The following is a 57671-nucleotide window of genomic DNA, read 5'->3' on the forward strand; positions in this document are numbered from 1 at the left end:
GCATAAAGTCGGTAACGCAAAAGAACGAAGGAAAAGGGTGGACGAACTACTAGAGAGAGTCGGGCTCGATTCCTACCATGGCAGCCGTTATCCAATTGAATTCTCTGGGGGACAAAGACAAAGGATTGGCATTGCAAGAGCACTAGCTTTACAGCCTAAGCTCATTGTGTGTGATGAACCAGTCTCAGCCCTTGACGTATCCATTCAAGCCCAAATCTTAAATCTATTAAAAGAAATTCAAAAAGATATGGGCTTATCCTATCTCTTTATTGCACATGGCATTCAAGCCGTTAAACATATTAGCGACAAAATTGCGGTCATGTATCTTGGGAAAATTATAGAATTTGCGGATAAAGAGGAATTGTTTGCCAATCCGCGGCATCCATATACAAAAGCATTGTTGTCGGCCGTGCCTCTTCCAAATCCGAAAATGCGGGACCGCGAAAGAATTATTTTACAAGGTGACCTGCCAAGCCCTGCAAATCCTCCAGCAGGCTGCAGCTTCCATACACGCTGTCCAGTCGCGATGGAACAATGTAAGAGTATCGATCCGAATCTACTATCTACTTCTGAACAAAGCCTAACAGCGTGTTTATTATTCGAGGATAGAGTAGCAAATTAGAAAAGGTAGAAGAAAAGGGACTTATATAAGTTTATGAGTTGAATCTTGCATATTTTTGGTTTGACCCCCAAAAAGGCATACTTGTTGTGTGAAATTCGACAAAATTTTCAACCAGAAACCTTTAGGCATTCTAAAACCTTGGCAATCGGTTTGGCAGACACATTGGCATTGTCTGAATCTGCCGTTGCGATGCCCATTGTCATTACCTTTCCATTATTGGGGCAAATTAAAATTTACATTTTTACCACTTATTAATTGGTCCGATTAAAGATCAGGAAAAAGTTCTAAACAAACCTGAATTGGATTGTAAAACAAAAATCTATAAAATTATATATAGTTATTTCATGGAGTAAGGAAAGAAGGCAAAGCCCCCAGGTTTTCTTTATCATACCTACCTAATAAAGCTAGCAAAATTGCTGGCTTTTTGTAATGGAAAAGAAGATCATTTCATTTGTATTAAATTCAAAAATCCGGTGTTGTAGTAGAAACAGGTTCTGATGTCAGCAGTTTACAAGCTGTGATAGAGTTGTCATCAATCCTCTAATTACCGGCGGTAAACATAAAGAGCCGTTGGTAGATATGTATAAAGGTTTTGCTTTTGTAGGTTTAAATGCCTATAGCGGTTTCGCAGATTTTGTGGTCGTCGACGCAAAAAATGTTATTAAACTTCCAGAAGGATTGTTCATGCAAATCACTGCCGCAAATGCCCGTCCACGCTACTTTTACATTCACCTGATTACTAGATATTGGAACATGCAGCCCTAATTGAACCAACTGCTGTTGCTGTTCAGGGGATTAAAGAGTCCGGATAAAGCTGACTATGATGGATGGACCCGCCTCGTTTTAAAGGTGGGTTTTTTATTTTTAACGAAAGTGTATGGCCTTCTAGAGTTAAAATATATTTTTAAAAATTCAAAATATTATTTACAATTATTCGAAGAACATGATATATTTTGTATATGAAATATTATTTTTTACATATAAAAATTGCGTATGTTTTTAAATGAACGTGCTGGTGATCGCTCATCTAATTGCGTTGAAGAAAGTAATGTATAGAAATATTGTTGTTATTGTAAATAAAAACAACGGAGGTCGAACATGAAAGGGAAATTAAGTGGATCGAAAACGAAAAATATAAAAAATGAAAAGTATGTTGTACCAGCTATCGATAATGCAGTAAAAATACTTGAATACTTAATGAAAGAAAGTCCTAAAGGTAAATCTGTATCCGAAATTTCCAATGCTGTTGCCTTAAATCCGAGCACTAGTTTTCGAATTTTACATTCACTCCTAAAATTCAATATGGTTTCCTACTCAGAAAAAGATAAAGCATTTAAATTAGGTTTTTATCTAACGCTATTGGGTCAAAAGGCCTCAGATTTAATTGATTTACAAAAAGTGCAGGTATTTCTTGAAAAGGCATCTCTACTAACCAATCAAACCTGTATTTTTTCACAAAGATATGGCGATGATAAAGTGATTTATTTAGCAAAACAGGAAAGCACAAAAGACTTTCGAATTAATGTAAATTTAGGTCAAATTCGACCAATGACAACGACATCTACCGGAAAATGCTTTTTAGCCTTTTTAAATGAGGAGGAAGTAGATGCGATCATAGATTACACCGGAGGTCTTAAGAAAGTTACGGAATATACGGTTGATACAATTACAGAATTAAAGAATCAGTTACGTATTATTAGAAGTAACGGGTATGCTATAGCTTCTCAGGAGACTTTTTTAGGGGTATGTGGGGTTGCTGCCCCAGTATTTGATGGAAATAATGATATTCGCTACGTTTTATCAACACATTGTTTTTATTCTCAAGTATCCGATGAAGAACTTCATTCGTATGGAAGACTTTTAAAAGATATAGCTCACCAAATATCTACCACAATATTTTAAGTAAAGCATGTGCCAAAGAAAAAATGGCGGCGTATAAGCTCTGTTTGATAAATTTCGGAAAGTTAAACCTTAAGAAACTTAAGATTTTCTCAACGCGGATGTAACGCTGTCAAATTAGACTTCATAGATTAGTCATCGATTTCTTTACTGAATAATCCATAATCCTGTTGCAGCTGGACCCTATCAAATGGTGAAGCGTGTACTTAGTGGCGAACTCATTTTCGAAGCTTTTGAGGATTGTTGTCGAGAAGGGAAAAGTTGGTTTTTTGTAAAAAAATCTATTATTGGCGGTGGCTTTTTATGATGACAAGACATTATGAATTTTGGCCTAAACGTTTGGGAACATCGTTACCAGTTCCGAAATCAACGGTGCATCACAATTTAGAGGTAACCACTGCACGTTACCCTGATAAAACAGCGATTATTTATTACGGAACAGAAATTTCTTACAAACAGCTATCTAATGAAGTAAATCGGCTAGCAGGTTTTTTGCAAAAAAACCTAGGGGTTTCTAAAGGAGATCGTGTTGCTCTTTATATGCAAAATTCTCCGCAATATATTATTTCCTTTTACGCCATCTTGCGAGTTGATGCAGTAGTCGTACCGGTTAATCCAATGAATGTTAAAGATGAGGTTGCCTTCTATTTAACCGATTGTGGAGCGAAGATCGCTATTGCTGGGCAAGAATTAATCGAACATATCCAGCCAAGTCTTGGAAAAACGCCGTTAGAGCAAATCATCGTTGCTACGTATGCGGATTATGCTCAGCAAGGACTTGACTATTCGATTCCAGACGTTGTCGTCAAAAAAAGGGTTGTGTTTGATTCACCTCATATGATCGAGTGGGAAGAAGCATTGGCCCTTGGAAGTATACCGAATCCAAGTGAGGCGAAATCAGAAGATTTATGCTGCTTGCCGTATACATCGGGGACAACAGGAAAGCCAAAAGGGTGCATGCATACCCATAAGACAATGCAAAGCAACATTTTTGGTGCGAGTTTATGGTCGCAACATTCGCCAAGTGCGGTAAGCTTAGCGATTCTTCCATTTTTCCATGTAACCGGCTTGCAACACCTTATGAATACACCGATTTATACAGGTGGAACGATTATTGTTATGACTAGATGGGATCGGGACACGGCAGGGAAATTAATTGAGCGTTATAGTTGTACGCATTGGATATGTATCGCGACAATGTTGGTTGATTTCTTGGCAAATCCCAATTTATCAGGCTATAATCTGAAATCGTTGAAATCCATTAGTGGAGGTGGCGCAGCATTACCGAAGGCAGTTGGTGAAAAGCTTTATCAGTTAACTGGTATTGAATATGGGGAAGGGTATGGATTATCTGAAACGATTGCACAGACACACATGAATCCAAGAGATCGACCGAAAATGCAATGCATGGGTGTACCGCAATTTGATGTTGACGCTAGGATTATTGATCCAAACACCATGATAGAATTGGGGCCAAATGAAGAAGGAGAAGTAATTTTAAATGGACCCCAAGTTTTTAAAGGCTACTGGAATAGGTCTGAAGATACAGCTAACGCATTTATTCAGTTAGATGGGAAGACATTTTTTAGAACAGGAGACATTGCTTTTTATGACGAAGAAGGATATTTCTTTATGGTTGACCGTGTAAAACGGATGATTAATGCGTCTGGATTTAAAGTATGGCCTGCAGAGGTTGAATCACTTCTATATAAACACCCTGCTGTTAAACACGCTTGCGTAATTGGGGTTCCTGATCCAAGAAGAGGTGAGACGGTAAAGGCTTTCATTGTTTTAAATGAAAAATTGAAGGAGAATACAACAGAAGAAGAGATTATCACCTGGTCAAAAAAGCAAATGGCGGCTTACAAATATCCAAGAGTTGTCCAATTTTTAGATAAGCTTCCGACGTCAGGAAGTGGAAAGATTCTTTGGAGAAAGCTTCAAGAAGTACAAGAACAGAAACAAAGATAAAATTATATAAAAATTTTACAAAGGAGATGATGTCATGTATAAACTCCAGATTCTGTTTTTTGTTAGATTATTACTTTTATTAGCTTTCACGATGACCGTGGTGGGGTGTTCTTCTAAGTCAGGCTCGGAAAATAAACATGTTTCAAATGATAATGCAAAAGAAGAAAAACCGCAAAAGGGTGGAGAGGCTGTACTGGGATATAGCACGGATATTAGTAATTACGATCCGATTAAGTCAAGCTCAGGAGGAGATCAGTCATTACTTTGGCCAGTATATGACACGCTAGTCACCTTTAATCAAAAACTTGAACCACAACCTGGACTTGCGAAATCATGGGAATTTACCGATGAAAAAACGGTCGTTTTTCATTTACAAGAAAATGTTAAATTCCACGATGGAACGACGTTTGATGCAGAAGCGGTTAAATTTAATATCGAGCGAGTGAATTCTGATAATTCGAATGTTTCGGAGTTGAAAAATATAGAGAGTGTAGAAGTAGTCGATCCATTGACAGTGAAATTTCACTTAATGCAACCTGATACCTCTCTTATATTAGTATTATCAGATTATGCCGGAATGATGGTTTCCCCGACTGCCGTAAAGGAAAATGGAGATAATTATTCCCAGCATCCAGTAGGTGCAGGCCCCTATAAGTTTGTAAGCCGGGTTCCAAATGGAGAAATTGTTTTGGCGGCATTTGAGGATTATTGGCAGGAAGGAAAACCTTATCTGGATAAAATGACCATCAAAATTATAGCCGACGAAAATACAAGAATTAATGCTTTAAAATCAGGAGAAATAGATTTAGCCTTTAACATTAATGCAGCAAATCTATCAAATTTAGAAAACGATCCCAAAATAGTAGTTAAAAAAATATTAGGAATGAAACGTCCACAACTATATCTTAATAGAAACATAGAACCATTTAACAACAAATCATTTAGATTAGCAGTTCAACATGGCATTAACCGTGAAGCGCTAGTTAAATCCATTAACTTTGGTGACGGCGAGCCTGCATATGGTGATTTTCCAAGTGGACACTGGGCACATGATAATGAAGCTAAAATCGAATATAATCCAAAAAAAGCTAAGAAACTATTGCAGGAATCGGGCCTTAAAAATCCCTCATTTACTTTACTTCACTATTCTTCAGCTTATGAAAGTAGACTAGCGGAGGCAATTAAAGGTCAATTAAAAGAAATAGGTATTGAGGTAAATCTCCAATCAATGGAATTAACTGCAGCGGTTTCTACTTTTTTTGCTGAAAAGGGGACACCTGCATTTTTAGCATCTGCGACTGGAAAACCTGACCCACAAATGCTTACCAACTCTCAGTATTCTAAAAATAGTTATTACAATCTTGGAGGTGGTTCTCAAGAAATCGATTCACTTCTTTCGGAAGCTGTTTTAAACGATGATCTAAAGGAACGAGCTAAGGTATACCATGAGATTGGGAGACAAGCTCTTCTGGAAGAAGCGAGAGTCATTCCTCTTTTATTTCCTTCGGCGATAGATGCTACAAGCCCTAAACTAAAAGGCTATGAGCAAAATATGATGGCCAAAGGAGTTTTTTCGACAATTTGGTTAGAAAAGTAAAACTTTAACAAACCTTGATGGCTTGGGTAGATCTATTGTAAATATTTGTAATTTTCAAAATAAATATTAAGGTGGTTTTTTTAATGGGAAACGAACATTTATTAGTAAAAGTTGAAAATGGCATCATGAAGTTAACTTTAAATCGTCCCGATTCTTTGAATGCATTCAGTTATGAAATGAAGCAAGGCATAATAGATGCACTGAAAGAAGCAAGAAATAATGACGATGTCCGAGTTGTTACGATTCAAGGCGCTGGGCGTGCGTTCAGTGCAGGTGGGGATGTAAAAAGCTTTCATAAGCTTGGAGGAACGAGTGTTTACGATACTTTATATCATACGAACGAATTAGTTATGGCAATTCGTTCATTTGAGAAACCAGTTATTGCGCTTGTCCACGGCTACGCGGCTGGAGCTGCCTTTAACTACGCTCTCTCATGTGACATGATCATTGCCGCTGAAGGCAGTAAATTTATTATGAGCTTTACAAAAATTGGCCTTGTAACTGATGGAGGAGGATCATACTTTCTACCTCGTCTCGTTGGTGCACAGCGGGCAAAGGAACTGCTTTTCAGCGCAGAACCAATCGATGCGAAGCAAGCGTTCGAATGGGGCATTGTAAATCGAGTATTTCAAGCTGATGAATTTGAAGAAAAAGCGATGGAGTTTGTTAGTAAATATGCAAACGGTCCAAGCAAAGCCTACGAAATGACGAAGAAGCTAGTGAATCAGTCCTTCGTTTCCGACTTAGATGAGATGTTGGAATTGGAACGGTTAACCCAAGTGATTATGATGCAGACAGAGGATTATAAGGAAGGCATCGCGGCATTTAAAGAGAAACGTGAAGCGAAATATATAGGGAGGTAACAATACGCATTTATAAAGGAGTCTAATAATGAGTTCATTTAAAGAAGCTCCCATGCTTATTAGTCTATTTATAACTTTAAGGAGGATTATGGAATGAACAAAGTAACGCAAGTACCTTATCTCGCGATTGCTGTAAAAGATCTTGAAAAAGCATCACGTTTCTTCGGGGAAAAGTTTGGCGGTGTCATTTCAGAAATCGGTGGTGTGCCGTCCGAATCGTATCGGGACGTTGTGGTTCAAATAGGTGATTTTCATTTGTATCTTATGGAGCCCACATCTGAAGAAAGTGTGATTGCGAAATATATAGCGAAGCATGGAGAAGGCATTCACCATGTTTGTTTCTGTTATCCCAATTATAAAGAAGCTGTCGCAAAACTTAGGGAAGAGAATATAAACATACTCGACAGAACGCATTTTTCATTTATTCATCCAAAGGATGCATACGGTGTCCTCATTGAATTGGCACCCGAAAATAATGAGCCAAGAGCCCAAAAAAATTAAAATAACGAACGATAAGTAATAAGTTATCTATAAAGTAAAATAATCCCCATCTGATTAACAGGTGGGGATTATTTTACGCTTACAAGCATTTTATTCATACTTTATCACATTTCAGTGGGAATGAAGGCCATACTGAAAAAGAATGAAAACAGTAGAAGATTTAGAAAATTTTAAAAAATATATTGATAGTAACATTTCTATCTTGTATGATTGTATTACAAGTTTAATAAAGCGATTACAAAGGATGTGAAATATTTATAGTTTAGTTGGTTAAGAGAAGTTAGAGAATACAAAATTATTAAGATTTATTTGTTAGTAATATAAACAATTATTGACTAAATAGTAGATAGCTAAATAATAGTAGCAATCTTTGAAAGGGATGAATAGAATAGTGCCAAATTCAGTTGTGGAAGCTGCAAAAACCAAAAAAAGATACGGAATTGCTTTTTCTCTGTTTTTTTTGTATTTAGTTGCCTATGTCGACAGATCCAATATTACCATCCTTTTAGCGGATAAACCTTTTACCGATGCCTTGGGCATTACGGGTGATTTCGCCGCCCAAGGCTTGTTGATGACGTTTTTTCTACTTCCTTATGGTTTGGCTAACTTCATTACGGGAGCGATTTCAGATAAGCTAGGTGCCCGGGTTATCCTTATCTTTAGCTGTATTTCCTGGGCTGTCATTATGGTTCTTATGGGATTTACTTCTGTGTTTATCCTTATGCTTGTTTTTCGAGCCATATTAGGGTTTGCTGAATCCCCACTTACTCCGACGACAGACCGACTGATTATGCGCTGGTTTCCGTCTTCAGAAAGAAACTTCGCTAATGCAATCTGGCTGGTAGGGCTTACGTTAGCTCCTGTCATTACTCTTCCATTATTGGGACAAATGACAGCTTCTCTAGGCTGGCGGGCTAATTTCTTTGTCTTTGGGATTATCGGCTTGATTATTCCGATTGTCCTCATTTATCGCTATGTGTATGATAAGCCTTCTGACCATCCTTCCATAAGCAAATGGGAATTACAGCATATTGGTGAAGGATTAGAGGTAAAGAACGATGTCCAGGCTGAAAATAAACCTTCTGTTTGGAAGCGCCATGATTACTGGTTTTTAGTGGCTGGTAACTGTCTTGGTAATGGGTTTATCTGGGGTCTCATTGCCTGGCTTCCAACCTATCTAACAAGAGAATTAAATATCAGTTTTGTCAAAAGTAGCTTCTTGTCGGCATTGCCATGGATATGTAGTGTTATTCTTATGCTGACGGTAAGTCCGCTGGCAGACCGTTTAAAAAATCGAAATTGGATATTAATTGCCGCTCTTACCATTGCCTCTGCTTTGATGTATGTTGTCACATTATTTCAAAATAGCACCCTTATTATTACGCTACTTTCTTTTGCAACAGGAGTTGTGTACATTGGTGCATTTGTAGGGCATTCTGCACTGCAGAGGGTGGCGAATAGTTGGAATATTGCTACAGCTGGCGGGGTATTTAACGGGATGGGATATATTTGGGCTGCCATTGTCCCGTTAGTTATCGGCTATTTAGTAGATGCAACAGGTTCTTTTGCCAGCGGGTTTCTCTTCCTGGTTGGCACTGGATTACTAGGAGCTATCGCATACATTCCTGTTTATTTACAAGAATTAAAGGATAATAAACAAGTAATTTCTGAGGATCTTAATCATGTGATTTAGAGACTTTTTGGATCACTTCTAAATAGGTGCCAGTCACTACCTGTAATTTGTCGGTACTTCTAGACTATATTCGGTTGATGGCAGGCACTTTTTTATTTATGAGAAACCATAATATGGCCAACCATGTATCCTCTGCTAGTAAAAGCGTCTTTGAGTAACGGCAAAAGGTCGATTCGTTATTGGGCCGAACCCGTATTTGCCCACAGTCTGCAAAGCAATGGAATCATTGGGTGTATACCGGTTTGAGATTATTCGGGATTCAGAGGGTGGACAGACATCTAATAAGGTAGTAAGGTATTACTTCTAGAAAGTGAAGAAAGCGCCAATTACTACCAATTGGTTGTTTGCTCTTCCGCATATTTCGGGCTGTGACACGCACTCTATATATGCTTGAAAAAGAGGGTTTTCTTGAAGAGACAAACTTATAGAAGAATAGGAAACAAGTAATTGAGAAATGTTAATCATTATGATTTTACCAAAATTATACTATAATGAATATTGAAAACGCTTCAAAAAGGAGAGGAAGCAGTTGGAATCGTTACATAGACTAAGCCCGTTATTAAAGAGATTTGTAGAAAACGGTCCTGCAGGCTGTGCTTTATCGGTCATGCATAAAGGGGAAGTTGTTTTTGAAGAATATGTCGGCTATGCGGACCTGGAAACAAAAAAGCCTATTGCACCCGATACCATTTATCGAATCTATTCAAACTCAAAAGTGATTACCTGCGTGGCTGCTTTAATGTTATATGAGCGCGGCCTCTTCTTGCTAAATGATCCGCTTGAAGAGTATCTGCCAGAATTTAAAAATCCTCAAGTCTATCAAACTGGCAAAGATAATGAGATTGAAATAGTGCCTGCAGCAAGGTCTATTACCCTTAAAGACTTATTTATGATGACATCCGGGCTGACATACGCAGGAAACCTCTTTGAAACGGAACGCCAGGTGGCCAAGAGGTTAGAGACAGAAGTTGAAAGCGAGGACTGGAACGTACGTAACTTGTCAAAAACTCTTGCTTCCATTCCGCTAGCATTTGAACCGGGGACACGTTGGCATTACGGATTTAGCCATGATATTCTAGGTGCATTGATCGAGGTGTTGGCCGGGAAAACCTTTGGGCAATTTTTAAAGGATGAAATCTTTGACCCGCTTGGAATGAAGGATACATTTTTCAAGATTCCTGAAGAGAAGAAGCACCGGCTTTGCAGCTTATATGACCGTAACGAAGAAGGCCCGTTAATAAAAAATACCAGCATGGATGCACGCTACCAGCCGCGTACTCTTATTGAAAGCGGCGGCGGGGGACTTCTGTCTACGCTAGAAGACTATAGCCGCTTCGGACATATGCTGGCGAATGGAGGAGAGATGGATGGTGTTCGCATTTTAGGGCGGAAAACCATTGAGCTCATGACTACCAACCATCTATCACCAGAACTTTTGAAGTATTATAATTGGGATGCTTTAAAAGGTTATGGATATGGCCTTGGTGTTCGCACGATGATCAATCCAGCCGCCGGGGGCAGCAATAGCTCGTTAGGCGAATTTGGCTGGATGGGTAGGGCCGGTACATGGCTAATGGTCGATGCGAAAGAAAATTTATCAGCTGTCTACATGCAGCAAATGGTCCCGAACTTTGAGGCAATTCATCAGCCAAGGCTGCGGAATGTTATAAATGGTGCGGTTTAAAGACGATAAAGGAAAGTTCTGATTAGTTAAAGTGCCTGTGACCTCCCACTTTTTTTCGAATTCTTCAGTACGATTGGGGCGTGACAGGCACTGTTTTAAAAGCAGATACAGTTGTTCAAATTAATGGATATTCCAATAATACAGGTGATGACCAATTGAGCATATGTAATCTTTAACAGAAAAAGAAGTTAATGAAATTCAAAATACATTAACTGCTAAACAGAAAGAATTCCTAAGTGAACATCTTAAAAGAAGTAAAAAGAGTAAATGGTTAGAAATCCTTTCTCAAAAGAAAGGTGTTACCTTATCCGAAGGAATGACAGAAGAAGAGGTAGAAGAAGAACTGGATTCCTGGGTACTCAGAGAGGTATTAGACGGTGGTTTTGGGAATAAGCCATACCGCTGTGAATGCGGCACCCCATTAAGATATCAGTATATCGTTTTACATACGAAAGAAAAGAAAATCTATAAATTAGGAGAAATTTGCCTAGAAAACTACACCAATTTATCTCCGGAAATATAAGCGATATCAAAAAAGGGTTCCATACCATCGATTTAGAAAGAGATGAAATCCTTATGAAATACCGGAATCAGCAATTTTTCTCATTAGAGAAATTTCGTTATATTGAAACGGTGCCGGAGGAGATTATTAAGCAAGTTGAGGTGGGCCTTCCCCTTATCGACCGTCAAATTCAAAAAGTATACCAAATTAAAACTAAGTATGACAAAGAAGTACAGTTCCAAAAGGTATATAGCGGATTTAATGAATCTCAGAGAAAAGTATTTGATCATTTGGCTCCCTGGAAAAGAGAAGAGTTACTAGAAAAAATGATGGAAGAAGAGCTCATAGAGGAAGATATACCAGATGATTTCTATAATCAGGAGATTAAAGTCTTTATGGACCTGGGATTTCCACTTCTTGATGAGCACATTATGAAACTTTCAGAGTTCCAGGCGATGAAAAGATAGCAGAAAATGCTAGTGCTGCCAATGGGACGTAATAGGGGTGCTGCGATAGTACCTAGAATGACGTATGAGGAGCTTATGAATAGACATTTAGATACTTTAAAGAAAGTCCGAGAAAAGGAAAATGACATTCCTAGAGGATTAAGACAAGATTGGGATAAGATCCAAAACATTGTGCGTCAATCAAAAAACAAAGAAGAAATAGACTATGGTTCGTTTAAACTCAATCTTAATAATCTTTTATACGCACTAAAAATTAAACCGGATTCTTATCTGTAGCATATTTTAAGATTAGAAAAAAACTCTAACAGTATTAAATACTATTAGAGTTTTTTTGTTTACGATGATTATTCTACTGGCATGGTGCCAGTGAATTTTGGTTTTTCTAAGTTATTCTAAACCAACTAACCAAAAAAGAAACGGTAATCATTTACTCCGTGTATTGCCATCCCAAAATGACCGAAAGTTGACGGTTGCCTGTCACACTTTTTCATTCCATTCCAAGCTACATTCATTCCCTGAATTCCCTACTATATAAACTAGAATCTAGGTGAAAACATTATTGTCATAAAATATTCACCTTTTTTTAAAATCTACCCTATCCGTATTCCTCATCAAACCATAAATAGAGTCTGAATAGAGTTTTTCAATAAACAAGGATGGTGGTTAAGGATGGCAAAGTATCGAATGGTGCGAACTGAATTTTGGGAAAATCCCGTTGTGGAAGAGATGACCCCGGAGGAGAAGTATTTTTACCTCTATCTGCTGACAAATTCTAAAACAACTCAAATTGGCATCTATCGAATAACGAAGAAGCAAATGGCTTTTCATTTGGGCTATTCAATGGAGACTGTTCAGGCGTTAATGGAACGATTTGCCGAGCAACACCAGTTGATTCGCTACAATCAGGAAACAAAAGAACTGGCGATTAAATTCTGGGGGGAATATAACCTGCATAAAGGCGGGAAACCGATCATGGACTGTATCATTTCCGAGCTAAAAGAGGTACAAGATCGCTCGCTTATTTCGTATGTTTCAGAAGGCATTACTAATCTCGGAATTAACAGCCTGTATGAATCTTTTAGTGGACAAGATGAATTGCTTTTTGGCAACGAGGACAGTGAATGCGAGGAACAGGATACATATACCGATACGGAAGACGAAGAGATTAACGATACGTCGACGTGCCGTAAGACGATACGTGGGCAAAAAGAAAAAGAAAATAAAAAAGAAAAACAAAAACAAAAAATAGCTTCTCAGCCAAATATGGAGGATGCTCCAGATTTAAAGAATCTTACAAAACCAGAAGATGTGAATGAAATTATCGAGTTTTGGGATACGAATGGTTTTGGCTTTACGAACGTGATGGCAAAGCAGCAGCTGTTATCATGGTTAGATGATTCTAGCTTTTTACAGCCGAAAGAGATGATCCTAAAAGCCATGGAGATTGCCTGTGCGAATAACAAGCGAAGGCTTAACTATATTGTTGCGATTCTTAGAAACTGGGAAAATGAATCGTTACTGACCGTAGCAGATGTTGATGCCCAACAGGCACCCCAACAGGCAGCACCAATGTCTAGGCAATCAACTGAAATATATCGTACCGGAAGAGATATTCCAAGTGGATTCCAACTCGATCTAACGGCAGGTGAAGAGGAATGAGTATGGCGGAAAAAGCGTTCTTAGGCAGTTTGATGAAGGAGGAATACTTACTAACGGATACTGTAATTCAGCCTGAACAGCTAGAAAGTGCAAGGCATAAAGAAATCATGCGAAAAATGGTGGAGTTCAAACGTGCCGGTAAGAATCTTGATTTAATTACTTTTTCAACCCTGTCCGATCTCGAATCAATAGGGGGAATGTCCTATCTTTCTGAGCTGCTGTCCTATGCAGACATCGAGAAATTTGATGGAACGGAAAAGCTCATTCTTGAGTCGTGGAAGGAGCGGGAAAAGAGAAACATCTTGAGTGTTGCCACTATGAATGACTGGGAGATTGCGAAGGTCGTGAGCGAACTGGATAAGATTAACCAATTAAAGCTCGATGATCATACCTCATTACAACAAGCGTTGGCCAACATCTATGAGGCACCCTGGGAAGATCAATTACGCCTGAAAAGTGTTACAACGGGTATCAAACAGCTTGACGACATGACGGGAGGCTTTCAGGGCGGAGAAGTCACGATTCTAGCGGCCAGACCATCCATGGGAAAAACCGACGTGATGCTTCATTTTGCCAAAATGGCCGGTTGGGCTGGGTATCTGCCACTCGTATTTTCCTTAGAAATGCCTGAGAAACTGATAACCAAGCGGCTAATTGCTTCAACAGGCGGCTTTAATCGTTCTAAAATGCGGGATCCGAAAAGAATGCTAAGTCAACGTCAAAAGGATAAATGGTCGGATGTGATTGGTGATCTCACGGAAACCAATATGCAAATTTTTGATGGGGCGGGACAAACGATTACCGAGATGAGAGCGAAAACGCGAAAAATGATGAATCAATTTCCTGGCAAAAGACCGATCCTGTTTATCGATTACTTAACACTGATCCAATCCAGTCAACCGTACGGAGGGAATTCCCATCAACAAGTAACGGAGATTTCAAAATCTCTTAAGACGATGGCGAAGGATTTTGATTGCCCCGTCATCTGTTTAGCGCAGCTAAATCGATCGGTGGAATCAAGGGCCAATAAACGGCCGATGATGTCTGACATTCGGGAATCGGGAAGTGTCGAGCAGGATGCCGATGTCATTTTGTTCCTATACCGCGAGGCCTATTATGACAAGGAATCTCAAGATCATTCTCTTGAAATCATTGTCTCGAAAAACCGAAATGGCCAAGTTGGAACCATCTCGGTGAATTACAACGAGTATACGGGAGCGATTGATGAACGAAGGGAACAGAATCAAACCCTTGTATAGCCTTCCGGCAGCCATTAAGGACAAAGCCCGCGGACCATATGATGAAAATAATGAGGTGGAATCACATGTTGGTGAAAGAGCTTTACGAAGATAGTTTCCTTTTTGAAGAATCCACTTTGGCTCATTACATCTACCATTTACTAGCGGAACAGAAAATTTCCTTAGAGGATGACATATCCAAATTAGACGCAGTTCAAGGAGATAACCGGAAAGTAGCGGAATTGATCCGAAAGAATGTATTAGGAATTCACAAAGTTCGCATCTACTCACTGAAGATGAATAAGAAGGACTTTTTTTTCATCTTTGCCAGCAGCCCGCAAGAGGCGATCCAATTCTTTACCGAAACTTTTCAGCGAAGCCCATTAAACTGTCACGAATATCCACTGGAATTCGAGCTTGCAAGAGGAAAAGAGGTGGTTACCTTTCGCGATATGAGGAAGGATTTCGAGAGTTTTCCAGCCATTGCGGGGTGGTTTGAGAGGGTGGGGTGAGGTGTGTCTAGTTGTGGGGATGAAACTGCAAGCGAGTTAATTTATCGAATGTTAAATCAAGATGATTGGTATATAGTTAGCAAAACGATGAAATGCTCAGTTTTTAGGGATAATGAAGCTTTCATGTTTATCAAAGTAAAAGCTTAGAAGAATTAAGAACATTAATTGGCAAAAGGCTTACGAACGAGTATTTTCTTCTTCCGGTGTATTGTTAAAGGTATGAAGGAATTGAATCTGCAAAACCAAAAGGAAAACAAGGGAGACCGAAAATCAATTTTGAATCATTTAATGAGCAAGAAAATATATTTTTTTAAAAATTGTGAACAGTGGAAAAGGAAAGAAATAAAAGCGGTTGATTTTATGAAACAAATAGAATTAGAGTTAAATAAATTTTTATAAAATCATTAAGGAGTAAGAAGGGAGCAGGCACTAGCAATAGTGCCTTTTGATTTTAATTTTAAGAGTGAGTTCGTGAAAAAATGTTTTTATGTTAACAAGGGCAGTTTTGTTTAAAAGTAAGTTTAATTTATGTTAAATAAATTTGCCCAGATTGTTAAGTAATAGTCAGCGATTTAACCATTTAATTCGAAGATAAATTAATTTAGGATTAATAGTAGTGAATCATTTTAATACTTTCAATTTAGGGAAATTTTTAATCTGCTTTTCATCAATAAAAATATAAAACTACTTTTTGTTAAAATCTTAAGTGAGAATGTAGAATAAAGTGTGATGTGTATACTAAAATATAGATGGAAAGTATAGTTATGGAAAATACGATCATATAATTAAGTAATATTGGAGAAATTACAGTATGTTAAAGCAAATAAATGAGCAAATAGATGAGCAAATAAATGATGCTAATGAACTTGTTCTTAAATGGGATCTAGGCGAAGTACAACGAAATGAAAAGTTGGATACTTTGATGAAGTGGGAGACACAGCTTGAGAGGGAAGAATTTCAAACCATATTAAGAATTTGTAATGTGTTTAATTATTATTCTGAGAAATTAACAGCCCAAATATTTAAAATTATCTTTGAAGAGAATTTTAGTTCCCTATTTATAGAACATTCTAAGTTTATGCCCTTAAGAAGAAAAGATAGGGTTGAATCAGCGGTAGATATGTTTTTAAGCTTTACACGTATCAACAAAATAGATGTTAATCGAACTAATTTAAATGGTCCAGCAGACTTTCTAAAAAAATACAAGGCAAGGAAAGAATATCTTAGTAAAATGGTTAAAGAAAATGATATAGAAGATAGTAAAGATAATGCCAAAATTCTGAATTTACAGAATGAGATAAAAGATCAAAGTAAAAACCAAAGGCTACAATCTAAAATACAAAAGCAAATTAGCAAAGTACAAGCAAGGAAAGATAAGAGACAGCTTCGTTCAAAAGAGCTGGTTGAAGAATATCATTTAAACTATTATTCAGTAAAAAATATGATTATTATCGACGATTTTATTGGAACAGGAACTTCTGTAGTTAAATTATTGAAAGAGATAAATAGAATCATAGGGAATAGTGAGATTAGTATTAACATAATTTTTTGTGTGATTGAAGCTAGTGAAACGGGAATCAAAGAAATAGAAGAGGTAGCGAAAAAATTAGGAATTCAAATTCAAATTAAATTTTATGAAAAATCAACAGATGTATTAGCAGAAAACATAGTATTTAGCAGTGACAACATAAATGGAGTAAAAGAAATGATTAAAAATATTAATAGAAAAAACAGACTTAAAGTTAGTACTTATTGCAAGAATCATGCAATTGCTTCATTTGTAAATGCACCAAATAACAACTTAACCTTACTCTCTGAGGAAAGTTCAAGTTGGACAGCTTTGTTTCTTAGAACCAAAAGGAAAGTGGATAACCGAGAGGTCAGTAGCGACGAGTTAAAAGATACTATGCAATCTTTAAGGCAGTAAGAAAGAAGGTATACGATGTGGAGTTTTCTCCTTTAAAAAGGGACATTGTGTTATTAATTATTAGGGACTATGAGATGGCTTTAATTATAGACACTATCAAGGAATACCTAACCGTTACGACTGAGCAAGTATTTTATATTATCAATTATCTTATTGATTCAAAATGGGTCGATTTTCAGGAGGGTAAACTAATTATCACAAATGAAGGTAATAGAATATTAGAAAGTTCAAAACTCAATGTATTTTCACTAAAAAGAGTAGATGAATATAAATATATAGTGAAAGAAAGCTCATTGGAAAATTATATTCCCAAAAAACTTTAAAGGAGGTATAATGTTATCGGTGACTAGACTTTTAGCAAGTGCTAATCGAAGTAAGTATGTATTTATTCTTATTTCAAAACCTTAAGATAATTCTGCCAAAAGCAGCAGAATCATCTTCACCTTTAAATTAAGAATAAAAGAGCTTCTTAATTTAAAGGTGAGTAGTCACTATACATTTAATCTATGATCAAGCAAGTTATAAATAACATTTTATTAAGCGATTTATTGGAGGAAGAGAAAAAAGATCTCATCCAATATGCTGAAAAATTAAATTCTAACCATTTTCCAATAATCTTTGACATCAATCAGCTATTGATGCTTTTTGAGCTAACGGATGGTGATTTTGGAAAATTCGTAATAAACAATACTAATCATTATTATGTAAGTAAACGAAATGGAAACCTAAGAGAAGTTTGGAAGCCGAATTATAAGCTAAAAACTATCCAGAAATGGATACTTAAGAATATCTTAAATAAAATTAAAGTATCAGCATGTGCACATGGCTTTGTGAAGAATAAATCTATATTAACGAATGCAGAAGTTCACCGACATCAAGAACCTTTTTGGGTGTTTTCAACAGATATTAAAGAATTTTTTCCTTCTATTAAACATAAAGAGATTAAGAAAATATTCATGGAAATTGGTTTTTCGGATGCTATAAGTGAAGCGTTTTGCTTATTAACAACTGCGAATGGAAGGTTGGTCCAAGGTTTTCCAACAAGCCCGATGCTATCTAATATTTTCTTTCGTGAGATTGATAAAGAACTTCAGCAAATAGCTAGCAGATATAATATTCGATATTCTAGATATGCAGATGACATTACTTTTTCAGGTGCTCAAAAAAAGGGCTACCTAACTTTAGTAAAGAAAATAAAAGAAATGGTGACTATTTTATTGAGTAAGTATAGTCTAGTTATTAATGATGAGAAAACCAGATTAATGAGGAATAAGCATACGAAAATTGTGACTGGTTTAGTTGTAACGCCACAAGGTGTAAGGATTCCACAAAAATATATTCGAAGACTGAATAAAGAAATTTACTATTGTCAAAAATTTGGCGTAAATGAACACTTGAAATATCACGGCCTTATCACTATTGCTAATTATAAAGGATATTTAATTGGATTAGCGAGATTCATTTATATGGTTGACCAAAACAAGGGAATAGCGTTGATCAAGAAAATTCAGGACTTAGATTGGGATTAATTAATGATTTAAAAATTATGCTGTATTAGATATAACGAGGATATTTAAAAAGAGCATAAAACCTTACTTGAACTATAACCCGATTAATGGACACTAAATAAAAAGTGCCCCCTTAATCGGGTTTTTCTATGTCTTCAAAAAGAAAACCCGTTTATAATAAAAGAATTATTATGGACTTTTAGTGAGTTAAAGCAACTAGTGGATTCATATACCTAGGGGTACAATAATCACCCTTATCAGTAGGGATTAAGCAAGATGACCCGGTACAATATCGAGGTCATGGTTAGCAGCATAGACCGCCTTTTTTAATTAAAACCGTTATAATTCCACGGTTCCGGCCAGGAAAAGAGTTACTGGTTATTTGCTGCATTTTCATTCCTAAGCTTCCTATCATTCTGGTACTCTTTGAACCACTTGTATAAAAAAATGATAGAGTACCTTTCTCTAAAGGTTTGCTTAGCTTGTTAATTAAGGGGGAGTGATTGGAGCTCATGAAAGCATCCTCCTCTCTCGCAGGCGCTGAAATGCAGCCTATGTATTATTTCGAATCTTATTTTCTAAAGTGTTTTTTTAGTTGATTTCTGTATATTCCTTCACATATCTTTTAATTTTCGGCAGTTCATCCACCGGAAAAGGAACATATCCATTTCTGAGAAAAAGTCAAGAGGGATTTTTTCATAGGATGGTATACTGTTAAGAAGAAAACTCGTAGTATGTAATTACGGCGAGTTCCCGAAGTATAGAGTTCCTAATAGCTTGGTTGCGTTCTGCAACACACCCGTTATTGATAAAGGGCTATATTGTTTAAGAAAATTTTTTATTGTTTACAAAATCTTTTTTACGGAAAGTATCAAAATTGGTCTCAAGGCAAATTGAATGTAGAGGAATTGTTTCCCAGAAATGAGCAAGCGTGGTAAAATAGTAGTAGTAGGGAAAAAAGGCCATCCTTCGTAAATACACTACGAAAGTACGGTGCTTATCCAATGAAACAGAACAATAAAACTAACTCTACAAAAGCAACAAAGCAACAAACAGCCACACAACAAAAACAGACGCAGCTGCAGGAAAATGGAACCTCGCTATGGGTACGAAATTTCGTAGCCATTGCAAACTGCCTGCAAAACCTGGGCAAGGGTCTTTGTTGGATTTTCGGGTCCTTCGTAATACTGGCTTTTGTCGTCTTTATACTGATGGGGGACATCGGGGCAAAAGACTTAATGGATGCTACAAAAATGTACTTTGGTCAATAGGTTTTTGATGCCTAATTCAAGTATGTGATTTTGTCTCGGATTTTATACTTTTGGGTTTGAGTTCGCCACAACTCTTATCCCGGCCCTAGCTTGTAAACGGAGGATTTTGGCATTTATGTGTAGGTCCAGGATTGAGTCCTTATGAGAGTAAAATCAAATATAAAAAAAGGAGGATGCCCGCCACAGGCATACCTCCCTTTTTTTGTATAAAAAGATGTTCAGCATCTTTCATACCCCTACGGTAAGAGAATGAATTAACCGCCACAGTTAATTAGAAAAATCTCCCGGCTAGGACCCGTAGAACGTCCTTTTTTCAACAATGATAGTTGCCATGTAGAATCACTCCCCCTATACACGTTGACGAAAGTGTTAAATGGCTACCTATACAATGTCATGAACAACAAATATCTCTACATCTCAATTATAGCACTGGCAATCACAATGTAAACATTTTACTTGCAGAATTCCAAAATAAGACAAAAAAACCTTTAATATAACACAACTTTTACTAATCAGTAATATAATCTGAAATGGTACTATTTAATTGACGGGTATGCAGTATTTCCAAGTTATTGTTGTGGCCGGAAATATGTATCTAGGTAAAGCAAGTTTCTGATAATGAATGTTCCTTCCACAAATGCAGATTAAAAGATGATGGAAACTGGAAGCCCAGTTAAAGATGCTAATGTTTCATTCATAATTATTGGTGAAATATACGAAAATTTAGGTATATATATACTATTTTGTTAAAAATATACTATAATAGTTGTAATAATGATTTTCAGTCCTTTTGAGGTGGTTTTTTTATGACAAGAGTTAATGTTAAGCCAAAACTAATAAATTGGGCATATTTAAGATCTCAAAAGGCTGAAGAAATTAAACAGCGATTCAATAAATTAGATGGTTGGCTCAGTGGCGAGATTAACCCAACTTTAAAACAGCTTGAAGAATTTGCTAAAGCAACTGCAACACCTTTAGGTTATTTTTTTCTCGATGAACCTCCGGTTGAGGTGTTGCCTGTTCCACATTATAGGACACTAGCAGATGATGCTCCGGTGCAAGCTAGTCCGGATTTGATAGAAACGATACATATTATGCAAAGACGTCAAGATTTTATTAAAGACTATTTTGATGATCATGTTGGTGAAGAGCTGCCCTTCGTAGGAATTTATAAAGGCAATTCTCCAACAGAGTTGGCTAATAGAATGCGAGAATTTTTGGGCTTAAAAAAAGATTGGGCAGCAAAAATCGGTAGTTTGCAAGATGCATTAAAGTATCTAATTGAGAAGTGTGAGGAAAAACAAATAACGGTAATGATAAATGGAATAGTTGGTAATAACACCAAGAGAAAGTTAAATGTTGAGGAATTTAGAGGCTTTGTACTAGTGGATAAACTTGCACCTTTAATTTTTATTAATGGCGCAGATGCGAAATCCGCGCAAATTTTTACTTTAATACATGAATTAGCCCATATATTTAATGGGTCAAGTGCGATTGTTGAGGCTTCTCCTTTGAATACAATGGAAAATGATCTTGAGATTTTATGTAATTCTAGTGCAGCCGAATTTTTGTGTCCAGAGGATTTGTTTAAACAGTATTGGTTAAGAAGTCAAAGTAATGATTTAATATATGAATCTTTAGCTTATTCGTTTAAAGTAAGCCAATTAGTTATTGGAAGAAGAGCTCTAGAGTTAGGGTTTATATCTAAAGAGCAATTTTTTAAATTCTATGAAAGTTATAGCGAGGAATTGAAATCGATAAAAGAGACAAAATCTGGAGGCACTTTTTATCCTACTGCTAGGGTTAGGTTGGGGAACTTATTTTCACGTATAGTAATTTATCAAACAAGGGCCGGAAATATTCAATATACTGATGCATATAGACTTACTGGAATGAGAGGAAACACATTCCATAAGTATGTTAACTTTTTTGAAGGGAAGGGTGTTTAATTTTGTATGTACTAGATGCAAATGTTTTTATAAATGCACATAGAGATTATTACTCTTTTGATTTAGCACCCGGTTTTTGGGATAGGTTAATTAACTTGGCAGGACAAAACGCATTATGTAGTATAGATAGAATTCAGCAAGAAATAATAAGCCCTTCTGAAACCGATCCGGATGAACTGCATGCATGGTCCGCTGAAAAATTCTGTGAACACTTCCATAATACCGATGCTTTTGATGTTATTAAAGAATACACAGAAATACAAAAATGGGCACTCCAAAATCCGCGTTTCAAGGATGCGGCCAAGGAGGAATTTGCTAGAAATGCGGACGCATGGTTGGTTGCTTATGCAAAGGCAAAAAATTATACTTTAGTTACACATGAAGCCTATAATGCCGAAACTAGAAAAAGGATTCTAATACCTGTTGTCTGCAGAGAATTTGGAGTCCCATATGTCAATACTTTTGAAATGCTGCGCCAATTACAAGTTACAATCTAAAATTAATAGTAAGGCTATCGCTAAATTTTAAAATAAGCAGAAACCGAATGGTTTCTGCTTATTTTTTGAAATTAGGAATTTAATTTTAACTTTTTGTTTTTAAAACTTAAATCTTTTGAAACTTTTCTTGATTATAGATTCCACTAATTAGTAAAGGGGGTTAGAAAGGATGGAAATTAAAAGCCGCCGGCTAGTTTAAAATGCTATAAAAGGTAATAAGAGCGCTTTTGAAAAGTTGATCCAACAGTACTATGAAAGAATCTATCGGACTGCATATCTTTATGTACATAACGAAGAAGATGCGTTGGATGTTGTCCAGGAGGCAACCTATCAGGCCTTTACATCTATTCATTCATTAAAAAATCCGGAGTATTTTTCAACCTGGTTTACCGGGATTGTCATTCGTTGTTCAGGCCGGGTTCTAAAGAGAAAGATCAAGGTTGTTCCGTTGAGTGATGAAATATTGTCGAATCTGCCGGGCCAACCAAATGAAACATTGGAGAATCCTTATAACTGCTAAATGGAATTAAGCAGCTGAAAGAGGATTACCGTACAGCCAATATTCTCTTTTACTATTACGATTACTCGATTTAGACGGGAAAGAGAAAATAAAGAACTTTAAGCTGAAAAATACAATCTTGCAGTTCGATTTCTCAAGCTTTGTCCCAGCTAAGGAATTAAAACCGTTCACTGTTGAACTCTTCGGGGAAGAAGAATAAACTCACCACTTCTCATGTGTTGCCAAATACACTCAACACATGTTGAGTGCGTAATAAAAATTTGCATGTTACAGAAGATTACTCTCACCATTTTAAAAGCATTGCGTAATTAAAATCCTCTATTTGCAAGAAAATAGAGGATCTTTTTATTTCCCCAATAATATTGTACAATTTTCGTATATCCAATAAATAACAGTATCAGAAAAAAAACAGGGGATAATTAAATGGAAGCGACTGAAAAGAAACTGATTGTTAATTCAGATAAGGGCAATTTATTAAGAGAATTAGTAAAGTCGATGAACGAGTGTGAGCGGTTTTATTTTAGTGTTGCGTTCATTAATTTTAGTGGGCTGCAGCTGCTGCTGGATCCGCTAAAGGAAGCAGAGAAAAAGGGAATCACAGGTAAGATTATCACTTCTACCTATCTAAACTTCACTGATGCGAAGGCTTTAGAGAAAATCAGAGAGTTTAATAACGTTGAGTTGAAGGTGTTTGTTACTGATAAAGAAATTGGGTTCCATACCAAAGCATATATATTTGAATACCGAGATAGCTATAAGGTCATTATCGGCTCATCTAATATTACACAAAGTGCACTAAAAAGTAATATTGAATGGAATGTCGAGATCGTTACGAAAGAAAACGGTCGGTTTATCCAGGCTGTCTTGAAGGAATACGATTATCTCTGGAATATGAGTGAGGATGCTGATCAGGATTTTATAAAACGATATGAAGAATTTCTGGCAAGCTTTAAGCAAACTCAAAGAACTCACCAAATGATCTATGAAAACAAACAATATATTGTTCCGAATAGAATGCAAAAGCGCGCTACAGAGAATTTGGAGAGACTTAGAAGCTTTGGCGAGAAAAAGGCCCTGGTCATTGCAGCAACTGGAACAGGGAAAACCTATATGTCGGCATTTGATGTAAAGAGTTTTAAACCAAGGAAACTCCTGTTCATCGTACATAGAGAAGAGATTTTAAAAAAAGCAAAAGATACCTTTGAAATGCTACTTCCTAATGATGGCATCACCTTTGGATTACTTACAGGTAATCACAAACAGAAACATGTAGATTATGTGTTTGCAACAATCCAAACCATTTCAAAATGTTATGAGGAATTCGAAAAAGATGAATTCGATTATTTAATCATTGATGAGGCCCATCATGCCACTAGTCCAACTTATCAAACTGTCTTAAATTATTTTGAGCCGAAGTTTACTTTGGGGATGACTGCAACTCCTGAACGTAGTGATGGGTACAATGTTTTTGATCTGTTTGATAATAATGTGGCTTTAGAGGTACGGCTGCACGAAGCATTAGAAGATGAGTTGGTGATTCCCTTTCACTATTTTGGCATCACCGATATTGAAGGCATCGATTTAAGTGATGTGGATATTGATGATATCATCGAAATTACCAAGAGGTTGAAGGTTAATGAACGGGTTGATTTTATCATCGAAAAGATGGATTTTTATGGTCATGATGGTGACAAAAGAAAAGGCCTAGGCTTCTGTGTCAGCATTGAACATGCACAGTATATGGCCAGTGAATTTAATCAACGGGGCTATAAAAGTGTTTGTCTGTATGGTGCCGACTCACCTGAAACCCGTGAGCAGTACATTCATCGATTAGAGAATGACAATGATGAGTTAGAATTTATTTTTACAGTGGATATTTTTAATGAAGGTGTGGATATTCCTTCTGTTAATACAGTCCTAATGTTAAGACCAACAAACTCTCCCATTGTCTTTATTCAACAGCTTGGTAGGGGATTACGAAAGCATGGTAGTAAGGAATTCCTGACAGTTCTTGATTTTATCGGAAACCATAATAAAACATTTCTGATTGCCTTGGCTTTAAATGGGAGTCGTTACTATGATAAGGAAAGTTTAAAAGTGGCAGTTGCAACTGGATTTGCAAATATTCCTGGTTGTACTCATATTCAAATGGACAAGATCTCTGAGGAAAGGATATTGGCCCAGATTGATAAAGAGAACTTTAATTCAATGAAATACTTGAAGGAAGAGTATTTTGAATTTAAGAAGCTTAATCAGGGGCGAATTCCTTATTTACTGCTGGATTATCTGAAATACGATGGAGCACCCGATCCAGTGAAATTTATTGATCGTGAGAAAACATATCTATCATTTGTTGCCAAAGTAGAGAAGGACGAGCACTTAAAAAATCTGTTACTGAACGAGTCCTTTGAGGGGATCCTAAAGGAATTATCAAGTAAGCTTCCGCTAAAGAGGATATATGAGTTTGTCATCATTCGGTATTTGTTAGAGCACAAGGAAATTGACCTAGAGACAGCGAAGTATCAAATTCTAAAGATGATTAGTGATGTGGATGATGATAGTATTTTGCACGCTTTTGAGAGCTTAAATCAAAATTACTATGATAGTGGTCAGATTAAGAATAAGCCTAAGTTAGTGCACTATCTCAACGGTAAACTAGTTAGAACTCCTCTTTTTAAAGAGGTTCTAGAAAATGAAAATTACCGGAAGTATATTGAAGATATCATCACCTATGGAATTTTCCGCTACGAGAAGGAATTCAAAGGCGAATATTACGGAGTTCCTCACTTTAAGCTATATGAACAATATCAAATGGTAGACGCTGCTTTACTATCGAATTATCGGAAAATCCATAGTTCTTTCAGGGGCTCCGGTTTACTGGCAAATGGGAACGAGTATTTCCTTTTCATCGACTTACATAAAGAAGAGGATGTAAAGGAAAGTATTAACTATAAGGATAAATTCATTAGCCCATATGAGTTCCAATGGCAGTCGGTGAATAGTACTACCCAGCAGTCGGAACGAGGTAAGAATATTATCTTTAATAAGCAGCGCGGCGTAAATCTCCACTTGTTTATTCGAAAATATAGAGAAATCGATGGAAAAACTGAACCGTATATTTATATAGGGAAAGGGAATTCTGTTTCCTTCGAAGGAGATAAGCCTATTACGGTAATAATGGAATTAGAGAATGAAGTTCCAGCACCGTTATATACTGAGTTTACAAAAAAAGTGTAGTCTTCTCATTTCGAGAAGACTATTTTTCTTGGATTAATTGCTCAACTGCTGGAATATCAGCCGGAGCCCACTTGAGCGAATCTAAGTTACCTCGTTTTAACCAGATTAACTTTGAATGCTCACTTGGCGTCGGTGTTCCCTCAACTACTCTACATTTAATTGAAATCAAATTAATAATAAATGTCTCGTATTCATGGGTATTGTCATTAAAAACTTCATTAAATGTCTCAATCTTACAGCCTAACTCTTCATCAATTTCCCTTTTAAGCGCTGAATAAATGTCCTCATTTGCTTCTACTTTTCCACCAGGAAACTCCCAATTATTTGGAATCGACATTTCTGGAGATCTAAGAGCACAAAGAATTTCTTGGTATTCGTTTTCGATAATGGCTGCAACAACTTTTACAAGCTTTTTCAAGATAACCCTCCTCAAACATTTCACTAGCCATTATGATACCACTTTTGAGGGTTAGATGCTGCAAGGGGTGTTTTTTTTGTTTTATAAAAAAGTTTACACAATTATCTTGTTTTCTCAACTATCTCCATTACGCTATCAATCATAATCTTTGGTTGATCATGATGAATGTAATGACTGGAATCCTCCACTATCATTCTTTTGCTGCTGTCTGTTGATAACTGAAGTAACGCATCCTGCTACTTCTACCAGTCTTTATGTTCTGCTTCTTCCGATCTGGAGGAGAAAATCATCACGGTGAGATTTCCCAATCCGGCTTTTTGAACTGTTTCTGGCATTTAAATGATGTAGGTTTTGGCAGTAAGTTTATTAATCATTTTGAATCAATACTCAAAACAAAATTGTATAAATGCTCATGTTTATGCACTATTTTCGAGCAATGCTTATTGAATTAACGGGTTAGTTGAAGAAGGATTGGGGACAATACTTCCTATTTATTAACCTTATTGTTTTAAGTTTGTAGTCTCAACTGACTATTCATTTTATATGATTTAGATGGGTGAGTTTAGTAATTCACTATATACTACTTTTATACTAAATTGTATAATATATCTAAATAATTCATCTGGAGTGAACCAAAATGCCTACGATTATTGCCGAATGCCCACATTGTTCTCAAAAAAATAGAGTAGAAAGTGAAAGATTATCACTTGCAAAATGTGGTATATGCAAGCAGTCACTTGCTAAAGATAATATTCAACAGGAAATTAGAGAGAAAATAGAAAACACACAAGAAGAAATTGAAAAAGAAATGGAAGCAGCGGGTAAGAATTTTTCAGATGAAAAGTTTTGGGGGAAATTAAAGAAATTTGCAAAGAAAGCAGGTTCTTCCGTTGTTTATGGAGTATTACTTTTGTATTATACCCTGCAAAAACCAAGCGTGCCAATGAAAGCAAAAGCTATTATCATTGGAGCATTAGGATATTTCATTCTACCATTTGATTTAATACCAGACGTTGCAGTTGGTGTGGGTTACACGGATGATTTAGGAGCTGTAGGTGTAGCATTATTGCAAGTTGCGATGTACATCGATGATGACGTAAAACAAAAAGCCAAAGATAAGCTTAAGGATTGGTTTGGAGATAATGTTGACACATCAGATATTGATGCAAAATTAGGATAAACAAGCATTTCTTTATAGAGGAGAGGATACCCTCTCTTTTTTATTTATGAAAAGTGCTCTAATTTTAATCAGACCCTAAAAAGGCTTAAATAGTTGAAAAAGGAAAATACTAAATTAATTAAGAAAGTATTGAAAAAATCTAAATCTGTTATATAAGTATATAAAAATAATGGGGAGAAAAAATTATGCCAGAATTTAGAGTTAATATGAAGCAATCATTGAAGAAAAGAATTGTTATTACCATTGTTTTTGCCTTGCTTTGTGCCTCCGTTGGATCAGCAGGAACATATATGCTTTTGAAAGGTGGAGAAGAAAAAGTAGCAAAAGCAAAACCAAAACCAACAACAGCAATAAAAGGTGAGGTCACCGTAGAAAATATCGCATATGATAAGGTGCGAGAAATCAGCAAACATTTCGGGTATGAGGATATCCAAGACTTCGATTACACCGAAGATGACACTTATGAATTTTTAAAAAATCAAGATGATGATATTTGGCTTGAAGCAACAGGCAAAAAATTCGGAAAGTATCTTTTCGGAAAAGAATACAACATTCATTTGTTTGGATACTTTATGCTTGGTTATGATTTGAAAAATATCAAAAAAGAAGATTTTTATTTTGATGAAAAATCCAAGATTTTACACATTAAAGTACCAGCATTAGAATTAGCTTATATTCCTATGTTTGACAAGAGTTATTTTGATAGTTTTGTAGGATTATTTAGAAAGGAATACACTGAGAGTTACCGAAAGTTGATTTATGAAGATGCGATAAATCAAGGAATCCAAGCTATCCTTGATGATAAAAGCAAAGTTCTTGAAGGTTATAAATTAACAAATGATTCTCTTAAAGAAACATTATTCGACAAGCCAGAGTTAAAAAAATATGTAAAAGATATTGTTTTTGAAAAGTCCGTTCAAGAATCAACTATAAGAGTAGAAAAAACTAGAGAAGCGGTTCTTGGTGAAAAAAAAGAAACTGAAAAATAAAATTCATTCCATTTATTGCTACATTGTTTCTTTATTCTTAATGATAGACTTATTAAAGAAACATTGATAAGTATTTTAAATTAGCAGATACGATGCTTTAATAAGGCATCTCCTCTATGAGTTTGTGAAATATTACACTTAAAGTAAACCAGCTAATAGTTTGTCAACATTTTTCAATAAAAACTTAAAATATTTCATGCTATACTAAAAATGTTCATGCCAAATAACCTTCCTAATCCTAACTATTGGAAGGTTTTATATTTTTTGGTTTTATTTTTGTTTTAAGCTATATCCTGGAAAGTGGAACTGCTTTTTAAAAGTGCATATATCCATTGTAAAAGCTTATTTGCACAAGCTATTATTGCTACTTTATAAGGCTTTCCTTCTTCGCGTTTCTTATCATAGAACTCCCGTAATCGCTTATTTCGGGGGATGATATTATCTGTCGTTTTCTTTTTACGACAATCACGAATGGCACATTTAACAGCCATAAACAAAGCATGCCGTAATCTACTGGACCCCCTTTTAGTGATTCTGTTGACGGTTCCCTTGAATCTACCAGACTCAAAAATACTGGGGTCAATTCCGGCAAATGCTACGAGCTTTTTAGGGTGATTAAACCGATCAATCTCACCGATTTCAGAAATAATCGTTGCCGCGATTTTTTCTCCGATACCAGGGATTGATTGGATAATCTTATATTCTTTGATTTCTTTTGCTAAAGCATCTATCTCTTTCTCGAACGTTGATAGGTGCTTTTGATTTTCTAAAAGCATTTTAATATACATTTCTAGGGTTAAAATATGGCTTTGATATAAGGTTTCCTGAAAAGGATTCCTTTCTGCTGCAGCTATAAGTTTCTTTGCCTTTGTTTCAGCCCACTTATAAGAACGACTTTTACATAACTCATTGATTTTAGCTGCTAAAGTTTCTTCGCCAGCTAAAAGTACATCGTTAGATGTGGGGTACTCTAACAAAGATTGTAAAGAAACAACTGAATATAGGTCCCCAAAAACACCTTTAAATTCAGGGAAAACCTGATCAAGAATTGTTTGGAATTGTAGTTTTATTTGAACGACTATACTTGTTAGACTTTCGTGTTGTCTTGTCAAATTACGAAGGTTTAATAGTTGGATCCCACGTTTTTTATAAGGTTCTAAGTCCTCCTTATAGTACAGTTCACATAGATGATTAGCATCGATTATATCTGTTTTTACTTTGCGTAAACTTGAGCTCTTTGCCCGATAAGAGATTAATGGATTAACAATGATTAACAAATAATTTCTGTCCTCAAAATACTGAACAACAGGTGTATGATAATGCCCTGTAGCTTCGAGTACAATCGGAGGTTTAACCCCAGTTAAACTTTCAATTTCTTTAAGAAATTGATGTAATTTATCTAGTCCTTCAAGGGTATGGGCTACTTTAAAACTACTTTTGTATGGCTTTTTCTTTTCCAAGTAAGCTTGAACCTGACTTTCTCCTTTAGCTACATCCAGACCAATGACTGGATTCATTATTAAATCTCCTCCTCTAATAAAATTAATTCACCGGTACCCCTAATCCTTCTTGTAGTATCATAGCTTCGCTTGTTATACGAGATCTACGTCCCAACCAGCCTCAAACATGTTTCTACAAGTAGGGGGCGAACTGTTTACTTGACGGGATCTAAGCCCCACGGGTGCTTACGTTCTACCCCGGCTACCGTTATCATAAAACCATATAAAAAATGGTCAACCAGAAATATCTGGCTGACCTTATAATACGAACGGGTGCTTTACCACAATAACAAGTAAAATTAAGAAGCCTCAATTATGCAAGTTTATATACACAACTTGTTCAATTTAGGCTTTTTTACATTCATAAAACATAATGCCATAAACATTTTTGAACCATCTTAAGCTGTTTTTCATCAGCAGAAGCCCTAAAGGTAAGTTCACTTCTTTGGAACTTATTATAAAAATCCCGATATAAAAACTCCCTTGATCTTTTGTCAGATATGACTGCTTCAGGAACTGGCAGCATACCTAGGTTCCCCATTACCCTCATAACACCCATCATCCTTAACGACTCCTGAAAAAATAAAGCTGAATCTGTTACTTTTGAACTTTTACCTATAAAAGATGGGTCTATTAATACGATTCCTGCTACTTCACAAAAATCCGCTTATATTTTTATGGAAATGCCTTTCAAATACAAAGAAATCTATTTCATGAGGATTTAAATGAAATGGAATGTAAGGACAATGAGTCAGCATACAACCCCTAGGGATATTCAGACTGTACGATCCCAGTGTTTAGTTGGTTTATCCACCAATATCTTGGGTTATTTCTATCATCCGTCATGAATTCCAAGTAAATCATTGTTCGTTGGTACTCCCTGCTGACTTCCAAAAAAATATTTCTCACCCTGTCCTTTGCCCTCCAAAAACCATAAATAAAGGGTGAAAGGAGGTGAGAGACAATGGCACAAGCATTATTAGAAGGTTCAAAGCTTCGACTGGCATTCCAGGTGGACCTGGACGAAAAGGGAAATCCTGTTCTAAAAACAAAAACATTTAGCAACATCAAAAAGGAATCAGCTGTTGACCAGTTATTCCAAGTGGCAACAGCCATTTCTGCTTTATGCAATGACCCGCTTAACAAGGTAGAACGAAGCGACAGTACTGAACTTACTGCGTAACGGAAGCTAAGGGGGGATTCTCGTGATTCAAATGGTGCACGGGGACGGTTCTGGTAATCTATAAAAGCTATTCATGCTATGAATCAACGAAGCTTCAAACCTGTCAAGCAGGAGGATTGGAAAAAATTGAAGCAAAAGGACCGTCCCCATGTCTCAAAGAAGGGAGGTGAATATAATGGCAAAAACATTGGAATTAATGTTTGGTACAGAGTTTGGAAAGACCGCCCGTATAGCAGTGGACAATCCGAAGGAACCGATTGATGAGGCCGCTGTCAAACAAGCGATGGAACAGATCATTGCTGCAGATGTATTTACATCGGCCAGCGGCAGATATGTTGCTTCAAAAGGCGCAAGAGTCATCGACCGCAACGTAGTTGAGTATGAAATTGTTTAATAGGTTATTAGGTATCGGATTTACAAGGGAATTTGGTCAAATCGATATGTTCTAAGGGAGAGGCTGGATTCTTTTACGAAACCGGCCTCTTTTAAAATATGATTCGGAAAGGAGAGAAACTGCCGTGGAACAAATCATCTCATTTATCAATGAAGTCGGCTTCCCTATCGTTGTGACCCTATATCTTCTATATCGAATAGAATCCAAGCTTGATTTAGTCGTCCAGTCGATACAGAGCCTACCTGAGCGAATGAAGGGGTGAAAGTCATACCGCCCTTTTGGAATCACCGAATGACTAAAGCCAACTACCTACGTGGCAGTTGGCTTTTAATCTAAATGGTTGTCTTTAAAGCACCTAATTTTGCTTGATTTACTTTAATGCTATACCCCTCAATAACCCCATTGTCCTCTGATTATGGAACCTTTTCCTATCACTTTGATGTTGAGGCAATGAAGACTTTAAAAGAAAAGAGGAACATCGTAGGGAATATCTTCTTATTTCGGGTGGTGACATCTTGGCTTGTACTACCCCTTATAAGGCAACCCACCCTCAGGAATGAAACTTCCACATTCAAAACAATCGGTGAAATCTTCAATGGTAGGATTAAAGCCTTTGGAATATCAATCCTCAAAGACAGAGGCTGAATTCTTTAATGAATTTAATCTCAGAACAGAGTTTAATGGGGTAAGTAACACGGAAACTGTAATTGTTAAAACGTCCTTAATCTATGTAAAAGAGCAAGGCTGGAAAATGGATGATGTAGAGTTTGTCGGACAATCAACAGGTCGGGAATAAACTAAATTGTAAGTTGAAGGTAGTCATCCTGATAGATAAACTATGGGGAACCACCATTCAAAGATTTGATTAGGGAGCGTTTTTGAACCTATTCTCTAAAAGTAAAGTGAAAAAACTCTCTTTCGGAAGGAGAGTTTTGCTTTTCGTGAGGCATTTTTATTGGATGATACCTCTACGCAAGGCTTCGGCCACTCCTTGAACACGATTGAACACCTCGAGTTTTCGAATGGCGGATCGGACATAATCTTGGACGGTAAATTCGCTAATATTAAGAGATGCAGCCATTTCCTTCGTGCTTTCACCCCAAGACATTTTCTGCAATACTTCAATCTCCCGCTTGCAAAGTCTTTTAGGGTCGCTAGGGTAGTCATCTATTCCGAATATTTGCCCTAAATGTTTCCCATATACACTTAGAGAGTGTACAAGGCTATCTCTAACGGTAAAGGAATCTGTACTCCCCATGCAGGCATAGCCAACAACGTGTGAGGCATAGCTAAGGGGAACTACCAGCAATTCAGTTGTCATACCATTGGTGTACTTTATCGGCATTTGGTGGATTAATTGAGAATCGATATGTTTTGGCTTTCTCTCTTGAATGGCCGAATAGATAGGTGGCATGTTCCGAACATCTTCTCTCCATTCCCGCAAGGAAGATATCCCTTGTTTATCAATTCGCAATATGCCTTCACCGATTTTGCTTAAAGTCGAATAGAAATAGAGACCCACACGAGAAAATTGGAAAAGATCCATAAATCCCCGAACGGCAAGGATTTGCTTTTCATCAAGGGAACGAGCTGACTCAATGGATTTAATTTGATTTTTTAAGTCTGTACTAAGCATGAATTGATCCCCTCTCTTCCATCTGAATATTCATATTATACATAATAATCATTTAATTATAAACCCTATAGCAATGTTATAAATAATTTGATTTTAGTGTAATATTACACTTTTGGTACAATGTTATTGATGTCAATAAGGGAAAGGGTGAATTATCTAAAAATAATCGATGAGTGGAAGAGAAGCTTAATGGAGAAGTACCCCCTATTTTTAGGGGATATATCATTCGAAAAAATTAGTTTATTATCAGCAGTGTAAGCGATTACGATGGTGAAAGCCACGAAAGTTTAGGAATGATAAAGGTCATTTTCAAAATTGAATTCATATTTTCAGAAAGCAGGTGGTGGAAATGAATAATTCTTTTTCTGAATTTCATTTAAGAACATCCATATTCAGCGGAGCGGGATCAAGAAGCATACTTCCGCAAATGATTCAGGGGTTAGGCGGAAAGCGGGCCATTCTGTTTACGGATAAGGGATTAATCCAGGCAGGCGTTGCTGCTCAAATCATTAGTCTGTTTAAAAGCATACAGGAGAACGTAGAGATTGTTGGTGTCTTTGATGAGATTGAACAGGATGCCAAAGCGGAAAATGTCACCAAGGCTGTCCGGTTTTTCAAAGAGCATCAGGCGGACGCTTTGATTGCTCTTGGTGGCGGCAGTGTTCTGGATGCTGTAAAGGGCATCAAGTGGATGCTAAATAAAGGGTATAACGATATGGAAGAAGTACTCCATACCAGCATCAGAGAATTTCCACCGGAAGCGCAGCCGACAGGCATCCCGCATGTGGCGATTCCTACTACAGCAGGAACGGGTGCAGAAGTGTCGCCAATGGCTGTCATTTTTAATGAAAAGTTGGGATTGAAAGTTGTAGTCAGGACTCCGTTTCTCAGTGCTGACATAGCTATTTTAGATTCCGAGTTAACGGTTGGATTGCCTCCAAGGATAACGGCTTTTACAGGAATGGATGCTCTGACGCATGCGGTGGAAGGTTATTTTTCAACAACAGCTACTCCGTTTACGGATTCCTATGCTCTGTATGCCGCTCAATTGATTGCGGAGAATCTGCCTATCGCAGTCAAGGAAGGAACTAATCTGGAAGCTAGAGGCAATATGTTGATGGCAAGTGCGATGGCAATTACAGCCTTCGGATTTGGCAACAATGGAGTGCCCGTGCATAATATGGCGCATGTATTTGGGGCCAAGTTTAGAATTCCGCACGGCTTGGCTAATTCGGTGCTTCTGCCAAATGTGATGGCTGCCCTTCCTTCCTTCTATTTACCGAAAATTAAGCGATTTGCTAAAGCATTGGGTATTGAAAATTCATCTTCTCATCCGGAGGAATGTTTAACGGAAGTGATTAGCTTTATTCGCAATCTACGTCATCAAATTGAGTTACCGGATACGTTTGCTGAATTTAACCTTGATGCCGATGCGCTTCACTCTATTGTTGCTGATGTGCAAAGTGATTCAGCCTCAGGAAAATTTCTTATCCCGGCGGATATCATTATCAAAGTGACAGAGGAAGTTTCTGGACTTACTCCTAGCAAGGTAAACCAATAGCATAATCAAAGGAGGGGAAGTCCAATCATGTTAGATCCTCAAGCGAAAACTTTTCTGCATATGTTGGGAGAAAGAGAACCAAACTCTGCTCTGACACTGGAGGAAAACCGTGCCAAATCAGCGGCACTCCGTGAACTGGCAGGTCTAGCAGAGTCAGTAGCCAAAGTAGAAGAATACATGATTCCCGTGGAAAATGGAGAAATCAAGGCGAGGATATATACCCCAGAAGGAGAAGGACCCTTTCCAATCTTTATCTATCTTCATGGAGGAGGATGGGTGTTAGGAGATCTTGATACGGCAGATGCACCTTGCCGTAGTCTTACTAATCAGGCAGAGTGCATTGTGGTGTCAGTTGAATATCGTCTGGCTCCTGAACATAAGTTTCCTATTCCTTTAGAAGATTGTTACGAAGCAGCAAAGTGGGTAGCCAATTATGCTAAAGAATGGAAGGGAGATCCAACGAGAATAGCGATCGGTGGAGACAGTGCTGGTGGAAATCTTGCTGCATCCGTCGCGATAAAAGCAAGAGATCAGGGAGGGCCAACTTTTGTATCCCAAGTTTTGATATATCCAGTAACAGATGCTTCTTTTAATACGCCATCCTATAAAGAGAGTGGAGAAGGCTATTTCCTAACACAGGAGAACATGGAGTGGTTTTCTCAGCAATATCTTCAAAAGGAAGAAGACAAACTAAACGTTTTCGTAGCACCGCTGCTTGCAGAAAACCTAAGTATGCTTCCTCCTGCGTTAGTAATTACGGCGGAATATGATCCACTACGCGATGAAGGAATGGCCTATGCCAAACGATTGCATCTAGCAGGTGTTCAAGTAGAATCCACTTGTTACGAAGGAATGATTCATGGATTTTTCTGGATGGCGGGAATTATGGATAAAGGCAAACAGGCAATCGAACAAGTAGCCCGCTACTTGCATACAGCCTTTCATTAACAAATACCAGTTAGTAGGGATTTAATTGTCTTTTTCAAAGATAGATCATTCCATGGGCAAAACTTAATTTTTTATTAAGGGGAGGAATAAAGTATGACTAACACAAATCAATGCATAAATTTGGATGCAGTCGTTGTCGGAGCAGGTTTTTCGGGATTATACATGCTATATCGCCTACGGGAGGCGGGATTTTCTACCCGTACTTTTGAGGCAGCAGCTGATGTTGGGGGTGTATGGTATGCGAATCGTTACCCTGGAGCAAAATGCGACTCAGAAAGCATCATTTATAATTATACTTTCTCTGATGAGCTGATTCAGGAATGGACATGGACTTCTAGATTTCCAGAACAAGCGGAAATATTAAAATATCTTAATTTCGTAGCAGATAGGCTTGATTTGCGCCGTGATATTCAATTTAATACACGCATTACGTCTGCTCATTACGATAAAGAAAATAAAAATTGGAAGATTCAAACGGAAGATGGCACTACCTTGATTGCTAAGTATTTCATTACAGGAGTAGGGTGCCTATCTGCCTCCAATATACCTAATTTTAAGGGCATAGATAGTTTCGAGGGTGAGGCTTACCACACTGGGCACTGGCCACATGAGAAGGTAGACTTAAGCGGGAAGCGGGTCGGTTTGATTGGTACTGGTTCAAGCGGAATACAGGCTATCCCAGTTATTGCGCAAGAAGCGGGTCATCTTACTGTCTTTCAGCGGACTCCAGCGTACAGTACTCCAGCGAGAAACTATCAGTATGACCCAGAGTTTATACGTCAAACTAAAGCAAACTATGAAGAGATTAGGCAGCAAATACGTTGGTCCAAAATGGGCTATCTTCATACGGTAGTCAATAATCGATCAGCCCTGGAAGATACACAGGAAGAACGTCAGCAGGAATACCAAAAGATCTGGGAAAGAGGGGGACTAGGGTTTAGCCAAACATACAATGACCTGTTGGAAAACGGAGAATCCAATGAAACTGCTAGTGAATTTATCCGCTCTAAGATAGGTGAAATTGTAAAAGACCCAAATGTGGCCGAGAAGTTAAAGCCAAGCTACTACTATTCTGCAAAAAGACCGGTCCTGGATACTAATTATTATGAAACATTTAATCGTGATAATGTTACCTTGGTTGATGTGAAGGCTGCGCCAATTGTGGAAATTACGCCTAAGGGGATAAGAACTGCAGAAGCGGAGTATGAACTCGATGTCATTGTTTTTGCTACTGGCTATGATGCGATGACTGGACCGTTGTTTAAGATAGATATCCGTGGTAAAGAAGGGGTGTCACTAAAAGAGAAGTGGGATAACGGGACACAAACTAGAACATACCTCGGTCTTGCAAATGCCGGTTTCCCTAACATGTTTATGATTACTGGTCCTGAAAGCCCTTCGGTACTGTCCAATGTACCAGTATCTATAGAACAGCATGTAGAATGGATTGGTGATTGTATCGAGTATCTTCGTGAGCATAATATTGAAACGATCGAGGCAAATGCAGATGCGGAAGAGGCTTGGAGTAAACATTGCCGAGAGTTGGCTGAATCCACGCTTCTTACTAAGGTTGACTCTTGGTACACTGGCGCGAATATTAAAGATAAGCCGCGAGGATTCCTCATTTATGTCGGAGGTGTTGGGGAATACCGTAAGATATGCGACGAAGTAGCGGCAAAAGGTTACGAGGGCTTTTCTTTAGTAGACGCATCCAACAGAATGCCGGTTCCTAAATAACAGTATTAGGTTATACATGAATGTGTTTTCGTTAGTCGGAATACCCACTACTATTCTATTGAAAAGAATTTGTATGCGTTTCCAAAATGCGCATGCGTAGGGAAAATTGATGGTATCATTCAGGTAAGTTTCATTTTAATGAAAAATTATACATTAATAGTTATATTTACAGATTGGATGTGTTGTGGAATGTATATCAATGGCGAATGGTTGAAAACAGATCAGGTATTTGAAGTGAATAACCCAGCTACAGGGGAAAAGGTGGATACTGTTTATTTTGTTGGCGAAGAAGAGACAAACCGAGCAATTGAAGCGGCAGAGAAGGCGTTCCCTCAATGGGCTGCATTCACAGCAGAACAGCGCAGTTCCTATTTATGGAGAATTGTTGAGAAGCTACAAGAAAAGAAGGAAGAATTGGCTCAAATCATTACAAAAGAAATGGGAAAAACAATTCACCATGCCCGGCAAGAGGTAGGGTCGACTATTGCCTTCTTTCAATGGTACGCCGAAGAGGCGCGCAGAATTTACGGAGATATCATTCCTCCATCAATAGCTAACAAACGTATCCAGGCGATTCGGCAGCCCATCGGTGTTGTAGGAGCCATTACGCCTTGGAATTTTCCGTTATCCATGGCAGCTAGAAAGTTGGGGCCAGCTTTGGCTACCGGTTGTACAGTGATCCTGAAGCCTTCGAAAGAAGCCCCGTTGTCTTCGATTGCGTTATTTCAAATTTTTGATGAAATAGGTTTGCCAAAAGGAGTGGCTAATCTCGTCATCGGAAGTTCAGGTCCCATAGCCAACGCACTCATGAACAGCAAAATCGTAAGAAAAATTTCCTTTACCGGTTCTACGGAAGTTGGAAAAGTTCTTATTGCTCAATCTGCACATACTGTTAAACGCGTCTCGATGGAATTAGGAGGACATGCTCCTTTTATTGTTTTTGAAGATGCTGATATCGACTTAGCTATTGATGGCTTGTTAAGAAGTAAATTTGGCTCCAATGGCCAACAATGCATATGTCCAAATCGCATTTATGTCCAGGAAAGTATTTACTCGGAATTTGCTGAAAAGTTGAAAGAAAAAGTTCAAATCATCAAAGTAGGTAACGGTTTAGATGAACAAAATGAAATGGGACCACTGACAAATGAAGCAGCTATCGTAAAAATACAAGAACAGGTGGATAATGCTGTACGCCTCGGGGCATGTATCCTTAATGGTGGGAAAAGGCTGTCAGATGGAGCTTACTCCAATGGATATTTTTACGACCCGACAGTTTTGTCTGATGTAACGGATGATATGCTGATTACCAGAGAAGAAACGTTTGGACCTGTCATTCCGCTTTTAAGGTTCCAAAGCGAGGAAGAAGTGATTAAAAGAGCGAATGACATTGAATATGGACTTGCCTCATATTTCTTTACGAATGATCTTTCCCGTAAGTACCGTGTTTCCGAACAATTGGATTACGGTATGGTTGGAGTGAATGATGCTATTCCCTTTGCAGTCCAAGTTCCATTTGGCGGCGTAAAAGAGAGCGGGATGGGACGAGAAGGCGGAAAGTATGGCTTGGACGATTATTTAGATATAAAAATGATTTCCGTACAGATTTAATGGATTACCGATTCATATTTTGTAGTAGTTAGCTTTTAGTTTTAGAATGATTGGTTTTTATTTGCTAGTAAGGCATATGAGAATAGGAGGTTTCGCATATGCCTCCTTTCACCTTTTTCTTGAAGGACCGAATGAGGCGCTATTACTTGTTTGTTGTTAGTATCCCCTTGATTTGCATCTCATTAGTGATATGGAAATCATTATAAATTTAACCGTATATATCAATTATTGGGGGGGAAGAATGCTTATGCGTTGGTTTGTGCTGATTATTCTATTTTTTGGATTCTTAATTAATTTTGCTGATAAGAGTTTTGTTGGGATTACTGCTGCTCCAATAATGAAAGAATTGGGTTTATCGTATGCACAATGGGGGATTATTGGGAGTAGCTTTTTTTGGATTTTTCCAGTAGCTGCAATCGTTGTAGGGATCCTTGTGGATAAATTCAGTTCCAAGAAGATGATCAGTTATATGCTTTTGGCATGGTCAATTCTTCAGTTAGTTGGAGGCTATGTGATTTCCGGATTTTCTACGATTTTAGTGTATCGTTTGATTCTTGGCGTTTCTGAAGGAGGGTACGCTCCAGCATCTCTAAGGCTTTTGTTTTCTTACTTCCCTACCGATATGCGAGCACGAGTGACAACTATCTTCACTGCTGGTTCAACAATTGGAGCTTATGCAGTGGCTCCTTTAGTTATCTTCCTAACTCAAATGGTTGGCTGGAGGCATTCATTTGCCATCATGGGATTATTCAGCTTGCTTTTGTTAGTTTTGTGGGGAGTATTCGTTCCTAAGAAAAGTCCAATGCTTCAAGAAATTAAGCAGCAAGAGCTCGTCACTACGCCAAAAACAAAAATTACTTGGGCGGAAATCTATCCTGTGTTGTTGTCACGAGCTTGCATATTTACTTTATTCGCCTCATTCGGATTCTTTTTCCTATCTGCTTGGATGCAAATATGGATGCCTGTTTACTTCGTACAAGTAGTTAAAGTTTCTGAAATGCAGATGGCGAATTCCATATTTATCATTGGGGGATCATCGGTTGTTCTCTCCTTTATCATGGCAACTATTTCCGACAGTATATTTAAAAAAACACAGAATTTTCGTATAGCACGAGTAAGCCTAACAGGGATTGGAATGGTAGTTGGCTCGTTGTTTTTAGGTTCTCTCTTTGTCATTCACTCACAAGTATGGTCGATCATTGCAATTACTATGGCATATGGACTTTCGTACCTAATTCTTTCGACCTCTCATATTATTATGAGCCATCAGCTACCTGAACGGACGTCCACTCTCTCTGGGATAATCGTTGCTTTTCAGAATGTGGCAGCGATGATCAGTCCGATTGTGACTGGATTTATTATTCAATATGCTGGGAAAGATAATGTGGTCCAAGGGTTTAATTATTCATTTTTGATGATTTCAGGCATCATTCTGACTGTTGGGTTGCTATTTTTGATCTTTGTTAATCCAGATCGAAAGAAGGAAAAATCCAATATTCCTAATATGGTCAAAGTACCATCCAGTTCTTAAAAATATGGATTTGATATATGTAATAGAAATCAACTTTGGAAGAGGAGGAAGAAAGGTGGTTCTTACAGGAAAAGTCGTATTAATCACAGGGGCTACGGGAGGAATTGGCAAGGAGACGGCGCGTTTATTTGCTAAGCAAGGAGCGAAACTTGCGTTAGTCGATTTGGATGACCAAGCACTAGAGTCACTTGCTAAGGAACTAGAATTAGAGGATTATTTACTTCAAACTGCTGATGTGACAAGTGAAGACCAAGTAGAGAATTTTGTTCAACAAACTAAGAAGAAGTACGGAAAAGTTGATGTTTTCTTCAATAATGCGGGAATAGAAGGAAAGGTTGCTCCGATTACAGAAACATCTTCCGAGGATTTAGATAAGGTGCTGAATGTCAATATCAAGGGTGTCTTTTTTGGTTTAAAGCATGTGATGGCTATCATGATGGAGCAAAGATCAGGAAGTATCATCAATTCGGCATCCATTACAGGGCTAAGAGGCTCCTTCGGTTTGGCTCCCTATGCTGCCTCTAAGCATGCAGTGCTTGGATTGACCAAAACAGCGGCCTTAGAATCAGCAGAAATGGGGATTCGCGTGAACGCAATCTGCCCCGGATATGTCGACACCCGAATGATGCAGGCCATCGAGGGGGGAAAAGGACCAGAGCATGTGAATCTGATGAGAGAAAGAGCACTAGCGAAGGTACCAATGAACCGCTATGCCCACCCGGAAGAAATTGCAGAGCTTGTTTTGTTTTTAGCTTCAGATAATGCTTCTTTTATCACAGGAAGCCATTATGTCATTGATGGAGGAAATCTGGCTTAAGATCGTGTGAAACAGCAGCCAATATGACGATTCAATTTTAGGGAATAGGTTACTTTGGAATCAAGCTTTATACTGTTTTAAATAAAAAAAGCAAGTGAGGGCTGCATCAGGTTGAAGAACATTGGATTTACTCAAAAAATTTGTTGACAACGGATGTGAAAAACATGTCAGTTAGCCATGAACAGAAAATAAAGAATGAGTATATTTTTTTCTAGCTTTGCAGTTTAGTGTCCTACTGACAAACATACTACCATGTTCAATGTAGCCCTCCCTTTCATCGCAAGGGATTTTGTCCTTTTACCTTCTCAAATTTCAGTTTTTATTTATAGTTTATTATTTGAAGATAAGTTGATTATGGGTTTCTCTTTTTTCATTAGCATATTTCTAATATTTCGGCACAAAGAAAATATTAGAAAAATCTTTAATGGAACAGAAAACAAGATAGGGAGAAAAAATAGAAATTTCGACTAAAATAAATACTCGCAATATGTATATCTGAATGGTGGTTCTGACAGCACTACTACTTTATGTTACCTAATTAACTTGTATTGGTTTTGATGCAAGAAATCTAATCAACTCTTTGTAAATTCTAATGTTCATAAAAGTACACTTTTACAGATTTATTTACTACCTTTAACAGGTTTTAAGAGCTTAATAAGGCTTGGAACCTAGAATAATACCAATGTAAGAAATACTTAGATGATAGAGTTGGGGAACAAGTACAGTATTTATAGAATTAACTCAAAGGGAGAAAGGTACTAATCCTAAAGGAAGGAGTCTACAGTAAATACGTTTTTTTACTCATGTTCCATTTCCTTACCTTTTTTTATCATTAGGTTCTGTTACTCAGATCCCTGTTAAATCAACACAAATAGAGGTAACTCATCACAAATCACCTCGTAAACTAGGTTTCGAATATTTCTTCTTTATTTTTTATACGTGTTTTATAGGTTCAAACAGATTCCTTTTTTGCTTTTTTTAGTGTACTAAAAAAGCTTCATGCCATGGCGGAATTCTGTGCATCTGCTTCACTTCGGAATGAACTGAGACTTTTTGCTTCACCTTGGCCATACGTAAATCTCGTTTGGCCAAGTTATTATCAAAGGGGACATCCATGTTTTCTACAAATAGTAAGACAGAATCTTGGTGTTTGGAAAGTCGATTCAATAACATTTCCGCATTATGGTTGACCAAAGTCGTATTTTGCTTATATCCTTTTTTCAAAATAGCTAGATGGGTATCATCCATCCATGTGACTACCATGGAATTCAAAGGATCGTCTTGACACTCTCGCTGTTGCTTCGCCAAAAGAAGAAACGCGATCATATCCTGATTCCACGTTTGTTCTGTTCGTTTATAACCAGCTTTTAGGTCGCGAAGTAAATGAGCATTGCACACATTTCGGAACAGTATAATTCGCCGTCGTGCAGATTAAACTGGTCCGAAACATCAAACGTATGTCCCAATCGAGGAACGTTAAGTATTCATACGTTCGCCTAAAAATCAACCCTCCGGGTTATGTGAATACTTGAACTAACGAGTGTTGATTGGCCGGCTTTTGTTGTATGGTATGGATCAGAAGTAGGTATTATAAACCCTTTGTATGGATGAGCAATTTTACCTCTTGGCCATTTTAGAACGAATACACAAAAGTGTTAAAGAATAAGGTGCTTGCTGGAAAACTAGATATTGACTATGGAGGGGCATGATTTTTTACTAATGCGCATTAAGAAAAGGGAGAGATAAAAGATGGGAATGAAAGCGACTTCTGTTAAGGGACGATGTTTTAACTTAGAAGATTATGATACGACATACAAGTCATTTAATTGGTCGGAAGCGGAAAAAAGTTTCAGCTGGAGTGAAACAGGACTAGTCAACATGGCTTATGAAGCAATCGATCGTCATGCAGAATCAGACAAAAGGAATAAGGTAGCCCTGTATTTTTCTGATAAAGACCGAAATGAACAGTACACATTTCAAGATATGAAAGATTATTCCAATAAGGCTGGGAATGTTCTTAAAAAGGCAGTTGGTGTGGAAAAAGGAGACCGGGTGTTTATCTTTATGCCGCGATCGCCTGAACTTTATTTCGTCTTATTGGGCGCTATCAAATTAGGAGCCGTTGTTGGTCCGTTATTCGAAGCATTTATGGAAGCGGCTGTTCGTGATCGTTTGGAAGATAGTGAAGCGAAGGTTCTCGTTACGACATCTGAACTTTTGGGACGTGTTCCAGTTAATGAATTGCCGCATTTAAAGCATGTTGTCATTGTTGGAAGTGGTGTGAAAGAAGAAGGACTATATATTGATTTTTATAAGAGAATGGAAACGGCAAGCGAACATCTAGAAATCGAATGGGTAGATCGAGAAGATGGTCTTGTTCTTCACTATACGTCTGGTTCGACTGGAAAACCAAAAGGGGTATTCCATGTTCATAATGCGATGGTCCAGCATTATCAAACCGCAATGTGGGTATTGGATTTAAAAGATGATGATGTATATTGGTGCACAGCGGACCCGGGATGGGTAACAGGTACTTTCTATGGTGCATTTGCCCCATGGCTAGTCGGTGCTACAAATGTCATCCGCGGTGGCCGCTTTAGCCCGGAGGATTGGTATCAAACAATCGAGAATTACGGTGTAACCGTCTGGTATAGTGCTCCAACTGCTTTCCGTATGTTAATGGGAGCGGGGGACGGACTTGTAACAAAATTCGATTTACGTTCACTACAACATATTTTAAGCGTTGGTGAACCGCTAAATCCTGAAGTCGTTCGTTGGGGGAAAAAAGTCTTTGACTTGCGCATTCATGATACATGGTGGATGACAGAGACAGGAGCACAGGTTATTTGCAATTACCCGTCAATGGAGATTAAGCCGGGATCGATGGGGAAACCAATACCGAGTGTTCAGGCAGCTATCGTTGATGACCAGGGAGAAGAACTGCCGCCGTACCACATGGGGAATTTAGCGATTAAAAAAGGTTGGCCGTCCATGATGAGAGCTATTTGGAACAACGAGGAAAAATATGAATCATACTTCTTACCAAACGACTGGTATGTATCCGGGGATTCTGCCTACAAGGACGAAGATGGTTACTTTTGGTTTCAAGGACGTGTCGACGATGTGATTATGACCGCGGGGGAACGTGTCGGACCGTTTGAAGTGGAAAGTAAATTAGTTGAATTCCCGGCAGTCGCTGAAGCGGGGGTTATTGGAAAACCTGATCCGGTACGGGGGGAAATTATTAAAGCATTTATTGCCTTAAGAGAAGGATATGAAGCTTCGGATGAATTGAAAGAAGAAATTCGTCTTTTTGTGAAAGAGGGACTTGCTGCGCATGCTGCTCCAAGAGAAATTGAGTTTCGTGAGACACTCCCGAAAACAAGAAGCGGAAAAATTATGAGACGTGTCCTAAAAGCATGGGAGCTCGATTTACCGACAGGTGATTTATCCACAATGGAAGACTAGAAAATAAGATAATTGGGCTAGATTTCTCACTTTTTAGAGGAAGTCAGCAACCACCATCTCATTTGGAATGGATTAAGGAAATAAATAGGGAATGGTTACAATTACTGTCCCTATAAATGGAGGGTTAAAGGTGAATTTAGTATTATCAGGATTGCCTGGGGTGGGGAAAGGAACCCAAGCTCAACGTATTGTAGCAAAATACAGCATCCCTCATATTTCAACTGGAGATATGTTTCGTGTAGCAATTAAAGACCAAACATCGCTTGGAAAAGAAGCAAAAGAGTATATAGACGAAGGAAATCTAGTACCTGATGAAGTCACTGTAGGTATTGTTCGGGAACGTTTAAGCAAAGATGATTGTAAGAAAGGGTTTTTATTAGACGGCTTTCCGCGGACGAAAGCACAAGCTGTTGCTCTTGAGCAAATTTTAACAGATTTGCATCAATCCATTGATTATGTAATTAATATTGACGCTGATCAAGGAGAATTAATCGAACGGTTAACAGGTCGTCGAGTTTGTCGTAAATGCGGTTTTAATTATCATATTATCTTCAATGCACCAGAGTTAGAAGATGTTTGTGATAAATGCGGTGGAGAGCTTTTTCAACGAATAGATGACAACGAAAAAAAAGTTAGAAATCGATTAGAGATTAACAATAAACAACAACGGCTGCTCCTTGACTATTATAAAGATAAGCAATATTTACTTACTATTGATGGTGATCAGCCAATTGATAATGTATTTAAAAACATTGATCAGCATCTTCAAAATATTTCTCTAGCACAACAACAAATCTAAAAAAAGATTTACCTTATTAGCTTTCATTCATATCTTTGTATGAGAAATGAGAAACATCCATTAGTGTTGCAATATCAGGCAATGATTCTAAAAAATATACAGAAAATTATAAATATTTAAGGCGTGGAGAGTAATGAATAGAAACGAACAAATTAAAGCATTGGAAAAACAATGGTTAATGGAGGCTCGTTGGGAAGGGATAGAACGTCATTATTCTGCAGAGGAAGTTGTCAAACTCCGAGGATCCGTTCAAATTGAGCATACGCTTGCGAGAAGAGGGGCAGAACGTCTCTGGAACTTTTGAATGAGGAAGATTACATTAACGCATTAGGTGCATTGACGGGGAACCAAGCCGTTCAACAAGCAAAAGCTGGATTAAAAGCTATTTATTTAAGTGGTTGGCAAGTAGCTGCAGATGCAAACCTTTCAGGTAATATGTACCCGGACCAAAGTTTATATCCAGCAAACAGCGTACCTCACGTTGTAAAACGTAATAATCAGGCGCTTCAACGTGCAGACCAAATTCAGCATCTGGAGGAAGGAGGAGACATTGATTACTTCTTACCAATCGTGGCAGACGCTGAAGCAGGGTTTGGCGGTCAATTAAACGTTTTTGAGCTGATGAAAGGGATGATTGAGTCCGGTGCAGCCGGGGTTCACTTTGAAGATCAATTATCTTCAGAGAAAAAATGCGGTCACTTAGGTGGTAAAGTATTGCTTCCAACACAAACAGCGGTACGCAACTTAATTTCAGCACGTCTTGCGGCAGACGTCATGGGCGTTCCTACTGTATTAATCGCACGTACAGATGCAGATGCAGATGCAGCGGACCTCATTACAAGTGACATTGATCCTGCAGATCGTGAATTTATTACAGGTGACCGTACACCAGAAGGTTTCTACCGCACGCGTGCAGGAATCGACCAAGCGATTGCTCGAGGACTTGCCTATGCACCTTACGCGGATCTCATTTGGTGCGAGCCTTCAGAGCCGAATTTAGAGGAAGCTCAAAAGTTTGCCGATGCTATTCATGCTAAATTCCCTGGTAAAATGTTGGCTTACAACTGCTCACCATCTTTCAACTGGAAAAAGAAATTGGATGTCGAAACCATTGAAACATACCAACAATAAATTTTCAAAATAGGCTATAATAGTTAGACTAAAGTAGATATATCCCTAGATAGTAAAATACAATTAAAATCTAATTAACTAGGCAGCTTTCAGCAAGAAATTGAAAGCTGCCTTTATTCATATAGGAACGTAACTTATATAAAACAAAACATCTTATTGATAGAAAAAATCTTTATATTAATTTATAAGGGTTTCCAAAATGTTAATTTACTTTAACCTAACTCAAGTTACGTAAAGTATAATGCCTAACCCTAATGTCTTGTTACGTAACAGAAAAATTACTGGAGCAGTAGTTTTTTCTATTTTTAAGCTTTATACGTTATTCAATTTTAGTTAACATAATCACTCCTATTAGAACCTGACCACAACAAAACCCCTTGGCTTCCAAGGGGTTTCACAGCGTCCATTTTTATCGTTTATATAGGATTTTATACATCCTTGATGAATCAACGTTTTCGGCTTATAAAGAAGCCTAGCAGCTGCATAAGAAAATGAGGTTTTATGGTATCTCTTGTTGAACTAATCTGCTTCGTTAATACAATAAGCATAGTTAGGCTGTTATGTATAAATATAAACCTCTATACAATTCTACCTTGAGTAATGATTCAAAATGATTAATGAACATACTGCCAAAATATGCATTATTTAAATGCCAGAAACAGAAGAAGATAAGTCTTTTACTGTCATCGTGGAATTAGAGAATGAAGCTCCTGCATCTTAATATACTGAGTTTACAAAGAATGTATAGTCTTCTCATTTCGTGAAGACTATTTTTCTTGGATTAATTGCTCAACTGCTGGAATATCCGCCGGAGCCCACTTGAGCGAATCTAAGTTTTGTCTTTTTAACCAGATTAACTTTGAATGCTCACTTGGTGTTGGTGTTCCCTCAACTACTCTACATTTAATTGAGATCAAATTAATGATAAATGTGTCGTATTCATGGGTGTTGTCATTAAAAGCTTCATTAAATGTCTCAATCTTACAGCCTAACTCTTCATCAATTTCTCTTTTTAGGGCTGAATAAATGTCCTCATTTGCTTCCACTTTTCCACCAGGAAACTCCCACATATTTGGCATCGACATTACTGGAGATCTAAGAGCACATAGTATTTCTTGTTGGTCGTTTTCGATAATGGCAGCAACAACTTTTACAAGCCTTTTCAAGATAATCCTCATCTACCTTTCACTAGCCATTATGTTACTATTTTTGGTGGATAGATGCTGCATTGGTCACTTTTTTGTTTGTTTTTTTTCGATAAATTGACTCGAATCAAAATCCTAATAATATCTTAAAATCACTTTCTAAAATCAAGCTTTTAAACACTAATATTTATACGAAATTTTGAAGGTGTGCTTATTCAACAAACGGGCCATATTATGGAATAACTTATAGTGTTCTCACCAACAAATTTTGTTGGTGGGAACGGCGTTCTTTTAATGGGATCTTACGATGACTATAAGGGAAGAAGTGAAACAACATCCGTTCTTTGCTGTTTGGGATGAACCTAACCAATTATTAAAGAGCGCAAAATTTAATTGTTTTTTTGTTACTAAAATGAAAAAACAATATTCAGGTAAAATTTTCAAAAATATTCCTTCCTATCGAGTTTTAAATTCAATCGTACAACCCCAATATTCAACTCTAAGTTACCCAGAATCAGTTAAAAAATAATTAAAATCCCAATCATAATTAGTTAAAATAGACTTATCTCTATAGGAGGAATACGTACATAATGAAGACAACAATATTAATTGCAGATGATGATGTTAATATCCGTAGGGTGACACAGCTTTATTTAGAGAAAGAAGGGTTTCAAACAAAAATCGCCTGTGATGGCAAAGAGGCACTTGACATATTAGAACAAGAGAAAATAGACTGTGCGGTTATTGATTTGATGATGCCAAATGTAGATGGTTGGGAGCTTTGTGAAAAAATTAAAGCTTATTTCGAGATTCCCGTTTTGATGTTAACAGCTAGAGCTGAAACAAATGATACCATTAAAGGTTTTAAACTAGGCACAGATGATTATGTCACAAAGCCTTTTCATCCAGTTGAGCTTGTTATGCGAGTGAAATCCCTCTTAAAAAGATATGGTGTAGCTTCGGCCGGGAGAATAACTTTTAATGATATTTACCTTGATAGTAGCAGCTATAAGGTTCAAATCAAGGATGAGGATTTCTTGCTACCAATTAAGCAGTTTGAGTTATTATATATGCTAGCAAGTCAAACTGGAAAAATTTTTACAAGAGATCAGCTGATCGAGAGAATTTGGGGACTTGATTATGAAGGAGATGAAAGAACAGTCGATACTCACATAAAAAAACTCCGAAAGCAATTTAAAAATTATGAGGACATTCTGCAAATTACTACTGTAAGGGGACTTGGTTATAAATTAGAGGTTTTATCATGATCCGATCTATTTATATCAAAAATATTTTAAATTATTTTATTGTTATTATTGTGTCATTGATACTTTCCTTTTTAATCACGTCTCTTTTTTTTCAAAATCAAATTATCAAAATTCGCGAAACGGAGGTCATTAACCAAGGAAAAGGAATGATTAATTTATACAAAAATTTAGGTGATAAGGGTTTTGATGAATACTTAAAAAGCATTTCCTCCTTACCTTATGAGGTATATCTTTATGATCAAAATGGCTTGGTATCAAAAACACCTAATGTTCCAAAATCCAGTGAATTTAGTAAAAAGACGATTAGGGATGTTATTGCCGGTGATGTCTATCGAAAAGAAGTTGAACCACTTTTGATTGGACTACCATTTGAAACTAAAAACGGGAGATATGCGTTATTTATTAAACCTAATTTGACAGAACAATTTAGTCAGATTCGAAATATTTTATTAACTGCATTATTTATCGTTTTGTTTATCGGAACCTCGCTGATTTTAACCACAACCCGTTTTTTAGTCAAACCTCTTGTTAGAATCACTCATGCAACAAAAGAATTAGCAAGAGGAAATTTTCAAATCCGTTTGAATGTAAAAAATAAGGATGAAATAGGACAGTTAGCCCAAAGCTTTAATTTCATGGCAGAGGAATTAGATAAAACGGAGCAAATGCGTAAGGATTTCATTGCAAACGTGTCCCATGAGCTTCAGTCACCGTTAACAGCTATTAGGGGGATGGCAATCGCATTGAAAGATGGCGCTGTGAAAACAGTTGAAGAAAAGCATTATTTTGAACTTATTGAACAAGAGAGTGAACGTCTTTCAAGTTTAACCAAACAATTGTTGAACTTGTCAATCCTTGAAGCGAACAAGTCTCCGTTCAATCCTAAGCTATACCTCCTAGATCGACAATTACGAAATCAGCTTGTTACGATGCAATCTTTATGGATGGAAAAGCGCCTTGACATTGATTTTGACATTCCAAAGCTTGAGGTTTATGCTGATGAATCATTAATGAATCAAGTGTGGACCAATTTATATTCGAATGCCATTAAGTATAATCGGGAAGATGGGAAAATTTCGATTCGAGGACATGAACAAGGTCATCATGTCGAAATCATCATTAGAAATACAGGTTATGGTATACCTCAAAAAGATATACCCTATATTTTTGAACGCTTTTATCGAGTAGAAAAAGCTCATACGAGAACCACCGAAAGTTACGGGCTTGGATTAGCAGTAGTCAAACGGATTATCGATCTACACAATGGAAAAATCTTTGTAAATAGTATAGAGGGTGAAGAAACAACTTTTAGGATTATTTTAGGAAAATAGGAGCAAACAGTTGCAGAAAGCAGTCCCTTTTGGGTCTGTTTTTTTTATATAAAAAATTAAAATTCTTTAAACACGATCAAAAGGTCACATAGAGGACACAAACTTATTATATTCTAATTCGTGTAATTTGAATCAGAGAGGGTGATTATTTTTGAACAAAATATTGAAGTTTAGCTTAAAAAATACAGTTGCAATCATTTTGCTTGCTGTACTTGTAATTGGAGGTGGAATTTATTCTACTAAAAATATAAAAGTAGAAACTTTCCCAAACGTCACGTTTCCAGCTCTATTTGTGCAAGCAACCTATCCGGGTCATTCGACACAGGAATTGGAACAACAACTTACCATTCCAATTGAAGATAGTATTAAGCAGCAAAAAGGATATGACACTGTAACCAGTACTTCAAGAAACAATGCGGCAACCATTTCGGTTTCTTATCCGTTCGGTACAGATATTGACAAGCAGAAATCTACACTGGAAGCGGCTATTAATAAGGTAACATTTCCTGATGGCGCAAAGGTAGAAGTCATTAAAATTGATAAGGGGGCACAAGCAGTTTATGAGGTCGCTTTTGCTGGCAATGACAATCAGGATATCCAATCATCCATTGAAAATGACCTTGTTCCAACCCTTGAGAAGATAAGTGGTGTTGGTACGGTTACGCTTGATGGCGCAAAAACCCAAAAAGTTTCAATTGAATTAAATCAAGACATGGCACAACAATATGGCTTGACACTCGCAAACATTAAAGAAGCTATTCAATTGAAAAATTATAAGGCTTCATTTGGTCAAGTGAACAGTGGAGGAACCAATATACCTCTTGTTATGGAAGGGAATAGTACAAGCATTGATGACTTAAAAAATATTGAGATTAATGTTGGGGGACAAAGTCAGCAAACCAGACCAACTACAGGAACAATAGGATCTACAGCAGGGTTAACAAGCGGTACAAAAGGACAAACAAACAGTTCTGCAAAACAAGTGAAATTAAAGCTGTCAGATATTGCTACTATTGCAACGACATCAAGCAAGGATGTAATTACGCGTTTCAATGGAAAAGACAGCTATTTAGTTTCTATAACCAAGACACAGAATGCAAATACTGCGGAAGTTGTCAATAAAGTAAAAGACAAAATCTCGTCGTTTAATAAAAATCACCATTACACGATTTATACAGTGACAGATCAAGGAAAAGATGTGGAAAATTCTATTTCTTCACTCCTTAAAGAAGGTGGCTATGGCATACTATTTTCCATTCTTGTCATTTTGATCTTCTTACGTAATATTCGAGCAACTTTAATTGCGATTGTATCTCTGCCGATATCAATTTTGTCAACGATTGCAGTATTAAAGCAATTTGATTATGCCTTGAATATTATGACACTTGGAGGAATGGCCGTTGCCGTCGGACGTATTATCGATGACAGTATTGTTGTGATCGAAAATATTTTCCGCTGGCGCCAAAAAAACAAAGATCTCAGCATGAAACAAGTAGCTTTTCATGCGACGAAAGAAGTATTTGGAGCGGTAACCTCTTCCACTTTAACGACATTGGTTGTATTTGCACCAATCGCTTTTGTAACGGGAATCATTGGGGAAGTCTTCCGGCCGTTTGCGCTTGCCGTCGTGTTTTCCATTTCGGCTTCATTGATTGTGGCAATTATTTTGGTCCCAGCATTAGGGAGCATATTTTTCAAAAAGATTAAACATGTGGAAAAACCAAGCAGGCTGGCAGGTCTTTACGAGAAGTTTTTAAGAGGAGCTTTTCGCAAAAAAACACTCGTTATTGTATTATCACTTCTTCTCTTAGTCGGTTCATTTGCGATTATTCCTAAATTAGGAGTTACGTTCTTGCCATCAAGTAATGCAAATCCAGCCTTGCAAGTAAAAATAACGGTTCCAAGTTCTTTAAGTCTTGATCAAATGGATTCGGTGGCAAAAAATGTGGAAAGCTATTTGAAAAATAAAAAAGGGATAGACTATAGTCAAGTATCAATAGGAATCTCAGACAATTCAGCCATGATGAAAGGCGGAAGCAATAATGTCATTCAATTTTTCATCCAATTGAAAAACGGGCAAAATATAGATGAGCTTTTAAGTGTGTATCAAAAAGATATTGAGAAAATTGCTCATAATGACTATAAAGGTTCGACGGTTACTGTTAAGCAGACACAAAGCGGTGGTATATCATCAGGTAATAATCTTGATATTCAGCTTTACGGTTCTGATCTTACGAAGCTAACGGAAGCATCCAATCAAGTTACTAACTTATTGTCGAAAAATAGTCAATTGAAAAATGTTACGAGTAACTTAGGAGATGAGCAAACACAATGGAAGTTTGCTATTAGTTCAGATGGAGACAAAGCGGGAGTTACGTACCTACAGTTGATGTCAGCAATTCGCGAGTATGTGTCAACAGTTATGGTGGGTAACTACACCATAAACGGAACTATTCAAGAAGTTGATTTAAGTTATGATAAAAAAATAGCTTCTAAAACAGATCTTGAAAATATTGAGATTAAAACTTCAGAAGGTACGAAAAAAGTAAGTGAGGTAGCGACAATTCAAGATGTAAATGTTCCGACTACATTGTACCATGATGATGGCAATCAACTTGTCAAAGTGTCTGCAATCATCAAAGGAAACAATACTACCAAAGTATCAACTGATGTCAAAAAAGATATCAATTCCTTGTCATTACCAAAAGGTATCACCGTTTCATATGGCGGGGGAATTAAAATGATCTCAGATGGTTTATCAAGTTTAGGCCTTGCCATGGGAGCCGCTATCGTTCTTGTATTCTTTGTGTTAACTGTAACTTATTCAGGGTTTTTGACACCACTTGTTATCTTGTCATCTCTTTTATTCGTTCCAATTGGAGCACTTGGCGGTTTACTAATAAGTGGGCAGCCAATTTCGATGAGTGCCATGATTGGGATGTTAATGCTGATCGGTGTCGTGGTTTCGAATGCCATCGTATTGCTTGATCGTGTGGAAAAAAATAGAAAACGTGGATTAGTACTGAATGAAGCGATTGTAGAAGCTGCAAAGATACGTTTACGGCCTATCTTAATGACAGCATTTGCAACAATCTTTGCCCTGATTCCATTGGCAACGTCGACCTCATCATCTGGTTTAATCTCACAAGGGTTAGCTGTCACCGTTATTGGTGGTCTAACCACTTCAACATTGTTAACCTTAATCTTTGTACCAGTACTTTATTCGCTGGTTGGTAAATTTAGAAAACATCTAACAGATGATGATTCCTAAATTAGTTGAAAGTGATTGGTGAAATTTATACGCATCAAGTGCTTGTCTAGTGCCAACGGTTACGGCTCTGGCCACGTGAAATTGTTGAGCGATGTCCACACTGACAACGAGATGTTTAACGTAAATTCTTTCTATTAGTTGATTTTGTTTGTTTTGCATTTTAAACTTCATAGTAGGGTTCCTCCTAAAGTTGTGAGTTAGAGTGGTGTCTATACTCATATCTTACTGGGGAGCCCTATTTTTTTCAAAGTCGAAAAATAACGATCTACAGGAATGCTATAGGGTGCTTTAGCAGAAGAACAAAGTGACGAAGAAGGAAGATATGTCTTTTACTGTTATCGTGGAATTAGAGAATATCTTCAAATTACTTTCTAAAAATCAGGCTTTTAAACACTAATATTTATACGAAATTTTGAAGTTGTGCTTATTCAACAAACGGGTCATTTAATGAGGTCACAGTAAATAAAATAGACAAGTAAAAGAAATATCCCCTGAATCGTAATAAATTGTCTATACGATTGTTACTGGCAATTAACTGATGTATGTTTTGGCAGTATGTTTATAATATCTTTCTGAATCATAACTAAGGGGTAAACCTGTATATTCACTAGTTCATATTTGTGAAGCGATGCTTACTGTGCTAACGTGACAGGATACTTTAATAAGGGTTAAATTTAAACGGCTGTAAATTACTTTGTGGAATATAATGTAAGGGAGAGGGGTGTTTTTATTTGAATGCAATTTGGTCTTTTATTATTTTTATTCTCGGCATTTTGGGATTTGCTTTAATAATCGACTTCAAGCGAAAGAAAAACAATATTACCCCTCATATTCGATGTTGCTAATAACATCCAATAGGAATTCTGAAATAAAAATTAAATATTTTAAGTGTATTCAAAAAACGACCGTTTATGGATAAATTTTCAGAAATCCAAAATGGTTTATTTTTTTACTAAAATTTAATGAAATACTGCTTGAAATTGGTATGAAAACCCAAATGTGCGAAAAAGATTTAACAGACCTTTTTTCGGACTAAAAATAGGTGGAAATCCATGAAGCTTGGGTACGCACGTGTTTCAACCGATAATCAGGATATGTTAATGCAAATAGAAGCACTTAAATATGCTGGCGAAAGAACATGTATCCAGAATGAAAAACGATAGACCGGAATTACAGCGCATGCTTGATTATGCCCGCGAGGGCGATGAAATTGTTGTTTTTAAGCTCGACAGAATAAGCAGAAGCTTAAAGCACTTGGAGGAGCGAGTTGATGAGTTCGAATCGCGTGGAATACAGTTTATTTCACTTTGTGAAAAAATAGATACAACAAGATCTTCGGGTAATTATTTACCGCCGCCCATACATTTTTACTCAATCTGCATAGCTTATAATAACCGTTCGAAAGGAGATAAAAATTATGTCTGATGGTGTAGGTTACGGCAAGGGATTTGCATTAATCGTTGTTTTGTTTATCCTGTTAATTATTATAGGTGCCGCCTATTGTTGGTAAATAAAAAATAAAAAAAGGGTGAATTATATGTTTGGCTACGGCGGATTTGGCTATGGAGGGTGCGGCTGTGGTTATGGCTACGGCGGTTACGGAAATACGTTCGTTTTAATTGTAGTATTATTTATCCTGTTAATTATTGTTGGATGTGCTTGCTACTATTAAAAGACTTAAAGGGGTCCTTTAAAAGGACCCCTTTAAGTCTTTTGGAAAATTATTAATGTGGTGTTCTGCTAAAGGTACAACAAAATTATTTTGTTTGATATCATTTTTATTTTTTATAAATCGCCCACACATAATATACTTTTAGGCGTAATCTATTGTAAGCCATCCAACCAAGATACATTAGCATTACCTCACGAAGAAGCCGGTATCCAATACTGACTTCTTCGTACATTTTTTTAGGAGTTTCAATAATATCCTTTCAGACATTGAGGAATAAATTATTTTTGATTTTTTTAATGGTTGATTTGTCCAAGCCAAGCTTGTTTTACAAAATATACATAGAGTGAACAAACAAAAGGTGGTGAGAATTAATAGTAGTAGCCGCCAACAAAAGCTGCACCAACAATAATTAACAGGATAAACAATACAACAATTAAAGCAAAACGATGATGATGATGATCAGACATAATCCATCACCTCCCGTTCCAAGTTGCTAAAGTACTTACAATATAATTATAGTGATTTTGACAAGATTGGTTTGGACAAACATCTTAACAAGAATAAATTCGACGTTCATCCTGAAATCACACAAAAAAGCCTGCAAAATATGCAGGCGTTTGGAGGTAAAATACCGCGCTTGGCGGATTGTACAGTTGGTATTAATATAGTATGTTCTTACAATAGAAGTGATTGGACAAGGTGTTCAATAGTTGTGAAATTTGGAAAAAAGGGCTCTTCCTTTTTTCTAACGTTAGTAAAGTTCTCCCTCTTAATTGTGACGGAAATCTTTAGGATTTATTTTTTATATTTTTTATAAAAAGTCGAAACAGCATAAGCTTTTATTCATACTCTAATGTATGCCATCAGCCATCAGTCATATTTACCGTTTACCGTAATACAAAGCATTTACCTCCTGAAGAAGAACGGTTCTATGGAACTCCTGGATAAAATTCCAGGAGTTTTTAATAATTGCCCATACAATTATTCTCAATTTGAATAGCTTATAATAACAATCCGAGAGGAGGTATATTTATGTCAGATGGTGCATATGGTGGAGGATTTGCCTTAATCGTTGTGTTATTTATTTTACTCATCATTATTGGTGCTTCTTTTTGTGGTGGTTGGTATTAAATAAATGAAATAATTATTCATTAAGAAAGGGGAAAAACTTATGTTTGGGTACGGTTACGGATGGGGCGGCTGCGGTTATGGTGGCTATGGAGGTTGTGGTTACGGGAACACATTTGTTTTAATTGTAGTATTATTTATCCTGTTAATTATTGTTGGATGTGCTTGCTACTATTAATATGTTTAAAAGGTCCTTTCCAGGGACCTTTGTTGTTTTACAGTAGAATCATTATGGGATTTTATGATAAATGTGACACGGTAGTTAATGATTTCTTTTTTTAGAAAAGCCCATGCAGACTTGCTCTTAGGCATACTATTTTGTGAACCCGTTACCGTGTCATTATCAAAAATCAGGCAACAACCACATCGTGGCTATGGACCCTAGACTCCTTTAATAATGACACTTGTTCTTTACGAAGTGCTTATTATTACGTTGCTATCAATAGGGTTTATTTAATAAATATGGGCAAGTATCCAATAGGGGTTTGCCTTATTGATTTTTGTGCAAGCTTCAAATATTTTAATATTTAGTCTGTATTAATATTAAAGAATCATCAATTAGATTGTTAAGATTTTCACATAACCTAAAGGGGGCTTTAATACAATAAGGAACAAAATTAAAGAGCCTAAAATATGCAAGCTTTTATGCATTTTTTGCGTTTTTTGGCTCTTTTTACATACAAAAAAGATACTGCCATTTATAGCATTTTTTAATTGCCAAATACAAATGAATTCATTATGAAATCATTCCCTCAAATAGTTTGAAACTTAAAGATTTTTAAAATAAAACGATAGACATTGCACTTTTTCAAAAGTTTCATGATTCTTCTACTGGTTATC

Annotated in this window: 55 protein-coding genes and 2 pseudogenes (2 of these 57 only partly in view); 48 read left to right on the top strand and 9 right to left on the bottom strand. The window is 37.1% G+C overall.

The features are described 5' to 3' along the window. From QNN06_RS04120 to QNN06_RS04230, 23 genes are all read left to right on the top strand, one after another. Window positions 1-622: the 3' portion of an ABC transporter ATP-binding protein gene (locus QNN06_RS04120; RefSeq protein WP_284037052.1), read on the top strand. Its footprint begins 362 nt before the window's first position; the window shows 622 of its 984 coding nt (coding positions 363-984); its start codon lies beyond the left edge, outside the window; its stop codon occupies window positions 620-622. A gap of 579 nt (window positions 623-1201) precedes the next feature. Then, window positions 1202-1387 carry a hypothetical protein gene (locus QNN06_RS04125; RefSeq protein ID WP_284037053.1) on the top strand — a complete coding sequence of 62 codons (186 nt, stop codon included), beginning with the start codon at window positions 1202-1204 and terminating at the stop codon, window positions 1385-1387. A gap of 333 nt (window positions 1388-1720) precedes the next feature. Continuing rightward, window positions 1721-2524, top strand: coding sequence for an IclR family transcriptional regulator (locus QNN06_RS04130; RefSeq protein ID WP_213118671.1), 804 nt, complete (start codon window positions 1721-1723; stop codon window positions 2522-2524). A 300-nt stretch (window positions 2525-2824) separates the two neighbouring features. Continuing rightward, complete coding sequence (locus QNN06_RS04135) at window positions 2825-4492, top strand: long-chain fatty acid--CoA ligase (protein WP_284037054.1); 1668 nt, start codon at window positions 2825-2827, stop codon at window positions 4490-4492. Between the two features lie 34 nt (window positions 4493-4526). After that, window positions 4527-6089 (top strand): ABC transporter substrate-binding protein, encoded by a 1563-nt coding sequence (locus QNN06_RS04140; protein WP_284037055.1) that lies wholly within the window; start codon window positions 4527-4529, stop codon window positions 6087-6089. An 83-nt stretch (window positions 6090-6172) separates the two neighbouring features. Beyond that, on the top strand, window positions 6173-6952 hold the full coding sequence (locus QNN06_RS04145) for an enoyl-CoA hydratase/isomerase family protein (protein ID WP_284037056.1): 780 nt from the start codon (window positions 6173-6175) through the stop codon (window positions 6950-6952). A gap of 93 nt (window positions 6953-7045) precedes the next feature. After that, a complete protein-coding gene (locus tag QNN06_RS04150; protein WP_284037057.1) occupies window positions 7046-7453 on the top strand; it encodes a VOC family protein in 408 nt (135 codons plus the stop codon). 391 nt (window positions 7454-7844) lie between these two features. Then, a complete protein-coding gene (locus QNN06_RS04155; RefSeq protein WP_284037058.1) occupies window positions 7845-9146 on the top strand; it encodes an MFS transporter in 1302 nt (433 codons plus the stop codon). 529 nt (window positions 9147-9675) lie between these two features. Further along, entirely contained in the window at window positions 9676-10830 is a 1155-nt protein-coding gene (locus QNN06_RS04160; protein ID WP_284037059.1) for a serine hydrolase domain-containing protein, read from the top strand. 316 nt (window positions 10831-11146) lie between these two features. Continuing rightward, a complete protein-coding gene (locus QNN06_RS04165; protein ID WP_284037060.1) occupies window positions 11147-11353 on the top strand; it encodes a hypothetical protein in 207 nt (68 codons plus the stop codon). After that, window positions 11314-11799: a hypothetical protein gene (locus QNN06_RS04170; RefSeq protein ID WP_284037061.1), complete on the top strand. Its 486-nt coding sequence runs from the start codon at window positions 11314-11316 to the stop codon at window positions 11797-11799. The genes QNN06_RS04165 and QNN06_RS04170 overlap by 40 nt, the downstream gene beginning before the upstream one ends. A 75-nt stretch (window positions 11800-11874) precedes the next feature. Then, window positions 11875-12075: a hypothetical protein gene (locus QNN06_RS04175; RefSeq protein ID WP_284037062.1), complete on the top strand. Its 201-nt coding sequence runs from the start codon at window positions 11875-11877 to the stop codon at window positions 12073-12075. Between the two features lie 393 nt (window positions 12076-12468). Then, window positions 12469-13458, top strand: a complete 990-nt coding sequence (locus tag QNN06_RS04180) for a DnaD domain protein (protein ID WP_284037063.1) — start codon at window positions 12469-12471, stop codon at window positions 13456-13458. Continuing rightward, window positions 13455-14717 carry a DnaB-like helicase C-terminal domain-containing protein gene (locus tag QNN06_RS04185; RefSeq protein WP_284037064.1) on the top strand — a complete coding sequence of 421 codons (1263 nt, stop codon included), beginning with the start codon at window positions 13455-13457 and terminating at the stop codon, window positions 14715-14717. Before QNN06_RS04180 ends, QNN06_RS04185 begins: the two co-directional genes overlap by 4 nt. A 65-nt stretch (window positions 14718-14782) precedes the next feature. Next, window positions 14783-15208 carry a hypothetical protein gene (locus tag QNN06_RS04190; protein ID WP_284037065.1) on the top strand — a complete coding sequence of 142 codons (426 nt, stop codon included), beginning with the start codon at window positions 14783-14785 and terminating at the stop codon, window positions 15206-15208. A gap of 811 nt (window positions 15209-16019) precedes the next feature. Then, on the top strand, window positions 16020-17135 hold the full coding sequence (locus QNN06_RS04195) for a phosphoribosyltransferase-like protein (RefSeq protein WP_284037066.1): 1116 nt from the start codon (window positions 16020-16022) through the stop codon (window positions 17133-17135). Between the two features lie 17 nt (window positions 17136-17152). Next, window positions 17153-17458 carry a hypothetical protein gene (locus tag QNN06_RS04200; protein ID WP_284037067.1) on the top strand — a complete coding sequence of 102 codons (306 nt, stop codon included), beginning with the start codon at window positions 17153-17155 and terminating at the stop codon, window positions 17456-17458. Between the two features lie 183 nt (window positions 17459-17641). Next, window positions 17642-18664: a reverse transcriptase family protein gene (locus QNN06_RS04205; RefSeq protein WP_284037068.1), complete on the top strand. Its 1023-nt coding sequence runs from the start codon at window positions 17642-17644 to the stop codon at window positions 18662-18664. A gap of 983 nt (window positions 18665-19647) precedes the next feature. Continuing rightward, window positions 19648-19914, top strand: coding sequence for a hypothetical protein (locus tag QNN06_RS04210; protein WP_284037069.1), 267 nt, complete (start codon window positions 19648-19650; stop codon window positions 19912-19914). An 806-nt stretch (window positions 19915-20720) separates the two neighbouring features. Beyond that, window positions 20721-21863 carry an ImmA/IrrE family metallo-endopeptidase gene (locus tag QNN06_RS04215; RefSeq protein WP_284037070.1) on the top strand — a complete coding sequence of 381 codons (1143 nt, stop codon included), beginning with the start codon at window positions 20721-20723 and terminating at the stop codon, window positions 21861-21863. A gap of 2 nt (window positions 21864-21865) precedes the next feature. Further along, entirely contained in the window at window positions 21866-22360 is a 495-nt protein-coding gene (locus QNN06_RS04220) for a DUF4411 family protein (RefSeq protein ID WP_284037071.1), read from the top strand. A gap of 205 nt (window positions 22361-22565) precedes the next feature. Further along, window positions 22566-22880, top strand: coding sequence for a sigma-70 family RNA polymerase sigma factor (locus QNN06_RS04225; protein WP_284037894.1), 315 nt, complete (start codon window positions 22566-22568; stop codon window positions 22878-22880). A gap of 423 nt (window positions 22881-23303) precedes the next feature. Then, the gene (locus QNN06_RS04230) at window positions 23304-26117 is read left to right on the top strand and encodes a DEAD/DEAH box helicase (RefSeq protein WP_284037072.1); all 2814 of its coding nucleotides are present in this window, start codon (window positions 23304-23306) and stop codon (window positions 26115-26117) included. A 19-nt stretch (window positions 26118-26136) separates the two neighbouring features. Here the strand turns inward: QNN06_RS04230 and QNN06_RS04235 are convergent, their stop codons facing one another. After that, window positions 26137-26535, bottom strand: coding sequence for a (deoxy)nucleoside triphosphate pyrophosphohydrolase (locus QNN06_RS04235; RefSeq protein WP_284037073.1), 399 nt, complete (start codon window positions 26533-26535; stop codon window positions 26137-26139). Between the two features lie 637 nt (window positions 26536-27172). On the opposite strand from QNN06_RS04235, the pseudogene QNN06_RS31225 reads away from it, so the two are divergent. From QNN06_RS31225 to QNN06_RS04245, 3 genes and pseudogenes are all read left to right on the top strand, one after another. Next, window positions 27173-27256, top strand: a pseudogene (locus QNN06_RS31225) (hypothetical protein); the annotation flags it as partial. Window positions 27257-27343: 87 nt separating this feature from the next. Then, window positions 27344-27715: a YkvA family protein gene (locus QNN06_RS04240; protein ID WP_284037895.1), complete on the top strand. Its 372-nt coding sequence runs from the start codon at window positions 27344-27346 to the stop codon at window positions 27713-27715. 185 nt (window positions 27716-27900) lie between these two features. Continuing rightward, complete coding sequence (locus QNN06_RS04245) at window positions 27901-28704, top strand: flagellar basal body-associated FliL family protein (protein ID WP_284037074.1); 804 nt, start codon at window positions 27901-27903, stop codon at window positions 28702-28704. A gap of 281 nt (window positions 28705-28985) precedes the next feature. Here QNN06_RS04245 and QNN06_RS04250 read toward each other — a convergent pair whose 3' ends face one another. Next, window positions 28986-30221, bottom strand: a complete 1236-nt coding sequence (locus QNN06_RS04250; protein ID WP_284037075.1) for an IS110 family RNA-guided transposase — start codon at window positions 30219-30221, stop codon at window positions 28986-28988. 343 nt (window positions 30222-30564) lie between these two features. After that, window positions 30565-30765: a hypothetical protein gene (locus QNN06_RS04255; RefSeq protein WP_284037076.1), complete on the bottom strand. Its 201-nt coding sequence runs from the start codon at window positions 30763-30765 to the stop codon at window positions 30565-30567. Window positions 30766-31167: 402 nt separating this feature from the next. On the opposite strand from QNN06_RS04255, the gene QNN06_RS04260 reads away from it, so the two are divergent. The 4 genes from QNN06_RS04260 to QNN06_RS04275 all read left to right on the top strand — a co-directional run bounded on the left by QNN06_RS04260 (window position 31168) and on the right by QNN06_RS04275 (window position 32576). Beyond that, complete coding sequence (locus tag QNN06_RS04260) at window positions 31168-31386, top strand: DUF1659 domain-containing protein (RefSeq protein WP_284037077.1); 219 nt, start codon at window positions 31168-31170, stop codon at window positions 31384-31386. Between the two features lie 175 nt (window positions 31387-31561). Then, window positions 31562-31780: a DUF2922 domain-containing protein gene (locus tag QNN06_RS04265; RefSeq protein ID WP_284037078.1), complete on the top strand. Its 219-nt coding sequence runs from the start codon at window positions 31562-31564 to the stop codon at window positions 31778-31780. Between the two features lie 124 nt (window positions 31781-31904). Further along, window positions 31905-32042 (top strand): YvrJ family protein, encoded by a 138-nt coding sequence (locus tag QNN06_RS04270; protein WP_213117301.1) that lies wholly within the window; start codon window positions 31905-31907, stop codon window positions 32040-32042. A 333-nt stretch (window positions 32043-32375) separates the two neighbouring features. Continuing rightward, window positions 32376-32576: a hypothetical protein gene (locus tag QNN06_RS04275; protein WP_284037079.1), complete on the top strand. Its 201-nt coding sequence runs from the start codon at window positions 32376-32378 to the stop codon at window positions 32574-32576. Window positions 32577-32732: 156 nt separating this feature from the next. On the opposite strand, the gene QNN06_RS04280 is transcribed toward QNN06_RS04275, so the two are convergent. After that, window positions 32733-33416, bottom strand: a complete 684-nt coding sequence (locus QNN06_RS04280) for a LuxR C-terminal-related transcriptional regulator (RefSeq protein WP_213118642.1) — start codon at window positions 33414-33416, stop codon at window positions 32733-32735. A 349-nt stretch (window positions 33417-33765) separates the two neighbouring features. Between QNN06_RS04280 and QNN06_RS04285 the strand changes: the two genes are divergently transcribed. The 6 genes from QNN06_RS04285 (at window position 33766) to QNN06_RS04310 (ending at window position 41618) form a co-directional block, all read left to right on the top strand. Next, a complete protein-coding gene (locus tag QNN06_RS04285) occupies window positions 33766-34977 on the top strand; it encodes an iron-containing alcohol dehydrogenase (RefSeq protein WP_284037080.1) in 1212 nt (403 codons plus the stop codon). 27 nt (window positions 34978-35004) lie between these two features. Further along, a complete protein-coding gene (locus QNN06_RS04290; RefSeq protein ID WP_213118640.1) occupies window positions 35005-35925 on the top strand; it encodes an alpha/beta hydrolase in 921 nt (306 codons plus the stop codon). Between the two features lie 93 nt (window positions 35926-36018). Further along, window positions 36019-37662: a flavin-containing monooxygenase gene (locus QNN06_RS04295; RefSeq protein ID WP_284037081.1), complete on the top strand. Its 1644-nt coding sequence runs from the start codon at window positions 36019-36021 to the stop codon at window positions 37660-37662. Window positions 37663-37851: 189 nt separating this feature from the next. Then, a complete protein-coding gene (locus QNN06_RS04300) occupies window positions 37852-39270 on the top strand; it encodes an NAD-dependent succinate-semialdehyde dehydrogenase (protein ID WP_284037082.1) in 1419 nt (472 codons plus the stop codon). A gap of 241 nt (window positions 39271-39511) precedes the next feature. Continuing rightward, complete coding sequence (locus QNN06_RS04305) at window positions 39512-40801, top strand: MFS transporter (RefSeq protein WP_284037083.1); 1290 nt, start codon at window positions 39512-39514, stop codon at window positions 40799-40801. Window positions 40802-40856: 55 nt separating this feature from the next. Next, entirely contained in the window at window positions 40857-41618 is a 762-nt protein-coding gene (locus tag QNN06_RS04310; RefSeq protein ID WP_284037084.1) for an SDR family NAD(P)-dependent oxidoreductase, read from the top strand. Between the two features lie 978 nt (window positions 41619-42596). Here the strand turns inward: QNN06_RS04310 and QNN06_RS04315 are convergent. Beyond that, window positions 42597-43016 (bottom strand): IS66 family transposase, encoded by a 420-nt coding sequence (locus tag QNN06_RS04315; RefSeq protein WP_284037085.1) that lies wholly within the window; start codon window positions 43014-43016, stop codon window positions 42597-42599. A gap of 351 nt (window positions 43017-43367) precedes the next feature. Here QNN06_RS04315 and acsA point away from each other — a divergent pair, with 351 nt between their 5' ends. The 3 genes and pseudogenes from acsA to aceA all read left to right on the top strand — a co-directional run. Then, window positions 43368-45086, top strand: a complete 1719-nt coding sequence (gene acsA / locus QNN06_RS04320; protein ID WP_284037086.1) for an acetate--CoA ligase — start codon at window positions 43368-43370, stop codon at window positions 45084-45086. A 130-nt stretch (window positions 45087-45216) separates the two neighbouring features. Beyond that, a complete protein-coding gene (locus tag QNN06_RS04325) occupies window positions 45217-45885 on the top strand; it encodes an adenylate kinase (protein WP_284037087.1) in 669 nt (222 codons plus the stop codon). 133 nt (window positions 45886-46018) lie between these two features. Beyond that, window positions 46019-47013: pseudogene (aceA, locus tag QNN06_RS04330) on the top strand (isocitrate lyase); the annotation flags it as partial. Window positions 47014-47783: 770 nt separating this feature from the next. Here the strand turns inward: aceA and QNN06_RS04335 are convergent. Then, window positions 47784-48182 (bottom strand): (deoxy)nucleoside triphosphate pyrophosphohydrolase, encoded by a 399-nt coding sequence (locus QNN06_RS04335; protein ID WP_284037088.1) that lies wholly within the window; start codon window positions 48180-48182, stop codon window positions 47784-47786. 286 nt (window positions 48183-48468) lie between these two features. On the opposite strand from QNN06_RS04335, the gene QNN06_RS04340 reads away from it, so the two are divergent. The 4 genes from QNN06_RS04340 to QNN06_RS04355 all read left to right on the top strand — a co-directional run bounded on the left by QNN06_RS04340 (window position 48469) and on the right by QNN06_RS04355 (window position 54031). Continuing rightward, window positions 48469-48690, top strand: coding sequence for a hypothetical protein (locus tag QNN06_RS04340; protein WP_284037089.1), 222 nt, complete (start codon window positions 48469-48471; stop codon window positions 48688-48690). Window positions 48691-48751: 61 nt separating this feature from the next. Continuing rightward, window positions 48752-49429 carry a response regulator transcription factor gene (locus QNN06_RS04345; protein ID WP_284037090.1) on the top strand — a complete coding sequence of 226 codons (678 nt, stop codon included), beginning with the start codon at window positions 48752-48754 and terminating at the stop codon, window positions 49427-49429. After that, window positions 49426-50760, top strand: a complete 1335-nt coding sequence (locus QNN06_RS04350) for a sensor histidine kinase (protein ID WP_284037091.1) — start codon at window positions 49426-49428, stop codon at window positions 50758-50760. Before QNN06_RS04345 ends, QNN06_RS04350 begins: the two co-directional genes overlap by 4 nt. Window positions 50761-50911: 151 nt before the next feature. Further along, window positions 50912-54031 (top strand): efflux RND transporter permease subunit, encoded by a 3120-nt coding sequence (locus QNN06_RS04355; protein ID WP_284037092.1) that lies wholly within the window; start codon window positions 50912-50914, stop codon window positions 54029-54031. On the opposite strand, the gene QNN06_RS04360 is transcribed toward QNN06_RS04355, so the two are convergent. Next, window positions 54011-54202 (bottom strand): hypothetical protein, encoded by a 192-nt coding sequence (locus QNN06_RS04360; RefSeq protein ID WP_213118929.1) that lies wholly within the window; start codon window positions 54200-54202, stop codon window positions 54011-54013. The genes QNN06_RS04355 and QNN06_RS04360 overlap by 21 nt on opposite strands. A gap of 1008 nt (window positions 54203-55210) precedes the next feature. Between QNN06_RS04360 and QNN06_RS31335 the strand changes: the two genes are divergently transcribed. The 3 genes from QNN06_RS31335 to QNN06_RS04370 are packed head-to-tail and all read left to right on the top strand — an operon-like array spanning window position 55211 to window position 55703. Continuing rightward, the gene (locus QNN06_RS31335; protein ID WP_481819257.1) at window positions 55211-55456 is read left to right on the top strand and encodes a recombinase family protein; all 246 of its coding nucleotides are present in this window, start codon (window positions 55211-55213) and stop codon (window positions 55454-55456) included. Next, window positions 55449-55541, top strand: coding sequence for a YjcZ family sporulation protein (locus QNN06_RS04365; RefSeq protein WP_213118627.1), 93 nt, complete (start codon window positions 55449-55451; stop codon window positions 55539-55541). Before QNN06_RS31335 ends, QNN06_RS04365 begins: the two co-directional genes overlap by 8 nt. Window positions 55542-55568: 27 nt before the next feature. Then, on the top strand, window positions 55569-55703 hold the full coding sequence (locus QNN06_RS04370) for a YjcZ family sporulation protein (protein ID WP_213118626.1): 135 nt from the start codon (window positions 55569-55571) through the stop codon (window positions 55701-55703). Between the two features lie 368 nt (window positions 55704-56071). Here the strand turns inward: QNN06_RS04370 and QNN06_RS04375 are convergent, their stop codons facing one another. Beyond that, window positions 56072-56170 carry a YjcZ family sporulation protein gene (locus QNN06_RS04375; RefSeq protein WP_213118625.1) on the bottom strand — a complete coding sequence of 33 codons (99 nt, stop codon included), beginning with the start codon at window positions 56168-56170 and terminating at the stop codon, window positions 56072-56074. A 565-nt stretch (window positions 56171-56735) separates the two neighbouring features. Between QNN06_RS04375 and QNN06_RS04380 the strand changes: the two genes are divergently transcribed. Then, window positions 56736-56834 (top strand): YjcZ family sporulation protein, encoded by a 99-nt coding sequence (locus QNN06_RS04380; protein WP_213118624.1) that lies wholly within the window; start codon window positions 56736-56738, stop codon window positions 56832-56834. 40 nt (window positions 56835-56874) lie between these two features. Then, the gene (locus tag QNN06_RS04385) at window positions 56875-57009 is read left to right on the top strand and encodes a YjcZ family sporulation protein (protein WP_213118623.1); all 135 of its coding nucleotides are present in this window, start codon (window positions 56875-56877) and stop codon (window positions 57007-57009) included. Window positions 57010-57659: 650 nt separating this feature from the next. Here the strand turns inward: QNN06_RS04385 and QNN06_RS04390 are convergent. Next, window positions 57660-57671 carry the final stretch of a GNAT family N-acetyltransferase gene (locus QNN06_RS04390; RefSeq protein ID WP_284037093.1) on the bottom strand. 162 nt of this gene lie beyond the right edge of the window, so 12 of the gene's 174 nt are visible here — the last part of the coding sequence; the start codon falls outside the window, past its right edge; the stop codon is at window positions 57660-57662.

Source organism: Neobacillus sp. 114, from assembly GCF_030127045.1.
Taxonomy (GTDB): domain Bacteria; phylum Bacillota; class Bacilli; order Bacillales; family Cytobacillaceae; genus Neobacillus; species Neobacillus rhizophilus.

Bases quoted from the DNA above. Each gene is read 5' to 3' on its own strand.
- QNN06_RS04125 (WP_284037053.1), top strand. From the start codon at position 1,202: ATGTATAAAGGTTTTGCTTTTGTAGGTTTAAATGCCTATAGCGGTTTC.
- QNN06_RS04130 (WP_213118671.1), top strand. From the start codon at position 1,721: ATGAAAGGGAAATTAAGTGGATCGAAAACGAAAAATATAAAAAATGAA.
- QNN06_RS04135 (WP_284037054.1), top strand. From the start codon at position 2,825: ATGATGACAAGACATTATGAATTTTGGCCTAAACGTTTGGGAACATCG.
- QNN06_RS04140 (WP_284037055.1), top strand. From the start codon at position 4,527: ATGTATAAACTCCAGATTCTGTTTTTTGTTAGATTATTACTTTTATTA.
- QNN06_RS04145 (WP_284037056.1), top strand. From the start codon at position 6,173: ATGGGAAACGAACATTTATTAGTAAAAGTTGAAAATGGCATCATGAAG.
- QNN06_RS04150 (WP_284037057.1), top strand. From the start codon at position 7,046: ATGAACAAAGTAACGCAAGTACCTTATCTCGCGATTGCTGTAAAAGAT.
- QNN06_RS04165 (WP_284037060.1), top strand. From the start codon at position 11,147: ATGACAGAAGAAGAGGTAGAAGAAGAACTGGATTCCTGGGTACTCAGA.
- QNN06_RS04175 (WP_284037062.1), top strand. From the start codon at position 11,875: ATGAATAGACATTTAGATACTTTAAAGAAAGTCCGAGAAAAGGAAAAT.
- QNN06_RS04180 (WP_284037063.1), top strand. From the start codon at position 12,469: ATGGCAAAGTATCGAATGGTGCGAACTGAATTTTGGGAAAATCCCGTT.
- QNN06_RS04185 (WP_284037064.1), top strand. From the start codon at position 13,455: ATGAGTATGGCGGAAAAAGCGTTCTTAGGCAGTTTGATGAAGGAGGAA.
- QNN06_RS04190 (WP_284037065.1), top strand. From the start codon at position 14,783: ATGTTGGTGAAAGAGCTTTACGAAGATAGTTTCCTTTTTGAAGAATCC.
- QNN06_RS04195 (WP_284037066.1), top strand. From the start codon at position 16,020: ATGTTAAAGCAAATAAATGAGCAAATAGATGAGCAAATAAATGATGCT.
- QNN06_RS04205 (WP_284037068.1), top strand. From the start codon at position 17,642: ATGATCAAGCAAGTTATAAATAACATTTTATTAAGCGATTTATTGGAG.
- QNN06_RS04210 (WP_284037069.1), top strand. From the start codon at position 19,648: ATGAAACAGAACAATAAAACTAACTCTACAAAAGCAACAAAGCAACAA.
- QNN06_RS04215 (WP_284037070.1), top strand. From the start codon at position 20,721: ATGACAAGAGTTAATGTTAAGCCAAAACTAATAAATTGGGCATATTTA.
- QNN06_RS04230 (WP_284037072.1), top strand. From the start codon at position 23,304: ATGGAAGCGACTGAAAAGAAACTGATTGTTAATTCAGATAAGGGCAAT.
- QNN06_RS04240 (WP_284037895.1), top strand. From the start codon at position 27,344: ATGGAAGCAGCGGGTAAGAATTTTTCAGATGAAAAGTTTTGGGGGAAA.
- QNN06_RS04245 (WP_284037074.1), top strand. From the start codon at position 27,901: ATGCCAGAATTTAGAGTTAATATGAAGCAATCATTGAAGAAAAGAATT.
- QNN06_RS04250 (WP_284037075.1), bottom strand. From the start codon at position 30,221: ATGAATCCAGTCATTGGTCTGGATGTAGCTAAAGGAGAAAGTCAGGTT.
- QNN06_RS04255 (WP_284037076.1), bottom strand. From the start codon at position 30,765: ATGATGGGTGTTATGAGGGTAATGGGGAACCTAGGTATGCTGCCAGTT.
- QNN06_RS04260 (WP_284037077.1), top strand. From the start codon at position 31,168: ATGGCACAAGCATTATTAGAAGGTTCAAAGCTTCGACTGGCATTCCAG.
- QNN06_RS04265 (WP_284037078.1), top strand. From the start codon at position 31,562: ATGGCAAAAACATTGGAATTAATGTTTGGTACAGAGTTTGGAAAGACC.
- QNN06_RS04275 (WP_284037079.1), top strand. From the start codon at position 32,376: ATGGTAGGATTAAAGCCTTTGGAATATCAATCCTCAAAGACAGAGGCT.
- QNN06_RS04280 (WP_213118642.1), bottom strand. From the start codon at position 33,416: ATGCTTAGTACAGACTTAAAAAATCAAATTAAATCCATTGAGTCAGCT.
- QNN06_RS04285 (WP_284037080.1), top strand. From the start codon at position 33,766: ATGAATAATTCTTTTTCTGAATTTCATTTAAGAACATCCATATTCAGC.
- QNN06_RS04290 (WP_213118640.1), top strand. From the start codon at position 35,005: ATGTTAGATCCTCAAGCGAAAACTTTTCTGCATATGTTGGGAGAAAGA.
- QNN06_RS04295 (WP_284037081.1), top strand. From the start codon at position 36,019: ATGACTAACACAAATCAATGCATAAATTTGGATGCAGTCGTTGTCGGA.
- QNN06_RS04300 (WP_284037082.1), top strand. From the start codon at position 37,852: ATGTATATCAATGGCGAATGGTTGAAAACAGATCAGGTATTTGAAGTG.
- QNN06_RS04305 (WP_284037083.1), top strand. From the start codon at position 39,512: ATGCTTATGCGTTGGTTTGTGCTGATTATTCTATTTTTTGGATTCTTA.
- acsA (WP_284037086.1), top strand. From the start codon at position 43,368: ATGGGAATGAAAGCGACTTCTGTTAAGGGACGATGTTTTAACTTAGAA.
- QNN06_RS04340 (WP_284037089.1), top strand. From the start codon at position 48,469: ATGACTATAAGGGAAGAAGTGAAACAACATCCGTTCTTTGCTGTTTGG.
- QNN06_RS04345 (WP_284037090.1), top strand. From the start codon at position 48,752: ATGAAGACAACAATATTAATTGCAGATGATGATGTTAATATCCGTAGG.
- QNN06_RS04350 (WP_284037091.1), top strand. From the start codon at position 49,426: ATGATCCGATCTATTTATATCAAAAATATTTTAAATTATTTTATTGTT.
- QNN06_RS04360 (WP_213118929.1), bottom strand. From the start codon at position 54,202: ATGAAGTTTAAAATGCAAAACAAACAAAATCAACTAATAGAAAGAATT.
- QNN06_RS31335 (WP_481819257.1), top strand. From the start codon at position 55,211: ATGCTTGATTATGCCCGCGAGGGCGATGAAATTGTTGTTTTTAAGCTC.
- QNN06_RS04365 (WP_213118627.1), top strand. From the start codon at position 55,449: ATGTCTGATGGTGTAGGTTACGGCAAGGGATTTGCATTAATCGTTGTT.
- QNN06_RS04370 (WP_213118626.1), top strand. From the start codon at position 55,569: ATGTTTGGCTACGGCGGATTTGGCTATGGAGGGTGCGGCTGTGGTTAT.
- QNN06_RS04375 (WP_213118625.1), bottom strand. From the start codon at position 56,170: ATGTCTGATCATCATCATCATCGTTTTGCTTTAATTGTTGTATTGTTT.
- QNN06_RS04380 (WP_213118624.1), top strand. From the start codon at position 56,736: ATGTCAGATGGTGCATATGGTGGAGGATTTGCCTTAATCGTTGTGTTA.
- QNN06_RS04385 (WP_213118623.1), top strand. From the start codon at position 56,875: ATGTTTGGGTACGGTTACGGATGGGGCGGCTGCGGTTATGGTGGCTAT.